Source organism: Methylobacterium sp. OAE515, from assembly GCF_041806315.1.
Lineage (GTDB): Bacteria > Pseudomonadota > Alphaproteobacteria > Rhizobiales > Beijerinckiaceae > Methylobacterium > Methylobacterium tardum.
In genome coordinates this window covers 1113642-1169394 of the sequence record NZ_JBGMUV010000001.1, presented here as the reverse complement: position 1 = coordinate 1169394, position 55753 = coordinate 1113642, and the positions used below count along the sequence as shown (strand labels likewise).

The 55753-nt window shown below is 71.1% G+C and carries 51 protein-coding genes, 3 tRNA genes and 1 pseudogene (2 of these 55 only partly in view); 27 read left to right on the top strand and 28 right to left on the bottom strand.

The window, feature by feature from the left end; translation table 11 throughout:
• Window positions 1-226, bottom strand: partial view of a hemerythrin domain-containing protein gene (locus ABIE45_RS05675; RefSeq protein ID WP_192709589.1) — the 5' portion only. The gene continues 413 nt to the left of window position 1, outside the view; only the first 226 of its 639 coding nucleotides appear in the window; its start codon is at window positions 224-226; its stop codon lies off the left edge, out of view.
• 275 nt (window positions 227-501) lie between these two features.
• On the opposite strand from ABIE45_RS05675, the gene ABIE45_RS05670 reads away from it, so the two are divergent.
• The 5 genes from ABIE45_RS05670 (at window position 502) to ABIE45_RS05650 (ending at window position 3988) form a co-directional block, all read left to right on the top strand.
• Window positions 502-783, top strand: a complete 282-nt coding sequence (locus tag ABIE45_RS05670; protein ID WP_192709590.1) for a hypothetical protein — start codon at window positions 502-504, stop codon at window positions 781-783.
• Between the two features lie 283 nt (window positions 784-1066).
• Window positions 1067-1141, top strand: a tRNA-Thr gene (locus ABIE45_RS05665).
• A 786-nt stretch (window positions 1142-1927) separates the two neighbouring features.
• On the top strand, window positions 1928-2158 hold the full coding sequence (locus ABIE45_RS05660) for a hypothetical protein (RefSeq protein WP_192709591.1): 231 nt from the start codon (window positions 1928-1930) through the stop codon (window positions 2156-2158).
• A 994-nt stretch (window positions 2159-3152) separates the two neighbouring features.
• The gene (locus ABIE45_RS05655; protein ID WP_192709592.1) at window positions 3153-3395 is read left to right on the top strand and encodes a NepR family anti-sigma factor; all 243 of its coding nucleotides are present in this window, start codon (window positions 3153-3155) and stop codon (window positions 3393-3395) included.
• The gene (locus tag ABIE45_RS05650; protein ID WP_192709593.1) at window positions 3392-3988 is read left to right on the top strand and encodes a sigma-70 family RNA polymerase sigma factor; all 597 of its coding nucleotides are present in this window, start codon (window positions 3392-3394) and stop codon (window positions 3986-3988) included. The genes ABIE45_RS05655 and ABIE45_RS05650 overlap by 4 nt, the downstream gene beginning before the upstream one ends.
• Window positions 3989-4013: 25 nt before the next feature.
• Here ABIE45_RS05650 and ABIE45_RS05645 read toward each other — a convergent pair whose 3' ends face one another.
• A complete protein-coding gene (locus ABIE45_RS05645) occupies window positions 4014-4547 on the bottom strand; it encodes an isochorismatase family protein (RefSeq protein WP_192709594.1) in 534 nt (177 codons plus the stop codon).
• A gap of 399 nt (window positions 4548-4946) precedes the next feature.
• Between ABIE45_RS05645 and ABIE45_RS05640 the strand changes: the two genes are divergently transcribed.
• Window positions 4947-5228 carry a hypothetical protein gene (locus ABIE45_RS05640; protein ID WP_192709595.1) on the top strand — a complete coding sequence of 94 codons (282 nt, stop codon included), beginning with the start codon at window positions 4947-4949 and terminating at the stop codon, window positions 5226-5228.
• 168 nt (window positions 5229-5396) lie between these two features.
• On the opposite strand, the gene ABIE45_RS05635 is transcribed toward ABIE45_RS05640, so the two are convergent.
• The 8 genes from ABIE45_RS05635 to chpT form a co-directional block, all read right to left on the bottom strand.
• Window positions 5397-6425 carry an asparaginase gene (locus tag ABIE45_RS05635; RefSeq protein WP_192709596.1) on the bottom strand — a complete coding sequence of 343 codons (1029 nt, stop codon included), beginning with the start codon at window positions 6423-6425 and terminating at the stop codon, window positions 5397-5399.
• Between the two features lie 186 nt (window positions 6426-6611).
• Entirely contained in the window at window positions 6612-7241 is a 630-nt protein-coding gene (locus tag ABIE45_RS05630) for a hypothetical protein (RefSeq protein WP_192709597.1), read from the bottom strand.
• A gap of 364 nt (window positions 7242-7605) precedes the next feature.
• The gene (locus ABIE45_RS05625; RefSeq protein WP_192709598.1) at window positions 7606-8472 is read right to left on the bottom strand and encodes a protein-glutamate O-methyltransferase CheR; all 867 of its coding nucleotides are present in this window, start codon (window positions 8470-8472) and stop codon (window positions 7606-7608) included.
• Window positions 8469-9671 (bottom strand): chemotaxis-specific protein-glutamate methyltransferase CheB, encoded by a 1203-nt coding sequence (cheB, locus tag ABIE45_RS05620; RefSeq protein WP_192709599.1) that lies wholly within the window; start codon window positions 9669-9671, stop codon window positions 8469-8471. Before cheB ends, ABIE45_RS05625 begins: the two co-directional genes overlap by 4 nt.
• Window positions 9672-9726: 55 nt before the next feature.
• On the bottom strand, window positions 9727-10119 hold the full coding sequence (locus ABIE45_RS05615) for a response regulator (RefSeq protein ID WP_192709600.1): 393 nt from the start codon (window positions 10117-10119) through the stop codon (window positions 9727-9729).
• A 10-nt stretch (window positions 10120-10129) separates the two neighbouring features.
• Window positions 10130-10627 carry a chemotaxis protein CheW gene (locus ABIE45_RS05610; RefSeq protein WP_192709601.1) on the bottom strand — a complete coding sequence of 166 codons (498 nt, stop codon included), beginning with the start codon at window positions 10625-10627 and terminating at the stop codon, window positions 10130-10132.
• 63 nt (window positions 10628-10690) lie between these two features.
• A complete protein-coding gene (locus ABIE45_RS05605) occupies window positions 10691-13432 on the bottom strand; it encodes a chemotaxis protein CheW (protein WP_192709602.1) in 2742 nt (913 codons plus the stop codon).
• A 103-nt stretch (window positions 13433-13535) separates the two neighbouring features.
• Entirely contained in the window at window positions 13536-14246 is a 711-nt protein-coding gene (gene chpT, locus ABIE45_RS05600) for a histidine phosphotransferase ChpT (protein ID WP_192709603.1), read from the bottom strand.
• A 407-nt stretch (window positions 14247-14653) separates the two neighbouring features.
• On the opposite strand from chpT, the gene ABIE45_RS05595 reads away from it, so the two are divergent.
• Complete coding sequence (locus ABIE45_RS05595) at window positions 14654-17596, top strand: bifunctional [glutamine synthetase] adenylyltransferase/[glutamine synthetase]-adenylyl-L-tyrosine phosphorylase (RefSeq protein WP_192709604.1); 2943 nt, start codon at window positions 14654-14656, stop codon at window positions 17594-17596.
• 74 nt (window positions 17597-17670) lie between these two features.
• On the top strand, window positions 17671-18552 hold the full coding sequence (locus ABIE45_RS05590) for a 3'(2'),5'-bisphosphate nucleotidase CysQ (protein WP_192709605.1): 882 nt from the start codon (window positions 17671-17673) through the stop codon (window positions 18550-18552).
• On the opposite strand, the gene ABIE45_RS05585 is transcribed toward ABIE45_RS05590, so the two are convergent.
• On the bottom strand, window positions 18533-19060 hold the full coding sequence (locus ABIE45_RS05585) for a YHS domain-containing (seleno)protein (protein ID WP_192709606.1): 528 nt from the start codon (window positions 19058-19060) through the stop codon (window positions 18533-18535). The two genes, ABIE45_RS05590 and ABIE45_RS05585, sit on opposite strands and share 20 nt — an antisense overlap.
• 160 nt (window positions 19061-19220) lie before the next feature.
• On the opposite strand from ABIE45_RS05585, the gene ABIE45_RS05580 reads away from it, so the two are divergent.
• From ABIE45_RS05580 to ABIE45_RS05550, 7 genes are all read left to right on the top strand, one after another.
• Entirely contained in the window at window positions 19221-19841 is a 621-nt protein-coding gene (locus ABIE45_RS05580; protein WP_192709607.1) for a DUF1134 domain-containing protein, read from the top strand.
• A gap of 107 nt (window positions 19842-19948) precedes the next feature.
• On the top strand, window positions 19949-20665 hold the full coding sequence (locus ABIE45_RS05575) for a hypothetical protein (RefSeq protein ID WP_373622190.1): 717 nt from the start codon (window positions 19949-19951) through the stop codon (window positions 20663-20665).
• A 145-nt stretch (window positions 20666-20810) separates the two neighbouring features.
• Window positions 20811-21113 (top strand): 3',5'-cyclic-nucleotide phosphodiesterase, encoded by a 303-nt coding sequence (locus ABIE45_RS05570; protein ID WP_192709608.1) that lies wholly within the window; start codon window positions 20811-20813, stop codon window positions 21111-21113.
• A 114-nt stretch (window positions 21114-21227) separates the two neighbouring features.
• Window positions 21228-21581, top strand: a complete 354-nt coding sequence (locus ABIE45_RS05565) for a lipoprotein (RefSeq protein WP_192709609.1) — start codon at window positions 21228-21230, stop codon at window positions 21579-21581.
• 148 nt (window positions 21582-21729) lie between these two features.
• Entirely contained in the window at window positions 21730-22998 is a 1269-nt protein-coding gene (lysA, locus tag ABIE45_RS05560; RefSeq protein WP_192709610.1) for a diaminopimelate decarboxylase, read from the top strand.
• Window positions 22995-23855 carry a glycosyltransferase family 2 protein gene (locus tag ABIE45_RS05555; protein ID WP_373622189.1) on the top strand — a complete coding sequence of 287 codons (861 nt, stop codon included), beginning with the start codon at window positions 22995-22997 and terminating at the stop codon, window positions 23853-23855. Before lysA ends, ABIE45_RS05555 begins: the two co-directional genes overlap by 4 nt.
• A gap of 12 nt (window positions 23856-23867) precedes the next feature.
• Window positions 23868-23959 (top strand) — tRNA-Ser (locus ABIE45_RS05550).
• A gap of 311 nt (window positions 23960-24270) precedes the next feature.
• Here the strand turns inward: ABIE45_RS05550 and ABIE45_RS05545 are convergent.
• On the bottom strand, window positions 24271-25482 hold the full coding sequence (locus tag ABIE45_RS05545; protein WP_373622188.1) for an SfnB family sulfur acquisition oxidoreductase: 1212 nt from the start codon (window positions 25480-25482) through the stop codon (window positions 24271-24273).
• 286 nt (window positions 25483-25768) lie between these two features.
• Between ABIE45_RS05545 and ABIE45_RS05540 the strand changes: the two genes are divergently transcribed.
• Genes ABIE45_RS05540 through ABIE45_RS05515 form a run of 6 tightly spaced genes read left to right on the top strand, consistent with a single transcriptional unit; the run spans window position 25769 to window position 32905 of the window.
• Window positions 25769-26794 carry a sugar ABC transporter substrate-binding protein gene (locus tag ABIE45_RS05540; RefSeq protein WP_192709612.1) on the top strand — a complete coding sequence of 342 codons (1026 nt, stop codon included), beginning with the start codon at window positions 25769-25771 and terminating at the stop codon, window positions 26792-26794.
• Between the two features lie 24 nt (window positions 26795-26818).
• On the top strand, window positions 26819-28348 hold the full coding sequence (locus tag ABIE45_RS05535) for a sugar ABC transporter ATP-binding protein (protein WP_192709613.1): 1530 nt from the start codon (window positions 26819-26821) through the stop codon (window positions 28346-28348).
• Window positions 28338-29363 carry an ABC transporter permease gene (locus tag ABIE45_RS05530; RefSeq protein WP_373622187.1) on the top strand — a complete coding sequence of 342 codons (1026 nt, stop codon included), beginning with the start codon at window positions 28338-28340 and terminating at the stop codon, window positions 29361-29363. The genes ABIE45_RS05535 and ABIE45_RS05530 overlap by 11 nt, the downstream gene beginning before the upstream one ends.
• Entirely contained in the window at window positions 29360-30343 is a 984-nt protein-coding gene (locus ABIE45_RS05525) for an ABC transporter permease (RefSeq protein ID WP_192709614.1), read from the top strand. Before ABIE45_RS05530 ends, ABIE45_RS05525 begins: the two co-directional genes overlap by 4 nt.
• Window position 30344: 1 nt before the next feature.
• Window positions 30345-31922 carry a sugar ABC transporter ATP-binding protein gene (locus ABIE45_RS05520; protein WP_192709615.1) on the top strand — a complete coding sequence of 526 codons (1578 nt, stop codon included), beginning with the start codon at window positions 30345-30347 and terminating at the stop codon, window positions 31920-31922.
• Window positions 31892-32905, top strand: coding sequence for an ABC transporter permease (locus ABIE45_RS05515; RefSeq protein WP_192709616.1), 1014 nt, complete (start codon window positions 31892-31894; stop codon window positions 32903-32905). The genes ABIE45_RS05520 and ABIE45_RS05515 overlap by 31 nt, the downstream gene beginning before the upstream one ends.
• A 10-nt stretch (window positions 32906-32915) precedes the next feature.
• On the opposite strand, the gene ABIE45_RS05510 is transcribed toward ABIE45_RS05515, so the two are convergent.
• The 11 genes and pseudogenes from ABIE45_RS05510 to ABIE45_RS05460 all read right to left on the bottom strand — a co-directional run bounded on the left by ABIE45_RS05510 (window position 32916) and on the right by ABIE45_RS05460 (window position 43162).
• Window positions 32916-33950, bottom strand: coding sequence for a substrate-binding domain-containing protein (locus tag ABIE45_RS05510; RefSeq protein WP_192709617.1), 1035 nt, complete (start codon window positions 33948-33950; stop codon window positions 32916-32918).
• A 14-nt stretch (window positions 33951-33964) separates the two neighbouring features.
• Window positions 33965-35284 (bottom strand): monooxygenase, encoded by a 1320-nt coding sequence (locus ABIE45_RS05505; protein ID WP_192709618.1) that lies wholly within the window; start codon window positions 35282-35284, stop codon window positions 33965-33967.
• An 85-nt stretch (window positions 35285-35369) separates the two neighbouring features.
• Window positions 35370-36785 (bottom strand): LLM class flavin-dependent oxidoreductase, encoded by a 1416-nt coding sequence (locus ABIE45_RS05500; RefSeq protein ID WP_192709619.1) that lies wholly within the window; start codon window positions 36783-36785, stop codon window positions 35370-35372.
• A gap of 450 nt (window positions 36786-37235) precedes the next feature.
• Window positions 37236-37340: pseudogene (locus ABIE45_RS05495) on the bottom strand (IS5/IS1182 family transposase); the annotation flags it as partial.
• A 395-nt stretch (window positions 37341-37735) separates the two neighbouring features.
• Window positions 37736-38110, bottom strand: a complete 375-nt coding sequence (locus ABIE45_RS05490) for a hypothetical protein (RefSeq protein WP_192709620.1) — start codon at window positions 38108-38110, stop codon at window positions 37736-37738.
• A gap of 141 nt (window positions 38111-38251) precedes the next feature.
• A complete protein-coding gene (locus ABIE45_RS05485; protein WP_192709621.1) occupies window positions 38252-38584 on the bottom strand; it encodes a hypothetical protein in 333 nt (110 codons plus the stop codon).
• Window positions 38585-38820: 236 nt separating this feature from the next.
• Window positions 38821-40887, bottom strand: coding sequence for a GSCFA domain-containing protein (locus tag ABIE45_RS05480; protein ID WP_192709622.1), 2067 nt, complete (start codon window positions 40885-40887; stop codon window positions 38821-38823).
• Between the two features lie 260 nt (window positions 40888-41147).
• Window positions 41148-41513, bottom strand: a complete 366-nt coding sequence (locus ABIE45_RS05475) for a response regulator (protein ID WP_058194980.1) — start codon at window positions 41511-41513, stop codon at window positions 41148-41150.
• A 169-nt stretch (window positions 41514-41682) separates the two neighbouring features.
• A complete protein-coding gene (hpt, locus tag ABIE45_RS05470; protein WP_192709623.1) occupies window positions 41683-42249 on the bottom strand; it encodes a hypoxanthine phosphoribosyltransferase in 567 nt (188 codons plus the stop codon).
• Between the two features lie 147 nt (window positions 42250-42396).
• Window positions 42397-42720, bottom strand: a complete 324-nt coding sequence (locus ABIE45_RS05465; RefSeq protein ID WP_373622186.1) for a hypothetical protein — start codon at window positions 42718-42720, stop codon at window positions 42397-42399.
• Between the two features lie 365 nt (window positions 42721-43085).
• Window positions 43086-43162: transfer RNA gene (locus tag ABIE45_RS05460), tRNA-His, on the bottom strand.
• 316 nt (window positions 43163-43478) lie between these two features.
• Here ABIE45_RS05460 and ABIE45_RS05455 point away from each other — a divergent pair.
• From ABIE45_RS05455 to paoC, 5 genes are all read left to right on the top strand, one after another.
• A complete protein-coding gene (locus ABIE45_RS05455; protein ID WP_373622185.1) occupies window positions 43479-45398 on the top strand; it encodes a chloride channel protein in 1920 nt (639 codons plus the stop codon).
• A 103-nt stretch (window positions 45399-45501) separates the two neighbouring features.
• Window positions 45502-46605 carry a tartrate dehydrogenase gene (locus ABIE45_RS05450; RefSeq protein ID WP_192709625.1) on the top strand — a complete coding sequence of 368 codons (1104 nt, stop codon included), beginning with the start codon at window positions 45502-45504 and terminating at the stop codon, window positions 46603-46605.
• Window positions 46606-46953: 348 nt separating this feature from the next.
• Window positions 46954-47541 carry an aldehyde dehydrogenase iron-sulfur subunit PaoA gene (paoA, locus tag ABIE45_RS05445; RefSeq protein WP_210331887.1) on the top strand — a complete coding sequence of 196 codons (588 nt, stop codon included), beginning with the start codon at window positions 46954-46956 and terminating at the stop codon, window positions 47539-47541.
• On the top strand, window positions 47538-48488 hold the full coding sequence (locus tag ABIE45_RS05440; protein ID WP_192709627.1) for a xanthine dehydrogenase family protein subunit M: 951 nt from the start codon (window positions 47538-47540) through the stop codon (window positions 48486-48488). Before paoA ends, ABIE45_RS05440 begins: the two co-directional genes overlap by 4 nt.
• Window positions 48489-48491: 3 nt before the next feature.
• Entirely contained in the window at window positions 48492-50711 is a 2220-nt protein-coding gene (gene paoC / locus ABIE45_RS05435; RefSeq protein ID WP_192709628.1) for an aldehyde oxidoreductase molybdenum-binding subunit PaoC, read from the top strand.
• A 47-nt stretch (window positions 50712-50758) separates the two neighbouring features.
• Here paoC and ABIE45_RS05430 read toward each other — a convergent pair whose 3' ends face one another.
• The 3 genes from ABIE45_RS05430 to ABIE45_RS05420 all read right to left on the bottom strand — a co-directional run bounded on the left by ABIE45_RS05430 (window position 50759) and on the right by ABIE45_RS05420 (window position 54027).
• Window positions 50759-51718, bottom strand: coding sequence for an aliphatic sulfonate ABC transporter substrate-binding protein (locus tag ABIE45_RS05430; protein WP_192709629.1), 960 nt, complete (start codon window positions 51716-51718; stop codon window positions 50759-50761).
• Between the two features lie 359 nt (window positions 51719-52077).
• The gene (locus ABIE45_RS05425) at window positions 52078-53049 is read right to left on the bottom strand and encodes a bifunctional helix-turn-helix transcriptional regulator/GNAT family N-acetyltransferase (protein WP_192709630.1); all 972 of its coding nucleotides are present in this window, start codon (window positions 53047-53049) and stop codon (window positions 52078-52080) included.
• A gap of 84 nt (window positions 53050-53133) precedes the next feature.
• On the bottom strand, window positions 53134-54027 hold the full coding sequence (locus ABIE45_RS05420; protein WP_192709631.1) for a LysR family transcriptional regulator: 894 nt from the start codon (window positions 54025-54027) through the stop codon (window positions 53134-53136).
• A gap of 102 nt (window positions 54028-54129) precedes the next feature.
• Here ABIE45_RS05420 and ABIE45_RS05415 point away from each other — a divergent pair, with 102 nt between their 5' ends.
• Window positions 54130-55011 (top strand): NmrA/HSCARG family protein, encoded by an 882-nt coding sequence (locus ABIE45_RS05415; protein ID WP_192709632.1) that lies wholly within the window; start codon window positions 54130-54132, stop codon window positions 55009-55011.
• A gap of 79 nt (window positions 55012-55090) precedes the next feature.
• Here the strand turns inward: ABIE45_RS05415 and ABIE45_RS05410 are convergent, their stop codons facing one another.
• Both ABIE45_RS05410 and ABIE45_RS05405 read right to left on the bottom strand, forming a co-directional pair.
• Complete coding sequence (locus ABIE45_RS05410; RefSeq protein ID WP_192709633.1) at window positions 55091-55612, bottom strand: DUF1993 domain-containing protein; 522 nt, start codon at window positions 55610-55612, stop codon at window positions 55091-55093.
• A 129-nt stretch (window positions 55613-55741) separates the two neighbouring features.
• Window positions 55742-55753, bottom strand: the 3' portion of a protein-coding gene (locus ABIE45_RS05405; RefSeq protein ID WP_192709634.1) for an NAD(P)H-dependent oxidoreductase. It continues 603 nt past the right edge of the window; the window shows 12 of its 615 coding nt (coding positions 604-615); the start codon falls outside the window, past its right edge; its stop codon occupies window positions 55742-55744.

The window sequence follows — 55753 nt, the reverse complement described above, 5'->3', positions numbered from 1 at the left end:
CGCGGTGCAGGTCTTCAATCAGCGCGCGTGTCTGGCTCTCGCGGCTCAGGGGACCGTAGAGGCTGGCGTCGAGGGCGATCGCATGTAGGTCCAGCTCAGCCATGAGATCGGACAGCATCTGCTCTCGGCCGCCGACCGCGCCGGGATCGTTGAGAGCGTAAGGGATCTCGCGGATCAGGCCACCGATGTTCTCGTGGTCGCGTTCGATGAGGTGCCAAATGTCCATGCACGTCTCCCTTGTCGATGGCGTCGCAACAGCTTCGAACCACCCACCCGTGCAGACCGTTCCTACCGGCCGCTGAAGAAATGGGCCGACGCGCAAGCCTCCTCGGCCGCCCGCGGGTGCGGGCTCTGTCGGGCCTCCCTGCCTGCGGATCATCGACCGCCCAGGCCCGACGCGGGCGCAGCGCGGCACCGGCGTGCAGGCTTGAAGCCGATGAGCGTGGGGGGAACGCGCTTGCGTCTGCGCAAGTTCTTGTCGGCATCAACGGGAGCACCAGCATGCACATCGTCGGACGCGCATCCATCGTCGCCGTCATGGCCCTCATGAGTGTCGGAGCGGCCGAGGCCAAGGGCTGCATCAAGGGCGCGATCATCGGCGGCCTCGCCGGCCATTATCTGGCCGAGCGCGGCGTGGTCGGCGCGGTCGCCGGGTGCCTGACCGGACGGGCTCTGGCCAACCGTCAGGCGCGGCGCGAGATCGATTACGGCGCACGCGTTCAGCCGCGTGGAACCGGCTACGGCCCGCCTCAGGCCTACCCGCGCCGGGATTACTCTTACTGACTTGGCGGGGAAGGCCGCGCTCTCAGCCGGCACAACGCCCGGGTCGCACCCACGCGGGCGCAGCGGCCCAGCCTTGCCATGCGCGGGCCTCATCCCGTCATTGGATGCGCCCGCAGGGTAATGGCCCGCGGGCGAGCCTGTTTGCGCTCGCCTGACGGGAACGCGAACGACCCGGGACCGGAAGGGGCCGGGTTTTGTGCCTTGACGAGACGCCCTTAAACGTTGTCAAAGTCGCGCCAGACGCACGGAAACCGCCAAATTCCTCAATGGTTTCCGTGTGCCTGCCGGTGTAGCACAGCGGTAGTGCAGCGGTTTTGTAAACCGAAGGTCGGGAGTTCGATCCTCTCCACCGGCACCAGTCCTAACAACAGCTTGGCGCCATTTCTCACCTGCCGGATGCCAAGCGACTTATGCCGGGATGACTGCGGCCTCAGCCATGTCGGCTACAGCGGCCCGCGCCGGATGCGCGAGCGGCGCTCATGAGAGGCAACAAGTCTGTCACGGCGATGACCCTGACGATGATTGCATAAGCCGCCCTATCGGCGGCGGGACCGGTCGCTGACCTTCCACGCTCGCCCGCGAACTTGTCCCCCAGGGCAGACGGGCGGGCGTGGATGCAATTCCGAACACGCTGCGGAAGTCCGAGAAGCGGATCGAGCGCTCGGACAGCGCTTTCCTGACTGAAGAGAAGGCCTTTGAGGAAGCCACACGGGCAATCGAGGTCGATATGAAGCCGAGCAGCGGCGGCCAGCCCTACCGTCTAGATTTGAACAGTTTTCGAGACTGCGCTATCCTAGGAATCAGGTGAGTCGAGCCTCCTCTCAGCAGGAGATTCCCATGAGAGCGCCTGTCTATCCAGTCTATCCGGATCTCAACACAAGCTTGGCGAGCAATGGAGCGGCCAACCATCCGGACCACCGTCGCGGTCAGTGCGTCGATGCCGTAGACCAGCTCGCCAGTCCGGTTCTGCTCGGCATCGCTGTCGCCGGCTCATCGGTGGCTTGCCTGCTCATCCGATTGGTGATCGGTTAAGAGCAACGGAGCGTCTGCCGCTGCGGGCCCTTTGCCGATCGGTGGCGCATGCGTCGCCTGATCAGCCGACCTCAGGACCTCATCTGCCGTCGCGCCGATAGAGGCTCGCTCCATGCGGCTCACCCTCGGTCATCTGGGCGATTGGGTCGTCGATCCCCGCGAACTCGCCGCACGACTCGGTGTGGGTACCGAGGACCTGAAGCGCTTGGAGCGCTACGGCTATGTCGACGCCCGGATCAAAGAGGAGGCGGGCTGCACGCGGGTAACCGTTCGCCTGCTGAACAGCGGCTGGCGTGGCACCTTCGACCAGGGCGGCACGCTCATCAGCGAGGAGAAATGGTGACATCATCACGCCCCGCTCGCAGGCCCCGCTTGCCGCTCAAGGCCGTGGCGGACCTGAGCCTTTCTACGTGGCCGGTGTGATACACATCACAGACGTCCTTCCCCAATTCGCAGGAAGAGGACGGCCGCCCTTGGCGGATAAAGAGGCCACATGGATGGTGCCCTTGAGACCGTTGCGCTCGTCGTCGGCGCTCCGCTCTCGGTGACGGTGGTTGTCTCGATCTGGCTGCACAGCCTGAGGAGATCGAACCGGGACGATGACGATTGACGCGCCGTACTCAATCTCCCTGCCGTCCCAGCCGCCACACCCCTAGCCCTAGCGACAGGAGAACACCTCGAAACAGGGTCAAAGCCGGCCCTCCGCACGCAGCTTGGCCTGCACACCGAAGGCACGCGTGGGTCTGTTAGGCTCAGTGACCAGCACGAGCCAATACTCTCGAAAATACAAGCCCCTGCAAAGCCTTACAACGATCCGCTCGCTGTGAGCCTGTGTTAGGCCGCGTGATGCCCTTTCGTCAGTTTCGCAAACCGAAGGACGGGAGTTCGATCCCCTCCACGGCCCCAGCTTCCCGCGCGGGCGCAGGACCTGCGGTGCGCCTGCCCATCGATCAGGACCAATGCGCGCCTCCGCTCCAGGACGCCATGCAACAGCGCGCGACAGGCCGAGCGCGCGCCAACAGGGCGTCTTGGACGCCCGCCCGGGCGGGTCGCCGCTCAGCCCCCGTTCAGACGGATCCACCGATATCCGTAACGGCCAAGCTGTAAATAAGTATTTCTGATTTGTAACTAAGGTGATCCGCGTTTATAACCGGTCAAGCTCGACCGTTATAAGATTAAGATTAGATGAATGTGCAATTCAGAGGCGATTAAATCCGCTGCGCCTACCAGCGCCGCCGGAAGGCGATGAGGCGTGTTCGCGCCGTGCTCGGTCGATGAGCGGCACGGCGGACCGCCATGCCCCTCGGGGCCGCATCGCGCACGTTAGGGGCGCGGCCATGATGGGGAACGACGACGAGCGGCCGATCAGAGGCGCCGCCGAGACGATCGAAGCGGCCGATCTCGGCCTCGCGACGCTCCGGGCGAGGCAGAGCCGCCCGATCGATGCGGCGGCGCGCGACCGGATCGGGCGCGGCCTGCGGCTGCACTACGCGGCGGTCCTGGCGCAGCCGATCCCGGACCGGCTCCGGACGCTCCTCGACGACCTCGCCGCCTGCGCCGAGACGGAGGCCCAGCCATGACCCTGATGCTGCAAGCTGCTCCCGCGGGGAGCGGGTCCGGCCCCGCGCCGGCCGGCGCTGATGCCGAGATGCGCGACCTGCTGCTCGGGGCGATCCCGGCCCTGCGCGCCTTCGCGTTCTCGTTGACCTACGACTTCGACCGCTCGGACGACCTCGTCCAGGACACGCTGGTGCGCGCTTGGATCAACGCCGCCAGCTTCCGCCGGGGGACCAACCTGACCGCTTGGCTGTTCACGATCCTGCGCAACCTGTTCTACTCGGAGCAGCGCAAGCGCAAGCGCGAGGTGGAGGACGCCGACGGCGTGCATGCCGGCCGGCTGACCGCCCTGCCCGAGCAGGAGGTCCGGATGGAGATGGCGCAGTTCCAGAGCGCCCTGAACCGTCTGCCTGCCGCCCAGCGTGAGGCGCTGGTCCTCGTGGGCGCCCAGAGCTTCACCTACGAGGAGGCCGCGGCGATCTGCGGCGTCGCGGTCGGAACCATCAAGAGCCGGGTCAGCCGCGCGCGCCTGCGCCTGATCGAGGTGCTGGGGATGGACGGCACCGACGATATCGGACCCGACGCCCGGACCCGCGCAGCCCTCGACGGGAGCTGAGGCGCCGCGCCGAGCGGCGCGCCGCTCACTTGATGAGCCGGACGACCTCGCGAAACCGCCTGTGCCGGGCGGTTCCGAGCCACTCGAACACCACCATCTCGGTGGTGACGATCTCGGCGCCGTGGGCCGCCATGCGGACGAGCGCCGCGTCCCGGTTCTCGATCCGGCGGGAGCCCACCGCGTCGCGGACCACCCAGACCCGCCGCCCGGCCTCCAGCAAGCCGAGCGCCGTCTGAAGCACGCAGATATGCGCCTCGCAGCCGGCCACCACGAGGTCGCGATCCGCGGGCAGACGCTCGAGGAAGCCCGGGGCCTGCACGGCGCCGAAGCTCATCTTCGGGAAGGCCATTCCCGGCTCCGGCGCAAGTTCCGGCACGGTCGGCCCCAGGCCTCCGGCATTCTGCTCTGTGAACAGGACCGGCACATCGAGGAGCTTCGCGGCCGCGGCGAGGCGGCCCGTGTTGGCGAGCACGCCAGCGCCCTCGGCGATCGCCGGCATCAGCCGGACCTGAACGTCGATGACGAGGAGGAGCGTACGGGCGGGATCGATCAGCGGCATTGGGTTCGGGTCTCGGGTCTCGCGTGCCGAAGCGGCGTTCGGTCGGATCTCCTAAGTCTCTTCTGTGGCGGTTCGGCAGACCTCCAGCCGGAGGGGCGCGCCGCGGGCCATGCGCACCGCCGTCGTGCGGCTGTCACGAAGGCCGGCCGTCGCGTGCCGCGCCTCCCTCGCGGACAGCGCTCCTGTCGTGGACACGCATCATGGTCACGGCCTGACCGGTTTCGAGTTCTGAGCGGGCGAGGCTGACCGGGCCGACGAACACGGCGCGGCCAGCCTCCGCGCCGGCCCAACGCGAGGCGCGGCGGCACGCGGCCGGCCGCCGCCACCGATCCGCGCAGGCCAGCTTCAGGAAGGCCAAGGGCGCTAAGCCGCTCATCCCGGAGGAAGAGCCAGACTGCCATGTCCCAGATCATCGTCCCGCAGCAGCCCCAGGACCCGGTCGCCGGTCTGGTGGGCGCACAGATCGACGCATTGCTGGCGGAGCTGCATCGGAAACGGGCCGAGCTCACGGAACAGAGGACAGGCCTGGATCGCCGCGGGCCGACCGGCGATGCCCGGATCGACAGGCTCAACGTCGAACTCGGCGTGCAGATCAGCGACGGCTTGGCGACCATCAACCAGCTCATCGAGCAGGTCGAGACGTTCGCCATCGACATGACGCGGGACCTGCCGGCGGCGTGAACCCGGCTGACGGGTCCCCATGGGAGGTCCAGGAAACCGCGTTGTGCGTGTCCGCATCGGGCTCCGGCCTCTGCCGGCACCGACGCCGCCGAGGGATGAGCCGATGCGCGCCCGGTCAGGCTCGGTGCCGCGCCCATGCGTGGCTGGCCGCGCTTCGCGGGCCGCGCCTCAGTAGGTCGCGAACAGGCGCGCCACCGCGTCCGGCTCGTGGGTGACGGTCAGCGCCAGCGCGAGCAGGATCCGGGCCTTCTGCGGCGTGAGGTTGTCGGCGCTGAGGATGCCGCGGCTGCGCAAGCGGGTGGTGAGGGGCACCACGCCGCTCCCGGCCCGGGTCGACATCACCACCACGATCCCGTCGGCGGCGGCCGCCTCCAGGGCCTCGGCCTCGGCAGGCGGGGTCATGCCCGGGGCGAGCCCGGCCGAGACGAGGCCGCGGGCGCCTGCCGCCAGGAACGCCCGCACCGCGGTGCCGTCGGCATCGGCGTAGCCGTAGGCGATGTCGACCCGCGGCAGCGCCGGACGGTCACGAATGTCGAACGGCGTGCCCGGAGCGGTCGCGCGCTCGGAGCGGCGATAGTAGCGGACGGTGTCACCGTCCACGTGGCCGAGCACGCCGAAATCCGGGGTCCGGAAGGTCTGAAGGCGCGCCACCGAGGTCTTGGTGACCTCGCGGGCCGCCTGGATCTCGTCGTTGAGCACCACGAGGACGCCGCGCCCGCGGGATTCCGGTGCCGCCGCCGTGCGCACGGCGGCCACGAGGTTGAGCTTGGCATCGGTGGAGAGCGCGCTCATGGGCCGCTGCGAGCCCACCAGCACCACCGGCAGATCGACCGTCAGGGTCAGGCTGAGGGCGTAGGCGGTCTCTTCCAGGGTGGCGGTGCCGTGCCCGATCACGATCCCGGCGAGGTCCGGGTGCTCGTCTGCGAGGCGCGCGCACAGCCGGACGAGGTCGCGCCACTCGGCAAAGCCGATCGCCGGGCTCGGGACCGCGCGGAACGGGACCGGGACCACGGACGCCACCGTCGCCAGCTCGGGGACGGCGTCCAGGATTGCACCGGCTTCGAGGCGCCGATCGGTGGCGGTGTAGTCGAGGATGTCGAGGGCATCGCGCCCCAGCGACGAGATCGTCCCGCCGGTTCCAATGAACGCGACCTTGGGCAATCCGGCCCCGTGCCCTGCTGCCAGTCCTGCCGCCATTGCCGTGCCTCCCGGCCATCCTCGGCCGCGCGAATGCGATGGCGCCGTGATGCCCCGTCGCGCCGCGAGGGTCGACCCCGCCCGGCGCATTCGGGCGATGCGCCGGGTGACGGATCGAGACGCTCGGGGCCTCGGCCACGCGCGCACCGCGTCCCGCTGGCTCCTTCGGCGGGACGCGTGCCGGCCTCAGCTCTGGAAGTCGAACAGCAGGGCCGAGATATTGGTGCTGGCGTTGGTGCCGCTCGCCCCGTAGCCCACGCTGCCCGACTGGCCGCTCTGAAGCTGCTGGATGAAGGTGGAGAGCAGGTCGTTCGTCGACGTTGTGCCGGACCCGCTCCCGGAATCCGACGACGTTCCGTTCATGGAGCCGGATGCGGAGCCGCCCGGCGGCGGCCCGGGCGGTGGCCCCGGAGGCGGGCCGCCGACGCCCGAAAGGCCGCCGTCATCCGACGTGGCGTCGGAGGTCTGCGTGCTCTGGCCGTGGCTGGAGAACAGGTTCTTCAGCTCGGTGGCCTGGTCGCTGGTCAGCGTGCCGCTGCTGACCTGATCGGAGATCAGGCTGTCGATCCGGTCCTTCATGGAGGACGGATCGAGCTTCGCCTGGGGCGTGCTGTTGCTCGAGGCGGTCCGATCCGCCGACAGACTCGAATCGATCGACGACAGGGCGTTCGTCAATGCGGTGGCGTCAGTGCCGCTCAGTGTCCCGGCCGACAGCTCGCTGCTGATCGTGTCGGACATCTGCGTCTTGGGGTTGTTCTGGGAGGACCATCGCGGTGCGGAGAGCTGCGATGTCGTGGTCGATGAGACGGTACTCATGAAGGCGCTCGTGGCACGGATCTGCCGGAATCGCCCGGCGGCGGGTCCGTGTGCAAATTACCCACGCGCTTCTTAAGGCCGCGTTTCACTCGGGCTCTGGATCCGATGTGCCGATGCAGATCTCGTCCTGCACCCTGTCCGGTCGATCGGATCTCAGGCCCGGCCCGATGACCCGGGGACCTCCTCCGTGGGACTTGCCGAGGCGTCACGACGCCGAGAATCGGCAGTCTCGACGCGCCCGCCGTTGCGAGCGCAGCAATCCAGGCAGCGCCACACCTCGCGGCGTCGCGCAACCCTGGGCCACTGCGCTCCGCGCGATGCCGGCGCGGCCCGCGTCAGCCGAAGGCGTCAATCGCGCGCCGGGTCAGACACCCGCGGCCACGCGCAGCGGCGGCATCATCTCGGCTTGGCGCGCCGCGGGGGCGGCGTGACTGTAGAGACCGCGATGCTTCGGATGCGGGGCCAGCCGGTCGGTCAGGCCGATCACCGTCTCCGCCGCGCCGAGCAGGAGCGCGCCGTCGGGCGCCAACTGGGCGGCGAGCCGCGCCAGCACGTCCGATTTCGTCGGGGCGTCGAAGTAGATCAGCACGTTGCGGCAGTAGATCACGTCGAACTGGCCGAGGGACGCGAAGCTGTGCAGCAGATTGAGCTGGCGGTAATCGACCATGCTGCGCAGGCTCTGGGCGATCTGCCACTGCTCCCCGACCTGGGTGAAGTACTTGATCAGCCACTGCACCGGCAGGCCGCGCTGGACCTCGAAATGGCTGTACAGTCCGAGCTTCGCCTTCTCGATCACCTCGGTGGACAGGTCGGTCGCCACGATCTCGACCTGCCAGCCGGCGAGCCGGGGCGCCGCCTCCTGCAGGAGCATGGCGAGCGAGTAGGGCTCCTGCCCGGTGGAGGATGCCGCGCACCAGATCCGCAGCTTGCGCCGGCTGGCATTGCGCGCCAGGGCCTCCGGCAGGAGCGTGTCGCGGAATAGGTCGAACGGCATCCGGTCGCGGAAGAAGAAGGTCTCGTTCGTGGTCATCGCCTCGACCACGGCCCGCTCGATCGCGCCGTTCTGGCCGAGCTTGAGGGCCCCGATCAGGTCGCCGAGGCTGGCGAGGCCGAAGCGGCGGCAGACGGGGGTCAGCCGGCTCTCCACGAGGTAGCGCTTCTCGGGCGTCAGCGCGAGGCCGGAGCGCTGCTTGAGGAAGCTGCGCAGGTATTCGAATTCGAGCTCGGTCATGCCGGTTGCCCCGTGATCAGGGCGCGCAGCGCCGTGGCGAGTTCGGGCAGCGGCAGCACGGCCTCGGCGAGGCCTGCCCGCGCGACGCTGCCCGGCATCCCCCAGACGGTGCTGGTGGCCTCGTCCTGGGCGAGCACCGGGCCGCCGGCCTCGGTGAGAGCTCGGGCGCCGTTGGTGCCGTCGGATCCCATACCGGTCAGGATGACGGTCGCGGTGGCCGCGCCGAACACGACCGCGGCGTCCTTGAACAGCACGTCGACCGCGGGGCGGCAGAAATTCACCGGCGGCCCGTCCGTGAGCTTGATGATCGGCCCACTCGGCCCCGCCGCGAGGCCCATGTGGCGGCCGCCCGGGGCCACGTAGATCCGGCCCGGCTCGACCCGCTCGTCGGCCTTGCCCTCGGCGGCCGGGAGGCCGGTGCGGGTCGACAGGTGCTCGGCGAACACCGCCGTGAAGATCGGCGGCATGTGCTGAACGATCAGCACCGGCAGGCGGCGGAGCGCGGCCGCCCCGATCCCCTCCAGCATCTCGCCCACCGCCCGCGGACCGCCCGTGGAGGAGCCGATCAGCAGGGCGCGGGGCTGGGTCCGGTTGCGCACCTTCGGCCGCAGGGTGAAGGGCGTCGCGGGCCGCGCCGCGGCCGGCGCCGGGTGGTGGGCCGCCGGCGCAGAGGCGGGCGCCGCGGCGGGCGCCGCCGGGATTCCCGCAGGGGACGGGCGCCGGGTCCGGGCCCGGGCGGAGCCGAAGACGCGGACGCGCTCGATCAGCTCGGCCCGGAACGTGTCCGAGGTGGTGACGCCGCGGCTGCTCTCGGGCTTGGCGATGTAGTCGACCGCGCCGAGGGCGAGGCATTTCAGCGAGATGTCGGCGTTGCGCGTCGTCAGGGTCGACATCATGACGACCTGCACGCTCGGGCTCATGGCGAGCATGCGCGGCAGCGCCGTGGTGCCGTCGAGCTCCGGCATCTCGATGTCGAGCAGGACCACGTCCGGATCGTGCTTGGCCATGAGCTCCAGAGCGATCCGGCCGTTCGAGGCCGTGGCGACGAGCTCGAATCCGGCCTCGCCGATCCAGCGGGCGACGAGGCCGCGCACCACGGCGGAATCGTCGGCCACCAGCACGCGGATCGCCGAGGCCGACGCTGTCGTGCTGGGCGTGGATGGGGTGCGAAGCGGAGCGACCGCGGGACTCAGGGCCATGATGCTTGCCTCGGGTACTCAGTCGCGGATGCGGAAACGCAGATTGGGCGTACGGTCAGGCCGCGTCGGCGACGAGGCCGACCTGCTCGAGCTTGGCCGTCAGGATGTCGCGGTCGAAGGGCTTCATGATGTACTCGTCGGCCCCCGCCCGGAGGGCGCGGGCGATCGCCCCGACGTCGTTCTCGGTCGTGCAGAACAGGACCTTCGGCGCTGCGCCGCCCTCGCTCTGACGCAGGGCCTGGAGGAACGCGTAGCCGTCCATGTTCGGCATGTTCCAATCGAGCAGGATCACGTCCGGCATGCTCGCCGCGCAGGCTTCGAGGGCGGCACTCCCGTCCTCGGCCTCGCTGACGTTGATTCCGAGATCCTCGATGATCCGCCGGGCAACCTTCCGGATCACCGCGGAATCGTCCACCACCAGGCAGGTGATCTCGTGCGGCGCCTTCATGATCGTCTCCTCAAGCCGCCTTGGCGCCGGCGGCCGTGAAGCCCAGGAGCGCGTCCACGTCGAGGATCACCAGGAGGCGCCCGTCGAGGCGGTGCACGCAGGTGGCGAGGTCGCGGAAGCGCGGATCGAGGTTGATCGGCACGGCCTCGCGGCTGTCGGCACCGAGCTTGAGCACCTCGCCGACGCCGTCGACCACGAGCGCGAAGGTCTCGCCGGCCTGCTCCAGGCCGATCGCCATCTTCGGGCTGGCCTTGGCGCCGTCGGCCTCCGCCTCGGGCAGCCCGAGGCGCCGGCGCAGGCTCATGGCCGTGACCACGCGGCCGCGCAAGTTGAGGAGGCCGACGATCTCGGCCGGAGCCAGGGGCACCGGCGTCACCCCTGAGGGAACGAACACGTCGTGGACGCGCTCGATCGCCAGCCCGAACAGGGTCTCGCCGACATAGACCGTGACGAAGTCATCGGTGGCACCGGTCTCGGTGCTGGTGGCGTTGGCGTTGGCAGCCTGCATCGGAACTCTCCGGATTCGGTCGTCTCGATCGTGTCGATCGTCTAGGGGCTGGCGGCGCGGGGATCAGGCGGCCTTCGCCACCGTCCCGGCGCCGATCTCGGCGAGCGCCGCGATCAGTCCGCTGCGGTCGAACTTCGCCACGAGGTCGTTGATCGCCAGGGTCCGGGCCCGCTCCACCGCGTCGGCACCGATGGCGCCGGTGAGGCCGATCACCGGGAGGGCAGCCAGCCGGGGCTCGGCCCGGCGCATCGCCGCGACGAGGTCGAAGCCGCTGCGGCCCGGCATCTCCAGGTCGGTGACCACCACCTCGATCTTCGGATCGGCTTCGAGGGCGGCCAGCGCCGCATCCGCGCTCGCCGCCGTGACCACCTGGTAGCCCGCAGCCTTGAGCACCGGGCTCAGCATGTCGCGGAAGAAGGCCGAGTCGTCGACCAGCAGGATCGTGGAGATCTGCTCGGGCCGCTTCAGGCCGCGCGCCCAGTCGTCGTAGGCCAGCGGCAGGAAGTGGGCGATGTTGATGATGTCGGTCGCCCGGCCCCGCAGCACCGCCGAGCCGATCAGGTCCGAGCGGTCGGCCGCGATCTCGATGTCGAGGCGCTCCTCGACGATGTCGACGATCTCGTCGACCACGAGGCCCATGGCGCGCTCGCCGTCGGAGAACACCACCAGGGCCTGCGTCCCCTCCGACTTGATGGTGATCGCCGCGTCGGCCGGCACCAGGGGCATCAGGCGTCCGCGGTACTGGATCAGCGCGCGGCCGCCGAGCCACTCGACCTTGGCGCACTCGATCTCCTCGAGGCGGGTGACCAGCGACAGCGGCACCGCCTTGAAGCTGCCCTGGCCGCCCTTGAACACCAGGAGCGTGGTCTTGGTGTCGGCCATCTCGACCGCCTCGTCGGCGTCGGCATCGATGTGGCCGCCGCTGCCCTGGACGCCCTGCGCCACCTGACGGGCCACGCCGTTCGGATCGACGATCAGCACCACGGCGCCGTCGCCCAGGATCGTGTTGCCGGCGAACATCGGGATATGCCGCAGCTTCACCGACATCGGCTTCACGACGATCTCCTCCGTGTGGAAGACCTCGTCCACCAGGATGCCGAAGCGCTCGCGCCCGACCTGGGCGACCACCACGAAGCCGGCCTGCTCGGCCTCGGTGCCCGGGGTCGATTGCCCGAGCAGGCCGGTGAGCGAGACGATCGGCAGGAGCCGCTCGCGCAGGCGCAGCACCGGCGCGCCGTTGATGTGCTCGACCCGCTGCGCCCCGGCATCGACCCGCACCAGCTCCAGCACGGCCACCTGCGGCAGGGCGAAGCGGTGCTCGCCGGCCCGCACGATCAGGGCGGCGACGATGGCGAGCGTCAGCGGGATCTTGATGGTGAAGGTGGTGCCGCGGCCCGCCGTGGTGGCGATGTCGATCAGGCCGCCGATGGTCTCGATGTTGGTCTTGACCACGTCCATGCCGACGCCGCGGCCCGAGACCGAGGTCACCGCCGCCGCCGTCGAGAAGCCGGCGTGGAAGATGAACTTGGCGACCTGGGCGTCGGTCATCCGCTCGACATCGGCCTGGGAGGCGAGCCCGCGCTGCACCGCCTTCTGGCGGATCGCCGCGAGGTTCAGGCCCTTGCCGTCGTCGGCGATCTCGATCGTGATCGTGCCGCCCTCGTGGTAGGCGGCGAGCCGGATCGTGCCGCGGGCGGGCTTGCCCGCCGCGATGCGCTCAGCGGTCGATTCGAGCCCGTGATCGGCCGAGTTGCGGACCATGTGGGTCAGCGGGTCCTTGATGACCTCAAGGACCTGCCGGTCGAGCTCGGTCTCGTTGCCGACCATCACCAGGTCGATCTGCTTGCCAAGTTCCGCCGAGAGATCGCGGACCACGCGCGGCAGCTTCTGCCACGCGTTGCCGATCGGCTGCATGCGCGTCTTCATGACGCCTTCCTGCAGCTCGGCCGTGACGTGCGACAGGCGCTGCAGCGGGACCTTGTAGCTCGAATCCTCGTGCCGGCGGGCGATCTCGAGGAGCTGGTTGCGGGTCAGCACCAGCTCCGAGACCATGGTCATCAGGTGCTCGAGCGTATCGACGTTCACCCGAATCGTCTGGTTCTTGGCGGCGGCGGCCGTCTCGCCCTCGGCGCCTTCGGCCTTCTCGGCCCGGACCGGCTCGGCCTTGTCCTCGGCCTTGTCGGCCTCGACCGCGTCCGGCTTGGCAGCGTCGGCCTGGGCGGGCCCGCTCTGCGCCACCGCCTTCGGCGCCGCGCTCGCGACCGGCGCGGGGGCAGGCGGCGGGAGAGCGAAATCCGATTCGTCCGGTCCCGGCGCCGCCAGGAAGGCGGCCTCCAGGTCATCCAGGGAGACTTCGCCGGGCTTCAGCTCGCGGACCACCGGATCGGGCAGCACCGGCTCGGGTGGGGCCGCCTGCACCGGCGCCTCGGCCACCCCCTCGGCCATGCGCTCCAGGGCGGAGATGAGGTCGTCGTCCGAGCCAGACGGCTCCGTGCCGGTGGCCTCGAGGTCGGCGAGAATCGCCTTCAGCCGGTCGAGCGTCAGCAGAATCAGCGTGACCGAGTCCGAGGTGGCGGGCAGCCCGTCGCGGAACCGACCCATCAAGGTTTCCGCGGCGTGCGCCAAGGCTTCGAGCCGCGGTAGACCGAGGAATCCGCAGGTTCCCTTGATGGTATGCACCAATCGGAAGATATTCCGAAGAATAGTCTCGTTATTCGGATCCTGCTCGAACCGAACCAGTTCTGCATCGACCGTGTCGAGATGCTCCCCGCTCTCGGTCAGAAACTCGCGAAGCAGGTCGTCCATAGTCGCTACTCGTTACGCGGAGAAGGTCTCGCGCAACCTACTTACTCGCGCGGGGTTAGGGAAGCGTTTCCATCCCGGCCCCGCGCCGACGTTTTTCAGGTCTTCACGCGAGTGCCGTGTCGGAAGCCTCGCCCTCAGCAGCATCGGGCGCGTCGATCACTGTGGGTTCGGCGGTGATCGTCACTTCGTCATCCTGGATGGCGAAGCGAACAGCCATGCTGGCGGCCCGCGCCACGAGGCCGGCATAGAACGGCAGGATGCCGTGGGCGTCGACCGTCCCGCTCTCGGGGCTGCCCGCCATGAGTTCCTCGACGTGCGGGGGAATGCGGGCATGCGAGCCCTTGGCCTTGAACACGAAGGTCGGTGCCTCGCCGTCGCCGGAGACGACCACGTCGATCACGCCGCCGCGCGGGATCGCCGAGGTCGCGATCATCACGAGGTTCAGGAGCAGCTTGACCTTGTTCTTCGGGAACAGGGCCTGCGGCGCACTCCAGGTCAGCTTGGTCTTGTCGTCGGAGAACATGCCCTTGGCGACGCTCTCGGCATCGGCGAGATCGATCGAGGCGCCGGCGGACCCGGCCGCCCCGAAGGCGATCCGGGCGAATTTCAGCCGCGCCGAGGCCTGCCGGGCGCTCTTGCCGATCAGCTCCAGCGCGAAGGTGCGCATCGATTCGTCCTGGTCGTCCTCCAGGACCTCCAGCCCGTTCACGATCGCGCCGACGGGGCTGATCACGTCGTGGCAGACGCGGGAGCAGAGCAGAGCCGCGAGGTCGAGGCCGTCGAGGGTCAGGGTGGGCGAGTTCGGGGAGGACATGGCGCGCTCCGGGCGGGCGGATCTGGAATTCGGACGTCTGCGGGCCGGAACCCCGAACGGGATATCCGGTACTCGGCCGCCCGATGCGGCGATCGCGTCGCCCGAAGGGAGCCCGCACGGCCTGCAGGTCGAACCGGGGGCGACGACCGGTCCGCACGGATAGACGCCACGGCCGCCTTTGAAAAGCGTTACCGGGTGGGACGATGGGACGGGCCGGCCCCGGATTCGGGGGCCGCGCCGCGGCCGTGACGGCCGCAGCGGACAGGATCGGGGCGGATCGGGTACGATGCCCGATCCGTCGGGCCAGGGAGGATGCGCCATGAGACGTGAGACCGGCATCCGGAACAGAGCGGCCGCGGCCCGGCCGCGCCTGCCCCGCCGCGGCTTCGATCACCGCTGAGCCCCCCATGCCGCCCGCCAGCACACCGCCCGCCCCCACCCTGCGCGAGAGTCTGAGCCCCCGCCTCCGCGTCGCCGATTCGGAGGCCGCGCACGACCGGCTCGCCGAGATCGCGCCGGCCTTTCCGGCCGGCTTCCTGACACCGCCCTGCCGCGACCTGCTGCTCGGGATCGCCGATCATTCGCCGTTTCTCTGGCGGGCGATCACGCGCGCCCCGGATCGCCTCGTCGCCCTGCTGGAGCAGCCGCCGGACGCGGCCAGCCGGACGATCATCGCGCAGCAGCGCGCGGTCGGGGGCGATTGCGGCACCAATCCGGACCTCGCCGCGGTGAGCCGCCGGCTCCGCGAGAACCGAGAGGCGCACGCCCTTCTGGTCGCCCTGGCCGATCTCGGCGGCGCCTGGGACCTCGCGGCGGTGACCCAGGCCCTGTCCGACTTCGCCGACGCGTCGGTGAGCGCCGCGACCGAGGCGCTGCTCCGGCAGGGCATGGCGGCCGGGCGCTTCCGGCCGCCGGACCCGGCGGCGCCGCAGGACGGGTCGGGGCTGATCGTCCTGGGCCTCGGCAAGCTGGGCGGCGGCGAGCTGAACTACTCGAGCGACATCGACGTCGTGGTCTTCTACGAGGCCGAGTCCGCCGCGGCCGCGACCGGCGGGGACCCCAAGGCGTTCTTCGTCAAGCTCGCGCAGGGCCTGGTGAAGCTCCTCGCCGACCGGACCGCCGACGGTTACGTCCACCGGATCGACTACCGGCTGCGGCCGGATCCGGGCTCCACCGCGGTGGCGCTCTCCACCGTCTTTGCCTTCGACTACTACCAGACGCTCGGCCAGAACTGGGAGCGCGCCGCCTTCATCAAGGCCCGGCCGATCGCCGGCGACATCCCGGCCGGGGAGGCGTTCCTCGCGGAACTCGCGCCGTTCATCTGGCGGCGGCATTTCGACTTCCCGGCCATCGCCGAGATCCACGCCCTGAAGCGGCAGATCCACATGGTCCGCGGTCACGAGACCATCGCGGTCGCCGGCCACGACATCAAGATCGGCCGCGGCGGCATCCGGGAGATCGAGTTCTTCGTCCAGACGCAGCAGCTCGTCTTCGGCGGCCGCAAGCCGGCCCTGCGCGGTCGCCGCACCGTCGCGATGCTCAGCCGTCTCGTCGCGGAAGGCTGGATCGACGGCAAGGCCCGGGATGAACTGAGTGCCGCCTACGACTTCCTGCGCACCCTGGAGCACCGGATCCAGATGGTCCGGGACGAGCAGACCCAGCGCCTGCCCACCGGGGCCGAGGCGCTGACCGCCCTCGCCCTGTTCTCGGGCTTCCCCGATCTGCCGACCTTCGAGGCCGCGCTGCTCCACCATGCCGGCCGGGTGCAGGCCCATTACGCCCTGCTGTTCGAGGCGGAGGCGGACGCGGACGACACGCTGGTCTTCGGCGAGACCGAGCCGGAGCCCGCCACCCTGGCCCGGCTCGGCGCCTTCGGCTTCCGCGACCCGCAGCGCGCCTGGGAGACCGTGCAGGGCTGGCATCTCGGGCGCCGCCCGGCGCTGCGGACCGGCCGCGCGCGGGAGATCCTCGCCGAGATGCTTCCGGCCCTGCTGCGGGCGCTCGGCGGCACCGCCGACCCGGACGCGGCGCTGCTCGCCCTCGACCGGGCCTTCGCGCGGATGCCGGCGGTCGCCGAGCTGCTCGCGATCCTGCGCTCGCACGAGCGGCTGCGGCTGCTGTTCGCCGACATCCTCGGCACGGCGCCGCGCCTCGCCGACACGGTGGGCTTGAGCCCGCACGTCCTCGATACCGTGCTCGACGCGGATTTCGTGGTGCCGACCACCGATCCCGACGCGGTCCGGACCCAGTATCGGGCCCTGGTTGGACAGCCGGCGAGCCACGAGGAATTCCTCGACCGCTGCCGGGACGCCACGCGCCAGATGATCTTCGTCACCGGCGCGCGCCTCCTCTCCGGCATCCTCACCCCGCGCCAGGCCGGGGAGGCCTACACGGCGATCGCCGAGGCCACGGTGGCGCTGAGCCTGGAGGCGGAGGAACGCCGCTTCGGTCTCGATCACGGCGCGGTGCCGCGGGGGCGGTGCTGCGTCCTCGCCCTCGGCCGGCTCGGATCGCGGCAGCTCAGCGCCGAATCCGACCTCGACCTCGTGTTCCTCTACGATTTCGATCCGGAGAACCGCACCAGCGACGGCCGGCGGCCCCTCGACGCCGTGGTGGCCTACAACCGTCTGGCGCAGCGCCTGTTCGCGGCGCTCACCACCGCCACCCGGCGCGGCCGCCTCTACGCGGTCGACCTGCGGCTGCGGCCCTATGGCAGCCATAGCCCGCCGGCCGTCCAGCTCTCCGGCTTCGCCGCCTACCATCGGGACGAGGCCGAGCCCTGGGAGCACATGGCGCTCGCCCGCGCCCGGGTCGTAGCGGGCGACGCGGATCTGGGCGCGGCGGTCACGGCGGAGATCGCCCGGATCCTGGGGAAGCCGCGCGATCCCGCCAAGGTCTGTGCCGAGGCAGGCGCGATGCGGGCCCTGGTCGCCCGCGAGCGCGGCCATGCCGGCCCCTTCGACCTGAAGCTCGCGCCGGGCGCCCTGTTCGACCTCGATTTCCTGGCCCAATCCATCGTTCTGAGCCACGCGGGCGGCTGGCCAGGCTGCATCGGCCTCGGCGCGGAGGATCTGTTCGGCGGCGCCGCGGCGCGCGGCCTTCTGCCGGCGGCGACCGCCGAGCCCCTCGCCGAGACCTACGGCTTCCTCGACGCGGTCTATCAATGGCAGCGGCTCGTGATGGCGGATCCCGCCGCGGAACCGTCCGAGACCGCGTCCCGGCAGATCGCCAAGGCCGTGGGCCTGCCGGACGCGCGCAGCCTCGCGGCCGAGCTGCGCCGCCATCGGCGCCGGAGCCAGGCCCTGCTCGCGCGGATCCGGCGCTCGGTGCGGGGGCCGCGCGGTGTCTAAGGCGGGTGATCCACCCCGGAAACCGTCGACATCGGCGGCCCGCTCGGGCATTCATGGAGGTCTTGGGAGGAACCATGACGGGCGCGGCGACGATTTCGGGGCCTGAGCGCGAGCGGATTGCCGCCACGCTCGCCGAGATCGCCTGCGCGGCGGGCGAGATCCTGCGCCGCTATCATCGGGGCCCCTGCCCCCATGGCTTGAAGCCCGACGGCTCCCCGTCGAGCGCCGCCGATGTCGAGGCCGAGGATCTGATCGTCGCCGCCCTCGCCGGGCGGTTCCCGGGCATCGCGGTGGTCGCGGAGGAGCGCGCGCAGAGCGGCGCGCCCGCGGGGCGGCCGGCCGAAACCTTCTTCCTGGTCGATCCCCTGGACGGCACCCGTGACTTCCTCGCCGGGACGCCGGATTACTCGGTCAACATCGCCCTGGTGGCGGGCGAGCGCCCCGTCGCGGCGGCCCTCGCGGCACCGGGCCTCGGCCGGGTCTGGTGGGCGGGCCCGCGGACCCTCGAGGCGCCGGTGGTCGATGGGCGGCCGGGCGCGGCGCGACCCGTCCACGCGCGCCCGGTCCCGGAGGCCGGCCTGCTCGCCCTGGGCAGCCGCCGCCACGGCGATGCCGCCACCGACCTCTGCCTCGCCGCCCTGCCGGTGCTGGAGACGCGCCAAGTCGGCTCCGCCGTCAAGTTCGGCCTGATCGCCGCCGGCGAGGCGGACATCTACGTGCGCTGCGGCCCGACCATGGAGTGGGACACCGCCGCGGGCGATCACATCGTCGCGGCCGCCGGCGGCTGCGTGGTGGTGCCGGGCGGCGGCCCGATCCGCTACGGGCGGCAGGGTCCCGACCACCGCAACGGCCCGTTCGCGGCGCTCGGCGACCCGAGCCTGGCGCCCCGGCTCGCCCTTCCCGCCTGCGCAACCGGCCGGTCCGCGGTCGCGCCGCTCAGCGCGGCGCATCCCTAGGCGGCGCATCTCTAGGCGGGACGTCCTGCAGGCCGCGCAAGGCCGGCCAGGCCGCCTCCGCCTGCCGGGCGAGGTCGGGATTCGCCAGGAAGCGGCCCCGGCGCTCGGCATCGCGGAACAGGTAGAGGCGCTCGCCGATCACCGCGAAGACCAGGGGATCGGCCTCCACCAGCCGGCCCTCCAGGATCCCGGCGGCGTCGAAGCCCCCGAGCCGCGGGGCATAGGCCGCCGGCTCGTCCCGGAAGGCCTCGCGGTTGGCGCCGCTGGCGAAGCGCCAGACCTGCCCGCCCCAGGCCAGCTCGAACCGCGCCGTCCCGGCGAGCGGGCCGCCCTCCAGGAAGTAGCTGACCGGGTCGAATCCGTTGAGGGTCAGCAGCTCGATCCGCGTCCCGGTGGGCTCGGCCCGCCCCGGTGCGGGGACGGCCAAGGCGGCGATCAGCGCGATCGTGCGGGCCAACCCCCGCCTGCGCGGCGCGCCGGGTGCGGGGTCAGGACGCGTTAACCACATCTTGCGAATTCCCTCAGAAGCTGGTCCGAGTCATCCACCCGGGCCCCGGCGGGACCGAGCCCGGCCGGATGACAGCCCTGGGCCGCTGTCGGCGCGCCGGGGCAGGAGCGGCACAGGTCCATCGCACGAACCGTTAATCGAACCGGGCGAGGAGACAACGATGACGGCACGAGACGATCGCGGCACCGACCGCCGCCACCTGCTGCGCACGGGCCTCGCCCTGGCGCTCGGCACCCCGCTCGCCGGCCTCGGCAGCGCGGGCGCGGCCCTGGCGGCCGCTGGGGATCTGGACACGCCCGAGACCTTCCGGCCCGGCGAGGTCGTGGAATCCGGCCACCGCTTCTTCGGCAGCGTGTCGCGCGGGCTCGCGCTCACGGTCGAGGAGGCGGGCCGGCGCTGGGGCGAGCCGAACGGCTACATCCTCGGCCAGGAGGGCGGCGGCGCGGTCGTGGCCGGCGTCCGCTACGGCGAGGGCACGCTCTACACCCGCAATGCCGGCCAGCGGCGGATCTACTGGCAGGGCCCGTCGCTGGGCTTCGACGTCGGCGGCGACGGCGCGCGCACCATGATGCTGGTCTACAACCTGCCGAACGTCCGCGAGCTGTACCGCCGCTTCGCCGGCGTCGACGGCTCGGCCTATCTGGTCGGCGGCTTCGGCATGACCGCGGTGGTGAGCGACCGGATCATCGTGGTGCCGATCCGCAGCGGCGTCGGTGCCCGCCTCGGCATCAATGTCGGCTATCTGAAGTTCACCCGCGAACCGACCTGGAACCCGTTCTGAGGGTTCGGCAGGAGGGATCGGCAGGCCCGGATTTCACCCTTGCGGCCGACCTGGGCTAGACTGAGGACGGGCCGGGTCTTCCGGCCGGATACGCGGGCTGTTCCCTCGTGATCGAAACGGTAATGATCTTCGCGCTGGGTTTCCTGGCGGCGAGCCTGTGCGGCCTCCTGCTGCTGCCGGCCCTCAACGCGCGCGCCGCCCGGCTGGAGCGGCGGCGTGCGGAGGCACGCCTGCCCCTCTCGCCGGCCGAGATCGCCGCCGAGCGCGATTTCCTGCGCGCGCAGTTCGCCGTGCAGCAGCGCCGCCTGGAGCGCCGGGTCGAGACCGTGGAGGCGAAGCGCCAGGCCGACATGGCGGCGATCGGCGCGGGGACCATGCGGGTCGCGGCCCTCGCCCGGGACGTCGCGGCGCGCGACGCCGAGATCGCCCAGGCTCAGGCCAAGACCCGGGAACTCGAGACCGAACTGGCCGTGGCGCGCGAGGACGGGACCGCGAGCCTGGCCACGCTTCAGGCCCTGGAAGACGCCCATGCGGATCTGCTCGACAGCCTTCTGGCGCTGCGGCACCGCGCGACCCCGGCGGCCGATCAGGATGCCGGGGCACTGGCCGCCGAGCGCGACGCCCTGCGCGCGAGCCTGAAAGCGGCCGAGGAGGCCCTGGCCCTGACGGTGGCCGACCGGCAGGGCGAACCGCACGCCGGGATCGAGCGCGAGAACGCCGATCTGCGCCGGCGGATCATCGAGGTTGCCGACGCCCTCGCCGGCCCGGGCCCGATGCCGCGGGCCGCCTATCCGGTCCCGCAGCCGCAACCCGAACGGGTCTGACCGGGTTCGCATCCGGGCGCCGGGCTTCGCCACGCGGTCCGGCCCGAAAACCTGTGCGGTTGGCCTTGTTTCGACCACGCAAAGGCCCCATCGCAACCCGGACTTGTCCCACGACCTTTCTTCTCAACAGATGGTACGGATACCCATGCGCCTGAAGCCGATCATCCTCGCCGTCACGGCGGCCTGTGCCCTGACGCTGCCGGCAGCGGCGCAGCAGTCGAAGCGGGGTAACGAGACCCTGAAGAAGTACTGCACTGGCGACTATCTCACCTATTGCGGCAATCTGGCGCCTGATGATCCGGCGACCGATGCCTGCTTCCAGAAGAACTGGAAGAAGCTCAGCGAGAACTGCCGTCGCGCGATCGACGCCTACGAGGCCGAGCATGAGCAGAGCGCACCGGCCAAGGGGCGGCAGGGCTCGCAGGGCGGCCGGGAGCGTCGGGGCTGAGCATCGGACCCGGCCTGTAGCGGCGCCGCGCTCGCGCCGGAGCGCGGCAACGGCTAAGGTAACGCTCCCGCCGGCCTCCCCGTGCCGGCGCCGAGCCCGCCGGACCCTCGCGCGATGTTGTCGAATTCCGCCCTGAAGCTCCTCGCCGCGTCCGGTCTCGTGGCCCTGGCGGTCTCCGCCTGCGGCCGGCGCGGGGCCCTCGAGCCGCCCCAGACCTCCGCGCCCGCCGCGCCGGCCTCCGCGCAGGCGGGCTCGGACGCGGTGAGCGGGCGCCGGACCCTGCCGGTCTCGGTCGGCCTCGGCGGCGGCGCGCCCGAACCGGACCCGGCTTCGGTGCGCGCGGGCGACGAGCTGTCCCTGGCGGCGGTGCCGCCGGGCGGGACCGAAGCGCCGGTGGAGACCAGCCGCGGCGCGCGGCGGGGCTACCGCGTCCCGAAGGAGCCTTTCATTCTGGATCCGCTGCTGTAGACGGCGGGGGCCGGAGCGCCGCTCCGCGTCGTTGTCGTGCCGCGCCGATCCGGTGACCTGATCGTCGGAGCGCGTCCGCCTCGTCCCGCGGCCGGGTGTTTCACGGGAAACAGCCTCCGCTCCGGCGCGCAGACGAGACACGGCCGAGATGCACCACTTCCACTACCGCGACGGGCGCCTGCACGCCGAGGATGTCGACCTGACAACCCTCGCCGCCGAGGTCGGCACGCCGTTCTACTGCTACAGCACCGCTACCTTGGAGCGGCACTACCGCGTGTTCGCGGAGGCGTTCGCGGGGGACGATGCGCTCGTCTGCTTCGCCATGAAGGCGAACTCGAACCAGGCCGTGCTGCGCACGCTCGCGGCGCGGGGCGCCGGGATGGACATCGTCTCGGGCGGCGAGTTGCACCGGGCGCTGGCCGCCGGGGTGGATCCGGGCAAGATCGTGTTCTCCGGCGTCGGCAAGACCCGCGCCGAGATGGAGGCGGCGCTCAAGGCCGGGATCTACTGCTTCAACGTCGAGAGCGAGCCGGAACTCGCGCTTCTCTCGGAGACCGCGGTGGCGCTCGGCCTGAAGGCGCCGATCTCGATCCGGGTGAATCCCGACGTTGATGCCGGCACCCATGCCAAGATCTCCACCGGCAAGTACGAGAACAAGTTCGGCATCCCGATCACCCGGGCCCCGGCCGTCTACGCGGCCGCGGCGGCGCTGCCGGGCATCGCCGTGCACGGGGTTGACATGCATATCGGCAGCCAGATCACCGATCTGGCCCCGTTCGCCGACGCGGCGCGTCTGCTCGCCGGCCTCGCCCGGGAGCTGATGGCGGCGGGCCATCCCCTGAGCCACATCGATTTCGGCGGCGGCCTTGGGATCCCCTACCGCGACGACAACGCCCCGCCGCCGGACCCGGCCGCGCTGGCCGCGACCCTGCGGCCCCATTTCGCCCCGCTCGGCCTGCGGCCGGTCTTCGAGATCGGCCGGATGATCGTCGGCAATGCCGGGATCCTGGTCACCCGGGTGCTCTACGTGAAGCACAGCGAGGGCCGCACCTTCGTGATCGTCGACGCGGCGATGAACGACCTGATCCGCCCCACCCTGTACGAGGCCTATCACGGCCTGCGGCCCGTCCTCGAGCCGCGGCCCGACACCCCGCGCCTCGTCGCCGACGTGGTCGGCCCGGTCTGCGAGAGCGGCGACTATCTCGCCCTCAACCGCGATATGCCGGAGGTGAAGGCCGGCGACCTGATCGCCGTGATGAGCGCCGGCGCCTACGGGGCTGTCCAGTCCTGCACCTACAACACCCGGCCGCTGGTGCCGGAGGTGCTGGTCCGGGCCGATCGTGCGGCGGTCGTGCGTCCGCGCGTCGGGGTCGAGGCGCTCGTCGCCCTCGACAGCGTGCCGGACTGGCTGGCGTGAGCGGGGATCCTGTGGGCGCCTCTCCAGCCGCGCCAGTGGCGGATCCGGCCGGCCGCCTGCCGCTGTCGGTCTTCATCATCGCCCGGAACGAGGCGGACCGGCTGGGTGCGACGATCCGGGCGGTGCGCGATCTGGCCGACGACATCGTGGTGGTCGATTCGGGCTCCACCGACGGCACGCAGGCGCTCGCGGCCGCGCTCGGCGCGCGGGTGATCCACAATCCCTGGCCGGGCTACGGTCCCCAGAAGCGCTTTGCCGAGGCGCAGTGCCGGCATGACTGGCTCCTGAACCTCGACGCCGACGAGGTGGTGCCGGGGGACCTCGCCCGGGAGATCCGCGCCCTGTTCGCGGCGGGCGAACCGCGCCGGCCGGCGTGGCGGATCGCGATCGCCGAGATCTTCCCCGGCGAGGGCCGTCCCCACCCGCTCGCCTACACGCTGACCCCGGTGCGGCTCTACCGCCGGGACCGGGGTCGCTACTCGGCCTCGCCGGTTCACGACCGCGTGGTGCTGGAGCCCGGGGTGACGCCCGGCCGGCTCAAGGGCGTGATTCACCACTTCTCGGTGCGCTCGCTGGGCGACCAGCTGGACAAGCTCAACCGCTACTCGGATCAGCAGGCCGACGACTTGGAAGCCCGGGGCGTGGTGATCCCGACCTGGCGCGTCTTCGTCGAGTTGCCGGGCAACTTCCTCAAGGCCTATCTCGGCCGCCGCCACATCGTGCGCGGCACCTACGGCTTCCTCACCGCCATGAACTACGCCATCTCCCGGCATCTACGCGTCGCCAAGCACGTAGAGCGTCGCCGTTTGGCCGCGGCCCGCCGGGATCGGGTTGACCCGCTCGATCCGACCTTCTAGAGCCAGGGCGCCGGAGACGTGGCCGAGCGGCTGAAGGCACTCGTTTGCTAAATGAGCATACCCAGAAATGGGTATCGAGGGTTCGAATCCCTCCGTCTCCGCCAGCAGATTTTATGCCCTTGAAACAACTGGTTAGGCTGGCAGCCGCCTGGCGTTTCGCAGGTTCGCTCTGAGCCTCGTCTCAAGCGGCACAGTCGTCGACCTGGGAGGGCCGGCGGAAGCGTCGGATAACCGAATCATCCTCTGTCATCGAAAACGTCCCAGCCGAGACACGGCACGGTGATCAGGAGGCGGTCTCGCGCGGCGCGCCGGTCTCAAGCGTAGGCGAAGGGAGATCTTCGCCCTTCCGGATCGCCTGGGCCGGTTCGCGCCCCGAGTGGGGCGCCCCCATCTCCAGCGCCTGCCATCGAGACGTTCAACTCCAGGCATGCCGCGGCGGCGCGATCCCGTTCAGCACGTGGTTGCCCACGTGGAAGGTCTTCCAGCGCACCGGGTCGTGCAGGGTGTGGGTGCGGGCATTGCGCCAGTGCCGGTCGAGGTTGTCCGCCGCCAGCACCGAGCGGGTACCCGCGAGCTCGTGCAGCTTGTTGGCGGCCGACAAGGCGATCTCCGTGGTCAGCACCTTGGCTTCCGCCACGGCCACCGCGGCCTCGGCGGCCTCCGCCTCCGTCGGGCCGTCCAGGATCCCGTCGATCGCCCGCCCCGCCCGGGCCAGCAGGGCCTCGGCGGCCCGCAGCGCCACGACCAGCTGGCCGACCTCGCGGATCGTCAGGGCGTCCTCGGAGGCGCGCTCCCGCCCGCTGTCGATCCACGGCCGCGACCGCGTCCGTACGAAGCGGACCATCTCATCGAAGGCGCCCCGCGCGATCCCGAGATCGACCGCCGCCTGGATGAACTGGGAGACCGGGCCGTTCGACGACGGCCGCTCCCCGCCTTGCCAGGCGGGGATCACCGCCTCGGGCGCGACCGCGACGCCGCGCAGCGCGACATCGCCGCTCGCCGTGGTGCGCTGGCCGAACCCGGACCAGCTGTCGATGACCGTCAGGCCAGGTGCGTCGCGGTCCACGATGGCGAGGTGGACGCGGCCCTCCGCGTCGACCGCGCCGATGTGGATGAAGTGGGCGAACAGCGCACCGGTCGCGTAGAACTTGTCGCCATCGACGACGAAACCGTCGCCCTGCGGCCGGAGCGTGGTCTCGAACGCACCGACATGGCGGCTGTTCTTCTCCGAGAAGGCGTTGCCCAGGCGATAGCCCTGCAGCACGCGGTCGAACCACAGCCGCTTCTGCGCCTCTGAGCCGGTCACCCGGATGACGTCGAGCGCCGCGAAGTGGTTCTGCGGGATCTGGCCGATCGACGGATCGGCCGCCGCGATCAGCGCGATGACCTCGCCCAGCGTGGCGTAGCCGACGCCCGCGCCGTCATAGGCCTTGGGCACTGTGATCCCCCAGAGACCCGAATTCGAGAAGCGGTCGAGCTCCGCCACCGGCAGGCGCCGGTGGCGATCCCGCTCGGCCGCGCCGGCCGCGAACTCCGCCGCGAGGTCGCGGGCGATCTGCAAGGCCTCCGCTTCCGTTGTGATCCGATGGGCGCGGGGCTGCGGCGTGGGCGACGCGGCTGTGGTCATGGCGGATCCGGAAGAGGACGGCATTGGAAACGAGGGCGATGCCCGACAGGCGAAAGCAAACGCGCCGGCGAGTCAACGACGACGCGCGATCGATTCTTCCGATCTGAAGATGATGCGCCAAGCTTCGTGCAACTGCAGCGGTACATCGGAGCAGATCGACATCCGATGGGCGCACAAAAGAGAAATGTACTTCTCCCGATCTGCGCAAAAAACATATTGATCGTTTTGAGATCGGCGGGCGATCCTTCAGCGCCGCGCTGGCGCGGCCGATTTTCGGAAAACATCCATGTCCGACGCGTTTTCGTCCCTGTCGCGGCGCGCCCTCATGCGGGCGGGCGCGGCCCTCGGCACGGCGGCCCTGCTGCCCGGCGCGGCACGGGCCGCGGAGGCCGCGGAGGCCGCGGAGGCCGCAGGCGACGGCACCCTGTCGCTCAAGGGCAAGACCATCGCGATCAGCGTCGCCGGCACCGACCATTTCTTCGACCTCAAGGCCTATCAGGCGCAGGTCGAGACCGTGAAGGAGCTGGGCGGCACCCCGATCGGGCTCGATGCCGGGCGCAGCGACAAGGCGCTGGTCAGCCAGCTGCAGACCCTGGTCACCCAGAAGCCCGACGCCGTGATCCAGACGCTCGGCACCCTCACAGTGGTCGATCCGTGGCTGAAGAAGCTGCGGCAGGCCGGGATCCCGGTCTTCTCGGTGGACCTGCCCTCGACCAACGTCATCAACACCGCGACCTCGGATAATTTCTCGCTGGGCGCGCAGCTGGCGCTGCAGCTCGTGTCCGACATCAACGGCCGGGGCAACATCGTGGTGTTCAACGGGTTCGCCGGCGTTCCGGTCTGCGAGATCCGGTACACGCAGCTGCGGGCCGTGCTGAAATACTACCCGGATGCGAAGATCATCCAGCCCGAGCTGCGGGACGTGATCCCCAACACGGTGCAGGATGCCTACGGGCAGATCACCGCGCTGCTCGCCAAGTATCCCGAGCCGGGCTCGATCGCGGCGATCTGGTCGGCCTGGGACATCCCGCAGCTCGGCGCCACGCAGGCGCTGATCGCGGCCGGGCGCACGGAGGTCCGCACCTACGGGGTCGACGGCACCCCGCAGGTGCTGGCCCTGGTCAAGGACCCGAAGGCGCCGGCGGGTGCCGTGGCGGCGCAGCAACCCTCAGTGATCGGCCGCACGGCGGTGCTCAACGTCGCCCGCTACTTCGCGGGCCAGACGAACCTGCCGTCCCAGACCTTCGTGCCGGCCATCGTCGCCAACAAGGCGAACGCCGCCGAAGTCCAGCGGCAGCTCGGGCAGGCCTGAAGCGGCCCGGACGAGACCTTCCGCATGACGACCTCCGCCGTGCCGCCGGCCCTCGCGATGCAGGGACTGGTCGCGACCTTCGGGCCGACCCGGGCGCTCGACGGCGCCTCCCTTACGGTCGGGCCGGGGACGATCCACGGGCTGATCGGCCATAACGGCGCGGGCAAGTCGACCCTCATCAAGGTCCTGGCCGGGCTCGTGACGCCGCAGGCCGGGACGATTGCGCTGGACGGCGCTCCGGTCGCCGGCATGACGCCCGACGGCGCAGAAACGCTCGGTATCGCCTTCATCCACCAGGAGCGGCTGCTGGTGCCGACCGCCACCGTCGGGGAGGCGCTGTTACTCGGCCGGGAAGCGGCGGACTCCCGCTTCGGAATCCGGCGCGGCAGCCTGCAGCGCCGGGCGGAGGCGGCGCTGGATCACTTTTTCGGCGTCAGCCTGCCGAAGGGCGTCCTGATCCGCGATCTCTCCACCGCGCAGCAGCAGATCGTGCAGATCACCCGGGCGCTGCTCGCCGAGCCGCGGATCCTGGTCTTCGACGAGCCGACGGCGGCGCTCGCCCAGCGGGAGGTGGAGCACCTGTTCGCCGCCATCCGCCGGCTGAAGGCGCAGGGGCTGACCACGCTGTACATCTCCCACTACCTCGCGGAGATCGAGCAGCTCTGTGACACCGTCACGGTGATGCGCAACGGGCGGGACGTCGCCCAGGTCGATCCGCGGCACGTCCCGGCCGGCGGCCTCGCGCAGCTGATGATCGGCCGCCCGGTGACCGACCTCTACCCGCGCCACCGCACCGCGCCGGGCGCGCCCGTTCTGAAGATGGCAGGGGTCGGCGTGGGCACGGGCGTCCGCGACGTCTCCTTCACCCTCCGCCGCGGCGAGGTGCTGGGTCTGACGGGCCTGCTCGGCTCCGGCGCCAAGGACCTCGTCCAGGCGCTGTTCGGCCTCGCGCCGATCACGGCCGGCGCCGTGACGGTCGACGGGCAGACGGCGCGCCTGCGCAACCCCGTCGAGGCCGTGCGCCGGGGCATCGCGCTGGTGCCGGAGGATCGGCGTGCGCATGGGGTCGCGCCCGATCTCGGCATCCGCGAGAACCTGACGCTGGCGAGCCTCGGACGGCTGAGCCGCTGGGGCTGGCTCGACCGGTCCGCGGAGCGGCGCCGGGCGCTGGACCTCATCGGCGCACTGCAGATCAAGGCCGGCGGGCCGGACGCGCCGGTGCGGACGCTGAGCGGCGGCAACCAGCAGAAGGTGGCGCTCGGCAAGTGGCTCGCACGGGAGGCGCGCCTCTACATCCTCGACGAGCCCACGATCGGGGTCGACATCGCCGCCAAGGCCGAGATCTACCGGCTGATCGCCGAGGCCGCGGAGCGCGGAGCCGGGATCCTGCTGCTGTCGGCCGATCCCGACGAGCTGCTCGGCCTGTGCGACCGGATCCTCGTCATGTTCCGGGGGACGATCGTCGCGGAGCACGCTGCCGCCGTGACCGATGCCGGGACCCTGCTCCAGGCGTCCTTGACCGGCGGCGAAATGGAGGTGGCCCGTGCCGCTTAGCGCTGCTCCAACCCTCGCCGTGCCTGCCCCTGAGACCGGCCCCGCATCCCGGATCGCGCAGGCTGTCCAGGCCGCCGCCGGCCTGCGCGGCGCCGGCAGCCTCCTGCTGATCCTGGCGGTGCTGGCGGCCTTCGCCGTGCGGGCGCCGTCCTTCCTGGACCCGTCCAATCTCGGGCTGATCCTGTCGCAGTCGGCGGTGCTCGGCATCCTGAGCCTCGGCCTCACGCTGGTCCTGATCACCGGGGGGACGGACGTGATCGCGGGCGGCATCGACCTCTCCCTCGCCGGGATCCTCGGGCTCTCGGCCGCTACCTACGCGAGCCTCAACCAGGCCGGTTACGGCGATCCCGCCTGCACGGCCGCCGCCCTCGGCACGGGCCTCGCGGTCGGCCTCGTGAACGCGGGGTCGATCCTGCGGCTGCGGATTCCGCCGCTCCTGGCCACGCTCGCGGTGATGAACATCTGCGCCGGGCTCGAACTGGTGCTCACCGAGAACACCACGATCCCCGCGTCCTCGCCCCTGATCGACGCGCTGGGTGGCACCGGCCCGCTGAACGTGCCGGTCCTGGGCTGGCTCCTGCTCGCCCTGGCGCTGGGCCTTGCCGCGCTGCTGCGCGTGACGCCACTGGGCCTCCGGGCCGAGGCGGTCGGCGGCCACCCGGCGGCGGCCCGGGCGGCCGGCATCGCGACGGGGCGCTACGTGGCCGGATCGTACATCGCGAGCGGGCTGCTCGGCGGGGTCGCGGGGATCGCGTCGGTGGCCTTCCTCAACAGCGCCACGGGCGGGTCGTCCGAGATGCTGCTGCCCGTGGTGGCAACCGCCCTCCTGGGCTTCATGGTCTCGCGCCGCTTCGTGCCGACGATCACCGGCACGCTGCTGGCGACCCTGTTCCTCGGCAGCCTGACCAACGTCTTCCAGCTGCTGCACGTCTCGACCTACTGGGTGAACGGGATCGAGGGCGCGCTGATCCTCGCCGTGGTCGGGGTCGGGCGGGTCCGGGGGCGCATCGCATGAGCCTCACGCGAGCACGACCGTCCCGGCCGATCCCGGCGGCGGAGCTTCTGCGGTTCGGGCTGCCGGCCATGCTGGCCCTGGTGCTCGCCGTGTTCTCGGCCCTGGCGCCGGGCTTCCTCACGATGGCCAACGTCACCGGCGTGCTGGTCAACAGCGTGGCCCTGACGGCGATCGTGGCGTTGGCCATGACGCTGGCGGTGGCTTCGGGCGGGACCGACCTGTCGGTCGGCACCGCCGTCGATCTCGGCGGCCTCGCCTTCATCGCGGCGACGAGCGCCGGGCAGCCGGTCGCCCTCGCGGTGTTCTTCGGCCTTCTGGCCGGGATCGCCACGGGGCTGTTCAACGCGCTGCTGATCGCCCGGCTCGGGATCACGCCGTTCCTCGCGACCCTCGGCACCCTGTTCATCGGCCACAGCCTGCAGCAACTCGCCACCGATGGCGGCAATCCGGTCTACGTCCCGGCCGGCCGGATCACCCCGGCGCTGGCCTTCATCGGGCACGGCACCTGGCTGGGCGTCCCGCTCGCCCTGTGGCTGGTGCTCGTGCTGGGCGTCGGCATCGGGCTGCTCCTGGGGCGCACACGGTTCGGCCGCGAGGTTTTGGCCGTGGGCGTCCAGGCGCCGGTCGCGCTCTATTCCGGCCTGCCGGTGCGGCGCATCCTGGCGCTGATCTACGTCGCGAGCGCGACGATCGCAGCGGTCGCCGGCATCCTGCTCTCGGCGCATGTGAACGCCTACGTGCCCTACGCGGGCAACGCCTACCTGCTCGATAGCATCGGCGCGGCCTTCATCGGGACCGCGCTCAGCCGCACCGGGCGGGCCAACGTCCCCGGCACGCTGCTCGGCGTCGCGCTGTTCGGCTTCATGACCAACGGCCTGCTGCTGATCGGCTGGAACTTCTACTGGCAGCAGGTCGGGACCGGGGTGCTGATCCTCCTGACCCTGATCCTGGCCTTCGCGGGCCGGGGCCGGGCGGGCTGAGGTGTCGGGGTGGGCCGATCCGGCGCCGGACAGGCCCGCGGTGCTGGCGGTGCGCGGTCTGACGAAGTGCTTCGGATCGACCCGGGCGCTCGCGGACGTGACCTTCGACCTCGCCGCCGGGGAGGCCCTCGCCCTGATGGGCGCCAACGGTGCCGGCAAGTCGACCCTGGTGAAGATCCTCTGCGGCGTCCACGGGGCCGATGCGGGCTCCATCAGCATCCGCGGGACGGCAGCGGCGTTCGCGTCGCCGGGGCAGGCGCGGGCGCACGGGATCGTCGCCGTGCATCAGTCGATCGCCGATGTCGGCGTCCCGACCCTCTCGGTCGCCGACAATCTCCTGCTCGACCGCGTCTGCGCGGTGCGCGCGCTGGTCTGGATGGGCGGCCGGCGGAGCCGGCGCGCCGCCGCGGCGATCGCAGCCGGGATCGGCCTCGAGATCGACCTGTCCCGCACGCTCGAAACGCTCTCCCTCGCCGAGCGCCAGCTCGTCGCCATCGCTCGCGCGGTCGCGCACGACCCGGCCGTGCTGATCCTCGACGAGCCGACCGCCAGCCTCTCGGCCCCGGAATCCGAGCGCCTGTTCGCGGTCCTCGACCGGCTGAAGAGCCGCGGCGTCGCGCTCCTCTACATCTCGCACAGGACCGGCGATCTGCGCCGCATCGCCGACCGGGTCGTCGTGCTGCGGGACGGCCGGGTCGCGGGCCGGTTCGAGCGCCCCCTGGATCTCGGCGCCGCGCTCGGCGCGATGGTCGGCCGCGCGGTCGGGGATGCGGCGCCCCGCCGCCCGCTGCCGGCAGCCGAGCCGGTCCTGCGCCTGTCCCAGTCCCGGCTCGCGCCGGAAGCGGCGCCGTTCGATCTCGTCGCGCAGGCGGGCGAGGTCGTGGCGGTGACCGGGCCGGTCGGCGCGGGGAAATCGACGCTGGCCGGCGCGATCTTCGGGCTCCGGCCTCTCGCGGCCGGCCGGATGGAGCTCGACGGCCGCCCCTGGCGGCCGCGCTCGGCCCGGGACGCGATCCGGCACGGCGTGTTCATGGCTGGCGAGGATCGCTGGCGGACCACCTTCTTCCCGGCCACCGTGCCGTTCGCGCACATCGCCGGCACGATCGGCTTCCCCTTCCTGGACCGCTGGAGCAGAACCGGCCTCGTGGCGCGGGCGGCCGAGCGGCGCGCGGCGCATGCGGGCATCGCCGCCTTCGGCATCCGGGCGCGCGGTCCCGGGGACCTGCCCTCGGCCCTGTCGGGCGGCAACCAGCAGAAGGTCGTCCTGGCGCGCTGGCACGCTGAGCCGGCGCGGCTGCTGCTGCTCGACGAGCCGTTCCAGGGCATCGATCTCGGCGCGCGCGACGACATCGTCCGGGCAATCCGGTCCGCCGCGCGGGACCGCGCCACGATCGTGTTCGTCAACGACCTCGAAGAGGCCCTCGCGATCGGCGACCGGGTCCTCGTCATGGCGGAGCGTGCCGTGGTCGGAGAGGCCGCCGATCTCGCCGAGACCGGCACGACGGCCTTGGGCGACACCCCGTCATTCTGCTCTGCCGAGACCCCGCCATGCCATCGCCCGCCCACTTCGCGACCGTGACCCTGTCCCTGCGCCGGCTCGCCATCGATTACGGGCTCCTGATCCTGCTCGCCGGCGTGGTGGCGGTCTTCGCCGTCGCCGAGCCCGCCTTCCTGCGCGTCAGCAACCTGTTCAGCATCCTGCAGGCCGTCGCCATTGTGGCTTTGCTCGGCCTGGGCGTGACGGTCACGATGATTGCCGGCGGCTTCGACCTCTCGGTCGGAGGGCTCGCCGCCTTTGTGCAGATGGCGGCCGCCTATAGCCTCGTGGTGCTCGATGGCTCGACCGGGAGCACCCTCCTGCTTTGCCTTGGGCTCGGCATCTTGGTCGGCCTCGGCAACGCCGTGCTGATCGTCCGGCTCGGCATCCCCGACCTCCTGGCGACCCTCGGCATGCTGTTCCTGCTGGCCGGCCTCCAGCTGGTCCCGACCGGTGGTCGCTCGATCGCGCCGGGCATGATCCTGATCGACGGATCGGTCGCGCAGGGCACCTTCAACGACGCCTTCCTGGCGCTGGGCCGGCACCGGTTCTGGGATATCCTGCCGGTCCCGGTTCTGGTCCTCGCGGTCGTGGCGGCCGCACTCTGGCTCGTGATGGAGTGGACCCGCTTCGGCCGGGTGTTCTACGCGGTGGGCGGCAACGAACTCGCAGCCCGGCTCGCCGGAGCGCCGACTCAGCTCTACCGGGTCTCCGCATACGTCATCTCCGCCCTCGTGGCGTCCATCGGCGGCATCCTGCTGGCCGCCCGCATCGGCCGCGGCGACGTCTCGGCCGGCAACGGGCTGATGCTCGATGCCGTCGCGGCGGCTTTGATCGGCCATGCCGTGCTCGGCGCCAATCGGCCGAACATTCTCGGGACGGTCGTGGGCGCCGTCTTCGTGGGCGTCTTGCTCAATGGCCTGACGATGCTGAACGCTCCCTATTACCTTCAGGACCTCATCAAGGGCGCCGTGCTGATCGGCGCCCTGACGGTCACCTACGGTCTCGCCCCGCGGCGGGCCTGACAGGCTGCGATCAGCGCGGCTGCGGGATCCAAGCGGCGCTGGCGGCCTCAGAGCGACCGAAGGCCGGGATCCGGGCGTTGAGGTCCGCGATGGTCCGCACGCCGCCCTCCCGCAGCGCCCCCTGCGTCAGCAGTACAGGCTCGACGGTGATCCGGGGCCCGGGACCCTGCCCGGCAAGGGCGAGCGCCGCGGCCCGGATGGAGACGGCGCCGACCACGGCCGGGTTGGTCGCCGCGGTGGCGACCCAGGGGCTATGCGGCTCGGTGATCTCGCCGATATCGGCGGTCGAGACGTCGGCCGAATAGATCTTGACCTGGTTCGCGAGGTTCAGCTCGTTCACCGCGAGCTTCGCCCCGCGGGCGAACTCGTCATAGGGCGCGAAGATTACCGTGATGCTCGGATTGGCCCGGAGCGCCGCCTTGGCCTGGTCGGCGACCGCGCTCGCCGTCGTGTCGCTGACCGTGCCGAAGCGGGCCTTCTCGATCACGCCCGGATGCGCGGTCTTGAAGGCGGTCCAGACCGCGTCGCGGCGATCGAGCGGCGCGAAGCCGGCGACATAGACATAGGCCGCCTGGAAGCTGGTCCCGTTCTCCTGCACGATCTGGTCCAGCGCCTTCTGGGCGAGCGCCTGATCGCTCTGCTCGACCTGGGGGATCCGGGGATCGTCGAGGTTCACGTCGAAGGCCACAACCTTGATGCCGGCGGCGACGGCTTTCCGGGCGACATCCTTGAGCGATTCCGGCAGGCCGTGGTCGATCACGATCGCCTGGACGCCGAGCGCGATGGCCTGCTCGACCTGCTCGCGCTCCAGGGCGGCGTCCTGCTTGCCGGGGAAGATCCGCAGATCGATGCCCAGCGCCTTGGCCTGGGCCCGGGCGCCGGCCTCGTAGGCCTGGTAGAAATCGCCGGCCGACAGGTAGCGGACCAGCGCGACCTTGACGCCACCGCGATCGAAGGGCGGCGGGGCGCCCGTGTCGGCGGCCCGGGCAGCCGTTGCGAGACCGAGCACCGCGAGGGCGGCGCAGAGACTGAAACGCGCGAACATGGCTCCCCCTGCTCCTACGGCGCGGCGGGCAGCACCTGCCCGATCTTCCACTGGAACGGCGGCTCGGTGCCGTTGACCGCGAAGTCACCGACGATGCGGTCCTTGAAGATCCGCGGGTTATGCGAGGCGATCGTCCGCGCGTTACGCCAGTGCCGATCGAGGGCGTGGCGGCGGCTCGTGGCGGAGGCGCCGAGCGCGTCGAACAGAATCGTGGTCGCGTCCAGCACGAGGCTCGTCAGCACGGTCTGCGCCTGGGCCAGCTCGATCTCCGAGGCCACGTTGACCGCCTGGACGTCGGCCTGGGGCAGGCCCCCGATCCGGGCCTCGTAGGCCCGCTGCACCGCCTCCGCGGCCTGGCGGTTGAGGGCGCCCGCAGCGTAGGCCAGCGCGTGCGCGCGACCAACCACCTGAAGCACCTGCGGGTCGGCGCTGGGCCGCGGCCCGGCCGCGTGGGAATAGGTCCGCGCCCGCTCGCGCACGGCCCGTGTCGCCTCGTCGGCGGCCGCCCGGGCGATGCCGGTTAGCGTCGCGAGGTGGACCGCCTGGAAGAAGGCCGTCCCGTAGGCGAAGCGCACCTCTGTGGGCAACGGCTCGCCGATGGCGGGGGCCTCCGTGAACGTGGCGGTGCCGCTGGCGGTCAGGCGCTGGCCGAACCCGTCCCAATCGTCCGCGATCGTGACGCCCGGCCCCTTCGCGGCCACCACCACCGAGGTTTCCTCTCCGTCCTCGCCGGTGCCGACCACGTCGATCCAGTCGGCGTAGAGGGAGCCGGTGGTGTAGTATTTCCGCCCCGTCAGCCTCCAGCCGTCGCCCTGGCGATGGATGCGGGTCTCGAAGGTTCCGACCACGGCCGACCCGGTCTCCGACCAAGCCCCGCCGAACAGGTCGCCGGCCGCGAGACGCGGGATCCAGTGCCGGCGGCGCGGATCGTCGGGGCTGCCGACCGTGTCCTCCGCGAAGCCGAAATGGTTGCGCAGGGCCTGGGGCAGGTTGGAATCGGCCTGGGCCAATTCGGCGAGCAGTTCGAACAGGTCCGGCAGGCTGGCGCCGAGGCCGCCCTCCGCCTCCGGCACGCGCAGGGCGCCGAAGCGGGCCGCCTTCAGCTGCCCGATCGCATCGTAGGGCAGCACCCGCTCCACCTCGCGGGCGGCGGCGCCCGCGCGGATCCGGGCGAAGATCGGCCGGAACCGGGCTGCGAGGGCCTCGTAGCGGGGGCTCGGCGGCGCGCCGCGGGCGGTGCGTTCGGGGGGCCAGGGTGCGGCCGCCGTGGCGGCATCCACGGGCTCGACGTTCGCGGCCTGGTCGGGTGATGGCGCGGGATTCGACAGGATCATCGGTTTCGCAACCTTCGCGGGGTGGAGGATTGGGGTGCCGCCGGATGGCCCGGTCTGCGCGTCCTTGGGCGGACACGGGGCCCCCTCACTCGGCCGCGGCCGCGGCGGCGGGGCGGAGCGCCGCCTCGCGCGCCTTCACGGCTTCGATATCGCGAAAACCGTGGGCCGGATGGGTCTCCGGCAGGGTCGGGCCCCGGCCGAACAGCTTCTCGCGCAAGGTTCCGGGGCGGTAGGCCTTCGGGTAGACGCCGCGCCGCTGCAGCTCCGGAACCAGCAGGTTCACGGCATCCTCGAAGCTCTCCGGCGTGACCGCGTAGGCGAGGTTGAATCCGTCGAGGTCGGTGTCGGCGACCCATTCCTGGAGGATGTCGGCCACCGTCGCGGGCGAGCCGACGAAGACCGGCCCGATCCCGCCGATGCCGCCCCAGCGGGCGAGTTCCGCGATCGACCAGGGCTTCTCGGACGATGAGAAGTGCTCGACCATCGACACGATGGCGTTGGTCTCGACCTTCCGGATCAGGTCGGTCGGCGCGTACTGACCGAAGTCGATACCGCTCCAACCCGACATGAATACCAGCGCGCCGTCATAGGAGGCGTAGGACTGGTACTCTTCGAACTTCTTCTGCGCGGCGGCGTCGGTCTCGGCGACGATGATCGTGGTGAGGTTGTAGATCAGCACGTCGCGGGGCGAGCGGCCGGCGGCCTGTGCCTGGGCGCGCACGTCGGCCACGTAGGCCTTGAGCATCGGTTTGAGCGGCGCGGCGACGAACACGCACTCGGCATGGGCGGCCGCGAAGGCCTTGCCGGGCCCCGAAGCGCCCGCCTGATAGAGCACCGGCGTGCGCTGCGGCGAGGGCTCGCACAGATGGTAGCCCGGCACCGTGAAGTGCCGACCGCGATGGCCGATCTCGTGGACTTTGGCCGGGTCGGTGAAGATCCGCCGGTCCCGGTCGCGCAGGACCGCGCCGTCCTCCCAGCTGCCCTCAAACAACTTGTACAAGACTTCGACATACTCGGCCGCGACTTCGTATCGGTTGTCGTGGCGCTTCAGCCCCTCCTGCCCGAGATTGCGCGCACCGCTCTCGAGATACGAGGTGACGATGTTCCAACCGACGCGGCCCTTCGTGTAATGGTCGGCCGTCGAGAGGCGCCGCGCGAAGGTGTAGGGGTGCTCGAAGGAGGTCGAGGCCGTGATGCCGATGCCGAGATGCTCGGTGGCCAGTGCGATCGGCGCGGCGAGCTGGAGCGGATCGTTGACCGGGATCTGCGCCGCCTGATGCAGGGCGTGCCAGTTCGAGCCCTTGTAGACGTCGTAATAGCCGACGACATCGGCGATGAAGATTCCGTCGAAGATGCCGCGTTCCAGCGTCCGCGCAAGATCCTGCCAGTATTCCAGATCCTTGTACTGCCACGACCGGTCGCGCGGATGGGCCCACAGGCCCGGCGACTGGTGACCGACGCAGTTCATGTCGAAGGCGTTGAAGCGGATGGTTCGCGACATGCGGGCGTCGTACCTCTCGGAGCCTGACGACGAGCAGCGGGACGAGACGGCTTCGGACCGTGCACACAGGTCTTGATCCGTAGCGTGCAACCCTGCCTCAGCAATACGGAGGTCGGCACGCCAGCAGACGAACCGATTTCGACGATTCACCCGCTCTATTCTGTGCATCTCCGCAGGCTCATGAATCGTTTTTCCTGCAGACGATTTCTTGTGCGCCCGAATGTGCCCGTCTCATTTTGTCTTATGCTTCATCTATTCCACAGACGTGAGAAAATGTGCTGTCATAATTCGACGGTCGCGAGGAATGATATTTTGCCCCGGCGACGAGGAAGGAGATCGCCACCCTCGGGATCCGGGCCAAACCGGTTCGCCCGGGACCGGCCCAGGCAGGCGCAGATGAAGCGCACCAGTGATCGGCGGGTCGCTGGCAGCGATTGGCGCGATGGCGGAAGCGAGCCAGACCAAGAGGCGCTCCACGATGCAGCGGCAGCGTCCGAGACGCTCGCCGCTCTCGACGCCGCGGCGCGCGATTCGAGGTGTGAGGCTGCGAGTCCGGCGCGCGCCGGCGCCGGCGGGCGTGGGCGCCACACCCGGGTGTCAGCCGCAGATGGAGCGCCGACCCGCGCGCTCATGTTTCGTTCGGCAGGGTCGGAAGCCGCAGGCGAGCGGCCGGCTTCACGCGCGCACGGCCTGCGCGCTCGAGCAGCCAACACCCCGGACGGCCCCGGTCCGACACGCATCGGGACCGCTCTCGCGCGGGGTGTCTTTCGGATGCCCGAGATCTCCCGCATCCGACCGGGTTTCGTGGCGGAACGGTCCAACGGGCGCGCCGGCCTCGATCCGCGACGGCACCGCCCGCGGCCGTCGGGACCGAGCCTGCGGAAGAACCGATCGGGCGCGGTCAGCCCTCGTCGCCGGCCGCCCTGGCTCGGGTGATCAGGACGGCGCGTTCAGTGGCCGGAGCCGCGCATCAGGCTCTTGATGCGCTGGTCGGCCAAGTCGATCCGGGCGGCGATGCCCCGCCGGATGCACTTGTCGAGGGAATCGCCTGCGTAGAACCCGGTTGTCCGATCCTGATGCCTGCAGGCCTGGACCGGCGGCCAGGAGACCACGCCGGCCACGACCAGGAGCACGACCAGACCATCGACGACGAGCCAGCCCTTCCAGCCGAGCCGGACGCCGCGGCCCCGTCCGGGGGCGCCGCTCCGGTGCGCACGCCGCCCACCCCGATCAGGCCCGACCCGCGCCATACGGGCGCGGAACTGCGCCTCCTCGACGGCATCGGGCGTGTTGCCGGAGGCGGGAGTGAGGGAGCGGCTGGACATGGCGGGCTCGCGGAACGGGGGTGCTGAGGCGGATCGGGTCGGGGGGCAGCGGCGCGGCGCGACGGGCTTTCACGCGCCATCCGTCGGACCGTCGCGGTCAGGAGAAGGCCTTCGGATGCCCCGGCCTCCTGCGAGGCACTGTCAGTCGATCAGGCGCTTCAGGAACGCGAAATTGTCCTGCATCGAGAGAACGCTGCCGAGCAATTCGCTGCGCGCGCAAGCGCCGGCCCCGACGAGCCCGAGCCAGCCTGCGGCGGGACGCCCGCTGCAATCGGCCAGACTGCCGTAGAGGAAGAACGCCGCCGGCAGCGCCAGGGTCGCGAACTTCAGGAGCGCGCCGAGCCGGCCGAAGACCCCCGCCCGCGCGGGCCGCGGCCCGTCCCGGTCCGCGGCCCAGTCCGGCTCCGAGGCGTCCCATTCGTACCGGTCCGGGCGGAGCGGCGGCGCATCGATCTCCCGGTCCCGGCGGTACATGGCGTGACTGTGCTCGGCCTGATCTGATCAGACAAAGACTGCCACGCTTTCATGAAGTCCCGCCTAAGGGGAATGTTTAAGTTCGCCTGAACACAGCCGGCTCAAACGCGCGGGCCGGAGCCGAACGCGCCGGCAGGGACGCCCGATCCCGCCCGCTGCGTTGCGCGTGCCGCATCGGCCCATCAAGCCCAGTCCCGGGAGCGCCGACCGCGTCACCGGCCCGCGATCGGAACCTCTCAGCGCCCCGTGTCCAGAGCTTCCTCGTCGCAGAGGATCTTCGACGCGCGCGCGAACTCGGCCCGCAGCGCCGCATCCTGACGTGCCGCCGACCGGTCGACGGTCCGCAGGTAATGCCGCTCGAAGACCCGCATCACGTGGGCGACGCCGCTCTCCGCGACCGAGCGCAGATCGGCCTCGAAATAGGCGCCGCCGTTGTGCCAGCTGGTGATGATCTCGTAGGAGGGAAAGTAGTCGACCGCCGCGTGGTCCCGACAGATCTCGTCCACGGCCGCCCGCAAGGCGGACTTGCTGTAGGTCGTGGCTTGCAGCACGTGCCGGTCCTCATACGTGGCGACGAGCGGCACCGGCGAGACCGTCAGCAGGATCTTGAGGTCCGGATTGTGCTGGCGGACGAGGCCGATGAACTCGGCCAGATCCGCCCGCACCTCCGCCACGCTCATGTTCACGAACCGATACCGGGACGGGTCCGGCGGCAGCGCGACCACCCCGGGAGCGACCGGGAAGACCGCGCCGTCGACGGTCGATTCCCAGATCTCCGTGAGTCCCACGGTGAAGATGAACAGGTGGCTTTCCTCGAACATCCGCCGCACGGCGGCGAGGTGAGGCGGCAGGGCCTGCGCCACCGCCTGCTCCGACGCGTACCCGTCGGGCTCGATCTGCGGCCGGAACGGGTCGACGAAGCGGCCGTCGGGCCGGGTCCAGGCGACGTCCTGGGGCTGGAACAGCCCGTAGCAGCGGCGGGCGAGCTGCAGCAATTGCCGGGCGCTGTAGATGTTGCCGAACCGGGCGGTGAACAGGTCGGAGCCGCCCGGACCGGATTCCGTGACGTGATAGTTGAACCCGCGGTCGATCAGCGTGCGCGCGATATGCTGCGCGAAACAGCTGCCGGCGGTGGCGATCCGGTCGGCGGGGGTGAGCTGGAAGCCGGGCTTCGTCACCGGATCGAGATCCGCCGACGCAACGCCCGCCACCGACCGCCGCCAGAAATGATGATCCGGCAGCTTCGCGTAGGGATTGGCGCTGCGCCGGGGCGTGGGACGCGCCAGGTCTTCCAGGTCGCGGTAGCGGTCCGCCTGCTCGGTCAGCCGGGCGACCTGGATCGCGGCGCGATCATGCGCCGCGTACAGGGCGAAGGCACCACTCACGAACCCTTCGAGGTCGAGGATGCGGCCGGGTGTGCCCGGCGCCTTGAAGTCGTAGCTGCCCGGGAGGCCGAGGCGGTCCGCCACATGCGGGTAGACCGGCCAGACCGGACCGGACAGGAGCGGATCGGCCAGGAACCGCTCGACATGGCGCACCGAGACGGACAGGTCGGTCGGTGCGAGCACCGCCTCCGCGATGCGCCCAAGCGCGGCGAGCGTCGGGTGGTTGACGGCATGGCAGAACGGGGCGAGCCGCCTCAGATCGCCCAGCAGCGCCTCGCCGTCGAGCCCGGCCCGCGCGAAATCCTCGGCGAGATAGGCATCCGCGCTCGCGGCGTGGTCGAAATAGCCGAGCCGGTCGAACACCTCCTCGCGGAACAGGTTGATCGTCTGCCCAATCGTCAGGCCGCGCAGCCACCCGTAGAGGACCAGCGCCGAATTATACTCGTGAAGGGGGCTCGCGAGCGGACCGTCACCCGCCCGCGCATAGACCAAATCGGGGTGAAACCCCGAGTGGTAGAAGGTCGGCCAGAGCCGCAGGCGCTCGGCCTGCCGCGCGGGGATGATCTCCCGGTTGTCGGCGAGCGCGGCGAATTCGGTCTGGAGCAGGACGAGGTCGCTCGCGGCGACGGTCTCGGTGCTCATGACCCCGAGATGGACACCGTGGATCTCGGCGTCCGGCAGCATCGTGCGCAGGCACAGGGCCAGGACCGGCGCCTGGCAGTTGCCCATGACGGTGATGCGCGTGACGCGCGGGTCGGGCGGCCCGGCATATTGCACGCGTCCCTCGCGACGCCCGTGAAGCTCGAAATGGAGGCGCGCCGACATCCCCGCCGCCCGCACGTCGGGATTGGCCGCGAGATAGCCTTCCGTGTTGAAGGTCTCTTCGGTGGGGACTTCGAGTCGCGTGTCTGAGGTCATGGTCAGGCCATCAAGAGTCCCACGGACCGCGCCTGTCCCGGCCGGAGCCGATGGGCGGGCGGGCGCCGCATCGGTGCGCCGTCGCTGGGCGGACCATATCCCAAAGCCGCCGCGCCGCGAGGTGCCGAGGACGACGAGCGGACGCGCCCTCCGTGCAGACGTCCTCCCCTCCTGCGGCGCCCGAGGGGATCAGCCCTGCGGCGCACCGACGGCCGTCCCGCGCGGAGCGGCCCGCCGCGCCGGTCCGGAGGCCCGGCTGTTCAGGCGGCGAGCGCCCGCCTCACCGTGGCGCGCAGGTCCGCGAGGGAGAACGGCTTCGTCAGCACGTCGGTGACGATGGCGTCGAGCCCCCGCGCCCGCTCGCGCTGGTCGGCGAAGCCGGTCATCAGCAGGATGGTCAGCTCCGGGAAGTCGCGCTTGGCGGCGAGCGCCAGGGCGATGCCGTCCATGAGCGGCATGCGGATGTCGGTGAGCATCAGGTCGAAGCCGCCATCGGCCTCGTTGAGCCGGTCGAGCCCGTCGCTGCCGTCATTGGCGGTCACGACGGCGTGCCCGTCGATCTCGAGCCCCCGCTTCAGGAAGCCCCGGACGGTCTCTTCGTCATCCACCAGAAGGATGCGCGCCATGTGGTCCCGCAAACGTCCCCGATCCCGCGAGCGTCCCGCCGCGATGACGCCTAGCTCTTGAGGAGACGACAGACGCCGACGGATCCGCCGCCTGTCAAGACGTTGCGTTCCGAAACCGCCGCCGCCGCGCGCGGAGAGGCCAAAATGTCGCGCCCTGTTGCGAGCCGGCTCACGGGTCGAACAGGTCGGGATCCGCGCTGCCGTAATCGACCACGCCCACGAAGGGCAGCTGCCGGAAGGCGTGGGCCGCGTCCATGCCGTAGCCGACGACGAACACGTCGGGGCAGGTGAAGCCGACGAAATCCGCATCGATCGTCACCGCGCGCTTGCCCGGCTTCTCGAGGAGCACCGCGGTGAGCACCCGCCGCGCGCCGCGCGCCATGAGCAGATCCTTGGCGAAGACGACGGTCCGGCCGGATTCCAGGATGTCGTCGACGAGCAGGACGTCCCGCCCGCGGACTTCGCTCTGCACGTCGCGCAGGATCTCGACCTGCCCGGTGGAGACCGTTCCGGTGCGATAGCTCGACAGGTGCACGAACTCGACCTGCGGCGCGAGCCCGACCCGGTGCAGGGCCCGGAGCAGGTCGGCGGCGAACATGAAGCTGCCCTTGAGCACCGCCACGACGAGGAGGTTCTCCGGCCGCGCGGCCAGGATCTCCTCAGCCAGCTCGTCGTTGCGCTTGGCGATCGCCGCCTCGTCGAACAGGATTCGAACGCGCCGTTCAGGGATGGTCATCTCACGTGTCCCGGAAAGCCCGGCCGCGGGGCGGGACCCGCCGCCGCGATCGGCACCGGTCTTAGCGCCCCCGGCGCGCCGGGGAAACTCCGGATCCACGAGATGGGCGGCCGTGTCACCGGCCGGGAGACGCCGGCCCCGGAGGCGTCAGGTCTCGGCCGCCGGCCGGAACGGGCGCAGCAGCCGGATCAGCCGGCCGGTGCGCGGCGCCGGCCGGTCGTCCGCGTCCGTCACATCCGGACCGGCTTCCGGATCCGCGCCGTCGGCCGGCTCGACGTGACGGACCTGTTCCAGGACATCCGTCACGATGCCGGGAATCGGGCGCTCGTGCTCTTCGAGAAGGAGCGACGCGGTCCACAGCCGGCCGGCATCCGCCAGCGGAAGCGTCCCGCGCGTCAGGCGCTCCATCAGCATCCGGTCGGCCAGAGAGGCCGCCAGCGCGCTGACGATCTCAAGTTGATCCTGCTGCATCCTGCTATCCATATCGGTCTTCACCCATATGAAAATAGTCAATCCCCGCGGGGCCATCACCTTAAGCGGTCAAATTAGGCGATTCTATAACATACGCGCAAATTCAACTGCGGACTGCCGGCCGCGGGAGCGCGCGGGCCATTGCCTTCTACCGGAGCCCGCACGGGCGAAGATGGCGCGTCGCGCCGTGCGCATGCTCGGGCGCGATCATCACCGGATCGGAGAGGCGTCTCGCGCACGCTCCGGGGCCGTGGATCGAACCCGATGCCGCGATCGGCCGGTTCCGCGGGAGCGCCGGATCCGGCCCCGTTCAAGCAAAAGGGGTCGGCGATCCGCCAACCCCTTGCGCTGTCGAGCTGAATGGATGGTACCACCGCCCCGGCTCGAACGGGGGACCCCCAGATCCACAATCTGGTGCTCTAACCAACTGAGCTACGGCGGCACTGGCGGGCGGTGTATCGTGGCCCGCGGCAGTTTTCAAGGCATCCGCGCACGGGGATGTGGGGCCGCTGGACACAGGGCCGATTCGGCGCCCGGGCCCTGCGCGGAATGCGGCGGCCGCGACGTCGCGGCGTGCCGACGCGGGCGACCGGATGGCCGGCATGGCCCGGCGGCTCTGCCCCGCACCAGGGTCCGGAGCCGCGCTCCGCCGGGGCGGGTGTGTTTGCAACGTGGACGGCCGGGGCTCTAACTGCGACCGGAAGGCCGATGCGTCGCTGGGACCGCGTCGCGCCGAGCCGGGGGCGACGAGACGGACCGTGAGCGCGCGACAGCCAGCGGCGGCCGCGGGCGGGGGGCAGGCCTCCGCCGAAAAGCCAGGGCGGGCGCAGGCCCGGCCGGGCCGCCGCGCCCGTCGGCGCTGGACCGGTGCGGGTCTCGTCCAGGCCCCGGGACGGCTGCGCAGCCTCGTCCGCCGCAGCGAGGGCGGCCTCGTGGCGCTCGCGACGCTCGTCGGCTGTGTCTCGGGGATTGCCGTCTCCGCCATGACCTGGCTCACCCAGACCCTGCGCGAGCTGCTCTACGGGTTGCCCGCGGGAACGCGGCTCAGCGCGGCCGACGCCGTGACGCCGACGCTCCTGCTCGTGGGGCCCTGCCTCGGCGGCGCGCTGCTGGGGCTGGTGATCCTCGCCGCCGCTTATCTGCGCGGGCCCCGCAAGCGCCCGGCGATCGACCCGATCGAGGCCAATGCCCTGCATGGCGGCCGCATGTCCCTGCGCGACAGCGTCTACCTCGCCCTGCAGAACGTCATCTCGAACGGATGCGGCGCCTCGGTGGGCCTGGAAGCCGGCTACACGCAGATCGCCTCCGGCCTCGCCTCGCGGCTGGGAATCGCCTTCGAGGTGCGTCGGAGCGACCTGCGCACGCTGGTCGGCTGCGGCGCGGCCGGCGCGATCGCGGCGGGGTTCGGCGCACCGCTGGCCGGCGCGTTCTACGCCTTCGAGCTGATCATCGGCACCTATTCCATCGCCACGCTCACGCCGGTGGTGGTCGCGGCGCTATGCGGCAACCTCGTCTCCCGGTCGCTGATCGAGACGCAGCCGCTGGTCGACCTCGGCGACATGCAGGCGGTCACGACCTCGCACGTCACCAGCATGGAGATCCTGCCGAGCCTCGCCCTCGGGCTGGTCTGCGCGGCCCTCGGCATCCTGATCATGCGCGGAGTGACCCTGGTGGAGCGGCTGGTCCAGGCCTCCGGCCTGCCGCGGGCGGCCGCCCCGGCCTTCGGAGGCCTGTGCGTCGGCGCCCTGGCCCTGCTGGCGACGCCGCAGGTGCTCTCGGGCGGCCACGGCGCCCTGCACATGCATTTCGCCGCCGAAGGCCAGGGCCACGGGATCGCGGCGCTCGCCGCTCTGTTCGCCGCCAAGGCCACGGCCTCGGCGATCTCGATCGGCTCCGGATTCCGGGGCGGCCTGTTCTTCGCCTCGCTGTTCCTCGGCGCCATCGCCGGCAAGCTGTTCGCGGTCCTGGCCCCCGAGCTGGTGCCGCCGCTCGCGCAGTTCGGCCTCACGCCGCTGGCCTACGCGGTGATCGGCATGAGCGCGCTCGCCGTGGCGATCATCGGCGGCCCGCTGACCATGACGTTCCTGGCGCTGGAGGTCACCGGCAGCCTGCCGATCACCGGGGTCGTGCTGGCGGCGGTGATCGCGTCCTCGCTGACCGTGCGCAAGACCTTCGGCTACTCCTTCGCCACCTGGCGCTTCCACCTGCGCGGCGAGAGCATCCGCAGCCCCCACGATGTCGGCTGGATCCGCTCGCTGACCGTGGGCCGGCTGATGCGCCGGGACCCCGGCACCGTGGCGGTCGAGACGCCGCTGCCCACCTTCCTGCGGGCGCATCCGCTCGGCTCGCCGTCCCGGGTGATCGCGGTCGACGGGCGCGGGCGCTATGCCGGCATCGTCAACGTCCCCGAGGCGCACGCGGCCGCGCGGGACGCCGCCGCCGACGCCCAGCCGGTGCTCGCCGACCTGCTGCTCCACACCGGCGACTTCCTGACGCCCAGCATGAACGCCAAGGATGCCGCCGCCGCCTTCGACCGCACCGAGAGCGAGGCGCTCGCGGTGGTCGACGGGCCCGAGACCCGCCGGGTGCTGGGCCTGCTCACCGAGAGCCACACGCTCAAGCGCTACAGCGACGAACTCGACCGCCAGCGCCGGGCCATGGCGGGGGAAACCGACTGATTGTCAGGCCGGGGAGTTGACCGCACACAGGCGAGCAACAATCACCCTGGCGCCTGCAACCAGGGGTCCGCAAGGCCCGAACGCCGTAACCCGTGGAGGATCCATGCCCGGCCAAGAGACAAGCCCGCAGACCGGCCAGCAGCGCCGCTACCGCATCGCGGTCATCCCCGGCGACGGCATCGGCAAGGAGGTGGTGCCCGAGGGCGTGCGCGTGCTGGAGCAGGCCGCCAAGCGGCACGGTTTCAGCCTCCAGCTCGACTGGTTCGATTTCGCGAGCTGCGACTACTACGAGACGCACGGCCGGATGATGCCGGAGGACTGGAAGCCGCAGATCGAGAGCCACGACGCGATCTATTTCGGCGCGGTCGGCATGCCCGAGCGGGTGCCCGACCACATCTCCCTGTGGGGCTCGCTGATCCTGTTCCGGCGCGAGTTCGACCAGTACGCCAACCTGCGCCCGGTGCGGCTGATGCCGGGAGTGAAGTGCCCGCTGGCCGACCGCAAGCCGGGCGACATCGACTTCTGGGTGGTCCGGGAGAACACCGAGGGCGAGTACTCGAATGCCGGCGGCCGGATGTTCGCCGGCACCGACCGGGAATTCGCCCTGCAGGAGACGATCATGACCCGCCACGGGGTCGACCGGGTCCTGAAATTCGCCTTCGAGCTGGCCCAGAAGCGCCCGAACAAGCACCTGACCTCGGCCACCAAGTCGAACGGCATCTCGATCACCATGCCGTACTGGGACGAGCGGGTGAAGGAGATGGCCAAGGCCTATCCCGATGTGCGGTGGGACCAGTACCACATCGACATCCTGACCGCGCATTTCGTCCTGAACCCGGACCGGTTCGACGTGGTGGTGGCCTCGAACCTGTTCGGCGACATCCTGTCGGACCTCGGGCCCGCTTGCACGGGCACGATCGGCATCGCGCCGTCGGGCAACATCAACCCGGAGCGGGTGCACCCGTCGGTGTTCGAGCCGGTCCACGGCTCGGCGCCCGACATCGCCGGCCAGGGCATCGCCAACCCGATCGGCCAGATCTGGTCGGGCGCGATGATGCTGGAGCATCTCGGGGAGCACGCCGCGGCCGCCGAGATCGTCAGCGGGATCGAGCGGGTGCTCTCGGAGCGGACGCTGCGGACCCGCGACCTCGGCGGCAACGCCGATACGGAGGCCTGCGGCAAGGCGGTGGCGGAGGCGTTGGGCTAGGCCCCGGCCTCTCCTAGCCGATCTCCGGTTCCCGCCGTCGCCCCGGAGGGCACAGCGCGTCGTCCCGGGGCGGCGCGGGCACGAGCCGGCAGACAGGATCGTCGTCCCGGCGCGGGGTTCTCCGCCGGGACCGGCCGCGCGCGCCCTCCTGCCGGAACGCCGCAGACGAGCCCGCCCCCCTGATCATTGCGCCCGCGCGCCATACCTTGGAGCAAATCCAGGGTGTCGGTGTTTCCCTGGGGCATCCCGCCCGCGACGGGCCGGCCCGTGCCGGTCCTCTCTCCTGCCTCAGGCCGGGAGATCGGGGTGCAGCGTTCGCGACGTGATGATCTGAACCGGAGAGACTTGATGGTGGGAGCTACCGCCGCCGCGGCCGGCGCGCCCGAGGGCGCAGGTGCCGGAGCCGTACGGACCGACGAACCGGTTCTCGCGAAGGTCACCCTGACGGTGAACGGCCAGCGCCGGGACCTCGAAATCGACACCCGGACCAGCCTGCTCGACGCGGCGCGCGAGCACCTGCACCTGACCGGTTCCAAGAAGGGCTGCGACCACGGCCAGTGCGGTGCCTGCACCATGATCGTCGACGGCCGACGCATCAACGCCTGCCTGACGTTGGCGGTCATGCACCAGGGCGCCGAGATCACCACAATCGAGGGGCTCGGCCAGCCGGACCACCTGCACCCGATGCAGGCGGCCTTCGTGAAGCACGATGGCTACCAGTGCGGCTACTGCACGCCGGGCCAGATCTGCTCGGGCGTCGCCGTCCTCGAGGAGATCAAGGCCGGTATCCCGAGCCACGTGACCGCGGATCTCGAGGCCGCCCCCCAGGTGACGGAGGCCGAGATCCGCGAGCGCATGAGCGGCAACATCTGCCGCTGCGGCGCCTATTCCAACATCGTCGAGGCGATGACCGAGGTCGCGGGAGCGCGGGCATGAAGTCCTTCACCTACGAGCGCCCCGGCACGCCGGCGGAAGCCGCCGCGGCCATCGCCGCCACGCCCGACGCCAAGTTCATCGCCGGCGGCACCAACCTCCTCGACCTGATGAAGCTGCAGATCGAGAGCCCGCGCCACCTCGTGGACGTGAACGGCCTCGGCCTCGACACGGTCGAGGCGACCGAAGCGGGCGGCCTGCGCATCGGCGCGCTGGTGCGCAACACCGACCTCGCCGCCCACCCGCGGGTACGCAAGGATTACGGGGTCCTGAGCCGGGCGCTGCTCGCGGGCGCCTCGGGCCAGCTGCGCAACAGGGCGACCACCGCCGGCAACCTGCTCCAGCGGACGCGCTGCCCGTATTTCTACGACACGGCGCAGGCCTGCAACAAGCGCGCGCCCGGCTCCGGCTGCGCGGCGCTCGACGGCGTGAACCGGTCGCTTGCGGTGATCGGCGGCAGCGAGGCCTGCATCGCCACGCATCCCGGCGACATGGCGGTGGCCATGCGCGTGCTCGACGCCACCGTCGAGACGGTCGACGCCTCCGGCAGCGGGCGCAGCATCCCGATCGCCGAGTTCCACCGCCTGCCCGGCGACGAGCCGCAGCGCGACACCAACCTCAAGCCCGGCGAGCTCATCACCGCGGTGACGCTGCCGAAGCCGGTCGCCGGCACGCATATCTACCGCAAGGTCCGCGACCGCGCCTCCTACGCCTACGCGCTGGTCTCGGTGGCGGCGATCCTGGGCAAGGACGGCAGCGGCCACGTCGCCTTCGGCGGCGTCGCCCACAAGCCCTGGCGGGTGGAGGCGGCCGAGGCCGATCTCCCGAAGGGCGCCAAGGCCGTGACGTCCCGGGTCTTCGCCGACGCCAAGCCGACCCACGAGAACGCCTTCAAGCTGACGCTCGCCGAGCGGACGCTGACCGCCGCGCTCAACCAAGCGAGGGCCTGAGCCATGAAGTTCGACACCCCCGCGGGCCCGAACCCGATCGACCGCCTCAAGGTCGTGGGCCGGCCCACCGACCGCATCGACGGCAAGTACAAGACCACCGGCACCGCGCCCTACGCCTACGAGCGCCACGACGTGGCGCCCAACGCCGCCTACGGCTACGTGCTCGGCGCCGGCATCGCCAAGGGCCGCGTGCGCCGGATCGACACCGCGGCCGCCAAGGCGGCCCCCGGCGTCATCGCGATCGTCACCACCCTCGACACGCCGCGGATCGAGCGCGGCGTGATGAACGTCGCCTACCTGTTCGGCGGCGACGTGATCCAGCACTACCATCAGGCCATCGCCGTGGTGGTGGCCGAGACCTTCGAGCAGGCCCGGGCGGCGTCCTTCCTGGTCGCGGTGGAATACGCCCCGGAGGACGGCGCGTTCGATCTCGCCGAGGCGGCGAAATCGGCCAAGCCGGTCCCGGCCGACAGCGGCGAGGGCAGCGGCGGCGACGGCGAGGAGCGGGTCGGCGATTTCGAGGGCGCGTTCGCGCAGGCCCCCGTGACGCTCGACGCGACCTACTCGACCGCCGACGAGAGCCACGCCATGATGGAGCCGCACGCCACGACCGCGGCCTGGAACGGCGACAAGGTCACGCTCTGGACCTCCAACCAGATGATCGGCTGGGGCCATGGCAGCCTCGCCAAGATGCTCGGCCTGCCCAAGGAAAAGGTCCGGCTCGACGCGCCGTTCGTCGGCGGCGGCTTCGGCGGCAAGCTGTTCGTGCGCGCCGACGCGGTGCTGGCGGCGCTCGCCGCCAAGGCGGCGGGGCGGCCCGTGAAGGTGGCGCTGACGCGCCCGCTCATCGCCAACAACACCACCCACCGGCCGGCCACGATCCAGCGGGTCCGGATCGGCGCGACCCAGGACGGCACTATCACGGCGATCGCCCACGAGAGCACGTCCGGCAACCTGCCGGACGGCGATCCCGAGACGGCGGTGAACCAGACCAAGTTCCTCTACGCGGGGGCAAACCGCCTGACCGCCATGAAGCTCGCGCGTCTCGACCTGCCCGAGGGCAACGCCATGCGGGCGCCGGGCGAGGCGCCGGGCCTGGCGGTGCTCGAGATCGCCATGGACGAGATGGCCGAGAAGCTCGGCCTCGACCCGGTGGAATTCCGCATCCGGAACGACACCCAGGTCGATCCGAACCAGCCGGACCGCCCGTTCTCGCACCGCGACCTCGTCGGTTGCCTGAAGCTCGGCGCCGAGAAGTTCGGCTGGGCCAAGCGCAACCCGAAGCCCGGGCAGGTCCGGGAGGGCCAGCGGCTCATCGGCCTCGGCATGGCGGCGGCGTTCCGCAACAACATGGTGCTGAAGTCGGGCGCCCGGGTGCGGCTCGATCGCGACGGCAGAGTCACGGTCGAGACCGACATGACCGATATCGGTACCGGCAGCTACACGATCATCGCACAGACCGCGGCCGAGATGATGGGTGTGCCCCTCGACCGAGTCGTGGCGCGGCTGGGCGACTCGGACTTCCCGGTCTCGTCGGGCTCGGGCGGCCAGTTCGGCGCCAACTCGTCGACCGCGGGCGTCTACGCGGCCTGCGTGAAGCTGCGGGAGGCCGTCGCGCAGAAGCTCGGCTTCAACGCCACCGACGCGGTGTTCGAGGACGGCGAGGTCCGCGCCGGCAACCGCGCGATCCCGCTGGCCCAGGCCGCGGCCGACGGCGAGCTGGTCGCCGAGGACGCGATCGAGTTCGGCAAGATCTCGAAGGTGCAGCAGGTCTCGACCTTCGGGGCGCATTTCGTCGAGGTCGCGGTGGACGCCTATACCGCGGAAGTGCGGGTCCGGCGGATGCTGGCGGTCTGCGCGGCCGGGCGGATCCTCAACCCGAAATCCGCCCGCAGCCAGGTGATCGGCGGCATGGTCATGGGCACCGGCGCGGCCCTGATGGAGGAGCTGGCCGTCGACACCAAGCGCGGCTTCTTCGCCAACCACGACCTGGCCGGCTACGAGGTGCCGGTCCATGCCGACATCCCGCACCAGGAGGTGTACTTCCTCGACGAGGTCGACCCGATGTCCTCGCCCATGAAGGCGAAGGGCGTCGGCGAACTCGGCATCAGCGGGGTCGGCGCCGCGGTGGCGAACGCGATCTACAACGCCACCGGCATCCGCGTGCGCGACTACCCGATCACCCTCGACAAGCTCCTCGAGCGCATGCCGGACGCGGCCTGAGCGTCACGCGGGGACGTCCACGGCGGATGTCCGCGTCTCCCGATGAGTCAGGTCCGGGGCGGCGTCCAGACCGCGTCCCGGACCTGGATGGCGCGCGGGATCAGCCCGAGCCGGTGAAATCGGTCGGCCGTCGCCTGCTGCTTGGCGAGGAGCGCCTCCGTGACCGGGCCGACGCCGAATTCCGTGCGATCGGCGACGCCCTTCTCGATCGCGTACGGCACGCCCGTGACGGTCGCGAGCGCCTGCGCCACCTGATCCCGGTGGGCCTCCGCCCAGGAAGCCGCCTCCGCCATGCCCTCTACGGCCGCCGTCACGATCCCAGGATACCGGTCGGCGAAGGTCCGGCTGGCCAGGAAGAAGTCCGACACGGCGTGCGTCTGCCGGGAGGTCGTGAGGATCCGCGTGTCGTTCTGCGCCTGCGCCAGGGCGAGATACGGATCCCAGATCACCCAGGCCTCGACGCTGCCATTCGCGAAGGCGGGGCCGGCATCGGAGGGCAGCAGGTAGGCCGGCTTGACGTCGGAGACGCTGAGGCCCGCCTTCTCGAGCGCCGTCACCAGCAGGTTGTGGGAACTGGTGCCGCGCCCGACCGCGACCGTTCGGCCCTTGAGGTCGGCCACCGTCCGGATCGGCGAGCCCGCCTTCACCACGATGGCCTCGCCCTCGCCGGACAGCACCGAGGCGCCGACATAGACGAGGGTGCTGCCGGCCGCCTGGGCGAAGACCGGCGGCGTGTCGCCGGCGAAGCCGAAATCGAGGCTGCCGGCGTTGAGGGCTTCGAGCAGCGGCGGTCCGGCCTGGAACTCGACCCAGCGCACCGCGATGCCCTGCGGCGCCAAGCGCTTCTCGATGGTCCCCTGCTGGCGCGCCACCACGACCACGCCGACCTTCTGGTAGCCGATCCGAAACTCCCTGGGTGCCGCCTGCGCGGCCGCGCCCGTCGCGGTCGCGAGGCCGGCGCCGAGGGCAACAAGCAGGGCCGCGACCCGGCGTCGTGTGGTCGTCACGCGGAGATCTCCTTCGGCAGAAAGGCGGGCGCTCGGCCCTGGACGAACCGGCCGACCATGAATCACGGCAGGCCCATCCGGAGCATCGCCAAGATATCCCCCGGCCCGCAGAAAGAGGTTCCGTATTTTCAGGGCAGACCGGAACGTCTTTCCGAGGCCGCTTCCATAACGGGAGCGTCGGCCTGTGCTTCTCCGTTACTGATCTGCCGTCGATCCTGCAGATCCGCCGAGGCTGCGCAGCAAGACTTGCCCGGCACGACCGGGCCGGTTCGGGACATGATACCCATCCGGCAGATCGAAGACCTGCGCGACCGGAGCCGGTACGCTGGATGATGGCGGCCCGCCTGCGGCCATCCCGGTCACGGTTCGTAGCGCATTGCCACGTTGCAGCGGGCGTAGCGTCGTCCGAAGCGGTCCATGATCTCGGCATCGTGCCGGAACCCGACCTTCTCGTAGAGATGGATCGCCGCCGCGCACGCGGTGTTGGTCAGCAGATAGAGCGTCTCGATGTCCATCGTCCCGGCGCGGGCCAAGACGGCGCGCAGGAGGTGCTCGCCGGCCTTCAAGCCGCGTGCCCGCTCCGACACCGCCATCTTGGTGAGCTCGAAGCAGCCCGGACTGGTGGTCATCAGCGCGCAGGTGCCCACGACTCCCAGACCCTCGGCCTCGACGAACAGGATGAGACCGCCCCGATCCAGGATCTCGCCCCGGGGATCGGACAGGATCCGGCGGTCGTTCTCCTCCAGGGCGAACATCGCCGCGATCCACTCGGCGTTGATGGCGTAGAAGGCCTCGGCCAGATCGTCCACATAGTCGCGGATCGTGAGCGCCGGCCGCTCGCCGCCCGCGCGGGGGCCGGCCTGGACGCGCGCCGCGAAGGCGCGGTCATCGAGCCGGTGCTCCAGCCCGGCGAGCTGGTCCAGCAGCGGACCGGTCAGGCCGTCGCACAGGTCGGTCACGGCCGCGTGGACCCGGGGCCACAGCGTCGCCTTGGCGCGCGCCATCAGCACCCGCCCGGCGGCGCTGAGCGACAGGGCCTTCTGGCGCAGGTCGCGGTCGGAGCGGGTCTCGGTCAGGAGCCCGGCTTCCACGAGGCTGGCCGCCGTGCGGGTGACGGCCGGCTGGCTCACACCCAGCGCGAGCGCGGCCTCGTTGACGGTCATGGAGCCGTAGCGATCGACCGCGGCGAGGAGCGGGAATTGCGCCGGCTGGATCCCGAGCCCCTCCTCCCGCAGGATCTTGGTCGCGTCCCCTTGGAACCGGTCGGACAGGCGCTTGAGGCGGCTGCCGAGGAACAGGGGCCCCAGGTCGTGCAGTATGTCGGCGCTCATGGCATCGCTCCTGAGCGCGATATACATAACACGTTATGGATGTGACAAGCCGGCCCCGGGCGTATCTCCGGAGCGCCGCCGCCTTCAGCCTGTGATGAAGGTCGCCAGCTCCTCCGGCGTGCCGAGCGGGAACGCCGCCTTCAGGTGGTCGAGGAAGGCCGACACCCGCGCGCTCAGCAGCCGGCGCGATGGGTAGAGCGCCCAGAGCGCGATCTCCGGGCCGTCCGCATCGCCCCAATGCACCAGCGTGCCGGCCGCGAGATCGCGGCCGACCAGCGAGACCGGCAGGCAGGCGGCGCCGGCGCCCGCCCGGACCGCGTCGCGCACCATGATCAGCGAGGACAGGTGCAGGACCGGATCGACCGCGATGCGCACCCGGCCCGTCGGCCCCGTCACGGTCCAGGCGGTCACGGGATCGCTCCCGCCGCGCAGGACGGCCGGGACGGGAGCGCCGTCCACGCCGCGATCGAGACCCGGGCTCGCGACCACGACGAGCCGGTCGCGCAGGAAGATCCGCCCGACCAGACTGTCATCCGGGTCCGGATTGACCCGGATCACGAGGTCGTAGCCCTCCTCGACCATGTCGACGGCGCGATCCTCCGTCGTCACCTCGAGCCGGACCTCCGGAAACTGCCCGGCGAATCCGGCGGCGAGCCGGCCCATCGCGGTCTGCGAGAACAGCAGCGGGGCGCTGATCCTCAGGCGCCCCCGCGGGTTGCGTCCGCCCGCCGCGATCCCCGCAGCAACCTCCTCGAGCTCGGTCAGCAGGGCGCCGGAGCGTGCGTGGAGCACCCGCCCCTCCTCGGTGAGCGTCAGGATGCGCGTCCCGCGTTCCAGCAGGCGCAAGCCCAGGCTGCCCTCCAGCTCCGCGACCCGGCGGGACAGCGTGGCCTTCGGGCGTCCGGTGGCCCGGGCGGCGCGTCCGAACCCGCCGTGGCGGGCGACCAGGTTGAAATCGGCGAGGGCGAGGAGATCCATCCGTTCCACCAGCGAGACAGTGTATCCCAATATACCATCTATTGGCGCACGGGTGGATCACGCATCTTCGGGCTGTCCACGACATCAACCCGGAGTGATCCCATGACCATCCTCGTAACCGGCGCCACCGGCACGGTCGGTCGGCACGTCATCACGCAGCTCGTCCAGCAGGGGGCGGAGGTCCGAGCCCTCGTCCGCGATCCCGCCAAGGCCGATCTGCCGGCCGGCATCGCCGTCGTGCAGGGCGACCTGCTGGATGTCGACGCGCTGCGGAATGCCCTGTCGGGCGTCTCCACCCTGTTCCTGCTGAACGCGGTGGTGCCCGACGAGGTCTCGCAGGCGCTGATCGCGCTCAATCTCGCCCGGGAGGCCGGCATCGAGCGGATCGTCTACCTGTCGGTGATCCACAGCGACGTCTACGTGAACGTGCCGCACTTCGCCGGCAAGTTCGCCGTCGAGCGCATGATCGAGCGGATGGGCTTCGGCGCCACCATCCTGCGCCCCGCCTACTTCTTCAGCAACGATCTGACGATCAAGGACGTGGTGCTGGGCCACGGCGTCTACCCGATGCCGGTCGGCAGCAAGGGTCTCGCGATGATCGACGTGCGGGACATCGGCGCGATCGCGGCCCGCGAACTCCTGCGCCGCGAGCAAGCCCCCGGGCCGCTCCCGCTCGACCGGATCAACCTCGTCGGTCCGGACACGCTGACCGGGGCGGATGTCGCGGCGATCTGGTCGGAGGTGCTGGGTCGCCCAGTCGCCTATGGCGGCGACGACACCGCCCGGTTCGAGCAGACTCTGCGGGCCTTCATGCCCGGCTGGATGGCCTTCGACATGCGCCTCATGGCCGAGCGCTTCCTCACCGACGGCATGCTGCCCGAGGCCGGCGACGTCGCGCGCCTGACCGAGCTACTCGGCCGGCCGCTGCGCAGCTACCGCGCCTTCGCGACCGAGACCGTGGTCGCAACAGGGGTCTCGGCCTGAGCGCCGGATGCCGATTCCAGACCGGGGCGTGCGGCCTCGGTCTTTTCGACCGTCACCGGGCCGGTCAATCCGGCCGGCGCTACGCGGAGGCGCCGTCGAAGGGGCCGAGATAGTCGCGCTTGCCGACCGGAACGCCCCTGTGCCGCAGGATGTCGTAGGCCGTGGTGACGTGGAAGAAGAAGTTCGGCAGCGCGAACTGGAGGACGTAGCGGTCGGCGGACAGCGTCTGCTGGAACGCACCGCCGCCGAAAGTGACCGCCTGCGTCTCGCGGCCCGCGAAGGCGTCGGGCGGCAGCGTGCCGAGATAGGCGATCGTGTCCGCACAGCGCGCCCGCAACTGGTCGAACGTGGTCTCCGCGTCCGCGAAGGACGGGGCCTGCGTGCCGGTGAGCCGCGCGCCGCCGAACTTCGCGGTGTCGGAGGCGCGCTGCACCTGGCCGGCCAGCGTCAGCATGTCGGGCGCGAGCCGCGCCTCGACATAGGATTCGGGCGCCGCGCCGGTTTCGGACGCGTGCGCCTCCGCCTTGTCGAGCAGGGTCGACAGGATCGTCAGCCCGCGCGTGAACACCGGGATCGAGGCGTCGTACAGGGTCAGGGGCATCGCGGACCTTTTCGAATGCGGGGCGTCTGGGCGGCGTCCCGAAGCGGCGCGCCGGTCATGCGGGAACGAGGCCGGTCCCGGCGTGCGGTTTGTCACACCGGCCGCGCGCCCACAGCACCAGCGTGCCCGTCAGGCGGCGAG

Coding starts and splice junctions, on each gene's coding strand:
- ABIE45_RS05670 (WP_192709590.1), top strand. CDS start 502: ATGCACATCGTCGGACGCGCATCCATCGTCGCCGTCATGGCCCTCATG.
- ABIE45_RS05660 (WP_192709591.1), top strand. CDS start 1,928: ATGCGGCTCACCCTCGGTCATCTGGGCGATTGGGTCGTCGATCCCCGC.
- ABIE45_RS05655 (WP_192709592.1), top strand. CDS start 3,153: ATGATGGGGAACGACGACGAGCGGCCGATCAGAGGCGCCGCCGAGACG.
- ABIE45_RS05650 (WP_192709593.1), top strand. CDS start 3,392: ATGACCCTGATGCTGCAAGCTGCTCCCGCGGGGAGCGGGTCCGGCCCC.
- ABIE45_RS05645 (WP_192709594.1), bottom strand. CDS start 4,547: ATGCCGCTGATCGATCCCGCCCGTACGCTCCTCCTCGTCATCGACGTT.
- ABIE45_RS05640 (WP_192709595.1), top strand. CDS start 4,947: ATGTCCCAGATCATCGTCCCGCAGCAGCCCCAGGACCCGGTCGCCGGT.
- ABIE45_RS05635 (WP_192709596.1), bottom strand. CDS start 6,425: ATGGCGGCAGGACTGGCAGCAGGGCACGGGGCCGGATTGCCCAAGGTC.
- ABIE45_RS05630 (WP_192709597.1), bottom strand. CDS start 7,241: ATGAGTACCGTCTCATCGACCACGACATCGCAGCTCTCCGCACCGCGA.
- ABIE45_RS05625 (WP_192709598.1), bottom strand. CDS start 8,472: ATGACCGAGCTCGAATTCGAATACCTGCGCAGCTTCCTCAAGCAGCGC.
- cheB (WP_192709599.1), bottom strand. CDS start 9,671: ATGGCCCTGAGTCCCGCGGTCGCTCCGCTTCGCACCCCATCCACGCCC.
- ABIE45_RS05615 (WP_192709600.1), bottom strand. CDS start 10,119: ATGAAGGCGCCGCACGAGATCACCTGCCTGGTGGTGGACGATTCCGCG.
- ABIE45_RS05610 (WP_192709601.1), bottom strand. CDS start 10,627: ATGCAGGCTGCCAACGCCAACGCCACCAGCACCGAGACCGGTGCCACC.
- ABIE45_RS05605 (WP_192709602.1), bottom strand. CDS start 13,432: ATGGACGACCTGCTTCGCGAGTTTCTGACCGAGAGCGGGGAGCATCTC.
- chpT (WP_192709603.1), bottom strand. CDS start 14,246: ATGTCCTCCCCGAACTCGCCCACCCTGACCCTCGACGGCCTCGACCTC.
- ABIE45_RS05595 (WP_192709604.1), top strand. CDS start 14,654: ATGCCGCCCGCCAGCACACCGCCCGCCCCCACCCTGCGCGAGAGTCTG.
- ABIE45_RS05590 (WP_192709605.1), top strand. CDS start 17,671: ATGACGGGCGCGGCGACGATTTCGGGGCCTGAGCGCGAGCGGATTGCC.
- ABIE45_RS05585 (WP_192709606.1), bottom strand. CDS start 19,060: ATGTGGTTAACGCGTCCTGACCCCGCACCCGGCGCGCCGCGCAGGCGG.
- ABIE45_RS05580 (WP_192709607.1), top strand. CDS start 19,221: ATGACGGCACGAGACGATCGCGGCACCGACCGCCGCCACCTGCTGCGC.
- ABIE45_RS05570 (WP_192709608.1), top strand. CDS start 20,811: ATGCGCCTGAAGCCGATCATCCTCGCCGTCACGGCGGCCTGTGCCCTG.
- ABIE45_RS05565 (WP_192709609.1), top strand. CDS start 21,228: ATGTTGTCGAATTCCGCCCTGAAGCTCCTCGCCGCGTCCGGTCTCGTG.
- lysA (WP_192709610.1), top strand. CDS start 21,730: ATGCACCACTTCCACTACCGCGACGGGCGCCTGCACGCCGAGGATGTC.
- ABIE45_RS05545 (WP_373622188.1), bottom strand. CDS start 25,482: ATGACCACAGCCGCGTCGCCCACGCCGCAGCCCCGCGCCCATCGGATC.
- ABIE45_RS05540 (WP_192709612.1), top strand. CDS start 25,769: ATGTCCGACGCGTTTTCGTCCCTGTCGCGGCGCGCCCTCATGCGGGCG.
- ABIE45_RS05535 (WP_192709613.1), top strand. CDS start 26,819: ATGACGACCTCCGCCGTGCCGCCGGCCCTCGCGATGCAGGGACTGGTC.
- ABIE45_RS05525 (WP_192709614.1), top strand. CDS start 29,360: ATGAGCCTCACGCGAGCACGACCGTCCCGGCCGATCCCGGCGGCGGAG.
- ABIE45_RS05515 (WP_192709616.1), top strand. CDS start 31,892: ATGCCATCGCCCGCCCACTTCGCGACCGTGACCCTGTCCCTGCGCCGG.
- ABIE45_RS05510 (WP_192709617.1), bottom strand. CDS start 33,950: ATGTTCGCGCGTTTCAGTCTCTGCGCCGCCCTCGCGGTGCTCGGTCTC.
- ABIE45_RS05505 (WP_192709618.1), bottom strand. CDS start 35,284: ATGATCCTGTCGAATCCCGCGCCATCACCCGACCAGGCCGCGAACGTC.
- ABIE45_RS05500 (WP_192709619.1), bottom strand. CDS start 36,785: ATGTCGCGAACCATCCGCTTCAACGCCTTCGACATGAACTGCGTCGGT.
- ABIE45_RS05490 (WP_192709620.1), bottom strand. CDS start 38,110: ATGTCCAGCCGCTCCCTCACTCCCGCCTCCGGCAACACGCCCGATGCC.
- ABIE45_RS05485 (WP_192709621.1), bottom strand. CDS start 38,584: ATGTACCGCCGGGACCGGGAGATCGATGCGCCGCCGCTCCGCCCGGAC.
- ABIE45_RS05480 (WP_192709622.1), bottom strand. CDS start 40,887: ATGACCTCAGACACGCGACTCGAAGTCCCCACCGAAGAGACCTTCAAC.
- ABIE45_RS05475 (WP_058194980.1), bottom strand. CDS start 41,513: ATGGCGCGCATCCTTCTGGTGGATGACGAAGAGACCGTCCGGGGCTTC.
- hpt (WP_192709623.1), bottom strand. CDS start 42,249: ATGACCATCCCTGAACGGCGCGTTCGAATCCTGTTCGACGAGGCGGCG.
- ABIE45_RS05465 (WP_373622186.1), bottom strand. CDS start 42,720: ATGCAGCAGGATCAACTTGAGATCGTCAGCGCGCTGGCGGCCTCTCTG.
- ABIE45_RS05450 (WP_192709625.1), top strand. CDS start 45,502: ATGCCCGGCCAAGAGACAAGCCCGCAGACCGGCCAGCAGCGCCGCTAC.
- paoA (WP_210331887.1), top strand. CDS start 46,954: ATGGTGGGAGCTACCGCCGCCGCGGCCGGCGCGCCCGAGGGCGCAGGT.
- ABIE45_RS05440 (WP_192709627.1), top strand. CDS start 47,538: ATGAAGTCCTTCACCTACGAGCGCCCCGGCACGCCGGCGGAAGCCGCC.
- paoC (WP_192709628.1), top strand. CDS start 48,492: ATGAAGTTCGACACCCCCGCGGGCCCGAACCCGATCGACCGCCTCAAG.
- ABIE45_RS05425 (WP_192709630.1), bottom strand. CDS start 53,049: ATGAGCGCCGACATACTGCACGACCTGGGGCCCCTGTTCCTCGGCAGC.
- ABIE45_RS05420 (WP_192709631.1), bottom strand. CDS start 54,027: ATGGATCTCCTCGCCCTCGCCGATTTCAACCTGGTCGCCCGCCACGGC.
- ABIE45_RS05415 (WP_192709632.1), top strand. CDS start 54,130: ATGACCATCCTCGTAACCGGCGCCACCGGCACGGTCGGTCGGCACGTC.
- ABIE45_RS05410 (WP_192709633.1), bottom strand. CDS start 55,612: ATGCCCCTGACCCTGTACGACGCCTCGATCCCGGTGTTCACGCGCGGG.